Source organism: Virgibacillus halotolerans, assembly GCF_016908515.1.
Classification (GTDB): domain Bacteria; phylum Bacillota; class Bacilli; order Bacillales; family Amphibacillaceae; genus Virgibacillus_M; species Virgibacillus_M halotolerans.
In genome coordinates this window covers 461372-519042 of record NZ_JAFBEA010000002.1, presented here as the reverse complement: position 1 = coordinate 519042, position 57671 = coordinate 461372, and the positions used below count along the sequence as shown (strand labels likewise).

52 protein-coding genes, 1 pseudogene and 1 riboswitch (2 of these 54 running past the window's edge) are annotated in these 57671 nt (G+C 39.6%); of the genes and pseudogenes, 10 read left to right on the top strand and 43 right to left on the bottom strand.

All coding sequences use genetic code 11. The features are described from left to right. Positions 1–1138, bottom strand: partial view of a dihydroxy-acid dehydratase gene (gene ilvD, locus JOC34_RS08675; RefSeq protein ID WP_205136353.1) — the 5' portion only. The gene continues 548 nt to the left of window position 1, outside the view; the window shows 1138 of its 1686 coding nt (coding positions 1–1138); its start codon is at positions 1136–1138; its stop codon lies off the left edge, out of view. 275 nt (positions 1139–1413) lie between these two features. On the opposite strand from ilvD, the gene JOC34_RS08670 reads away from it, so the two are divergent. Next, complete coding sequence (locus tag JOC34_RS08670) at positions 1414–2571, top strand: pyridoxal-phosphate-dependent aminotransferase family protein (RefSeq protein WP_205136352.1); 1158 nt, start codon at positions 1414–1416, stop codon at positions 2569–2571. 2 nt (positions 2572–2573) lie between these two features. Next, positions 2574–4160 (top strand): phosphoglycerate dehydrogenase, encoded by a 1587-nt coding sequence (gene serA / locus JOC34_RS08665; RefSeq protein ID WP_205136351.1) that lies wholly within the window; start codon positions 2574–2576, stop codon positions 4158–4160. Between the two features lie 495 nt (positions 4161–4655). Here serA and JOC34_RS08660 read toward each other — a convergent pair whose 3' ends face one another. The 3 genes from JOC34_RS08660 to JOC34_RS08650 form a co-directional block, all read right to left on the bottom strand. After that, entirely contained in the window at positions 4656–5438 is a 783-nt protein-coding gene (locus JOC34_RS08660) for an HAD family hydrolase (RefSeq protein ID WP_205136350.1), read from the bottom strand. A 3-nt stretch (positions 5439–5441) separates the two neighbouring features. Continuing rightward, positions 5442–6416, bottom strand: a complete 975-nt coding sequence (locus JOC34_RS08655) for a bile acid:sodium symporter (protein ID WP_205136349.1) — start codon at positions 6414–6416, stop codon at positions 5442–5444. Between the two features lie 198 nt (positions 6417–6614). Beyond that, entirely contained in the window at positions 6615–6818 is a 204-nt protein-coding gene (locus tag JOC34_RS08650; RefSeq protein ID WP_205136348.1) for an alpha/beta-type small acid-soluble spore protein, read from the bottom strand. Between the two features lie 164 nt (positions 6819–6982). Between JOC34_RS08650 and JOC34_RS08645 the strand changes: the two genes are divergently transcribed. Next, positions 6983–7855 carry a YitT family protein gene (locus JOC34_RS08645; protein WP_205136347.1) on the top strand — a complete coding sequence of 291 codons (873 nt, stop codon included), beginning with the start codon at positions 6983–6985 and terminating at the stop codon, positions 7853–7855. A gap of 50 nt (positions 7856–7905) precedes the next feature. On the opposite strand, the gene dhaM is transcribed toward JOC34_RS08645, so the two are convergent. From dhaM to JOC34_RS08610, 7 genes are all read right to left on the bottom strand, one after another. Then, entirely contained in the window at positions 7906–8286 is a 381-nt protein-coding gene (dhaM, locus tag JOC34_RS08640) for a dihydroxyacetone kinase phosphoryl donor subunit DhaM (protein ID WP_205136346.1), read from the bottom strand. Between the two features lie 2 nt (positions 8287–8288). Next, positions 8289–8909, bottom strand: a complete 621-nt coding sequence (gene dhaL, locus JOC34_RS08635) for a dihydroxyacetone kinase subunit DhaL (RefSeq protein ID WP_205136345.1) — start codon at positions 8907–8909, stop codon at positions 8289–8291. A gap of 14 nt (positions 8910–8923) precedes the next feature. Next, the gene (gene dhaK / locus JOC34_RS08630) at positions 8924–9913 is read right to left on the bottom strand and encodes a dihydroxyacetone kinase subunit DhaK (protein WP_205136344.1); all 990 of its coding nucleotides are present in this window, start codon (positions 9911–9913) and stop codon (positions 8924–8926) included. Positions 9914–10018: 105 nt separating this feature from the next. Next, positions 10019–11512: a glycerol kinase GlpK gene (gene glpK, locus JOC34_RS08625; protein ID WP_205136343.1), complete on the bottom strand. Its 1494-nt coding sequence runs from the start codon at positions 11510–11512 to the stop codon at positions 10019–10021. A gap of 12 nt (positions 11513–11524) precedes the next feature. Then, a complete protein-coding gene (locus tag JOC34_RS08620; protein WP_205136342.1) occupies positions 11525–12355 on the bottom strand; it encodes an MIP/aquaporin family protein in 831 nt (276 codons plus the stop codon). Positions 12356–12597: 242 nt separating this feature from the next. After that, a complete protein-coding gene (fdhA, locus tag JOC34_RS08615; protein ID WP_205136341.1) occupies positions 12598–13845 on the bottom strand; it encodes a formaldehyde dehydrogenase, glutathione-independent in 1248 nt (415 codons plus the stop codon). Between the two features lie 212 nt (positions 13846–14057). Next, positions 14058–15476: a SpoVR family protein gene (locus JOC34_RS08610; protein ID WP_205136340.1), complete on the bottom strand. Its 1419-nt coding sequence runs from the start codon at positions 15474–15476 to the stop codon at positions 14058–14060. Between the two features lie 259 nt (positions 15477–15735). On the opposite strand from JOC34_RS08610, the gene JOC34_RS08605 reads away from it, so the two are divergent. Together JOC34_RS08605 and ymzB are read left to right on the top strand one after the other, a co-directional pair. Then, entirely contained in the window at positions 15736–16443 is a 708-nt protein-coding gene (locus tag JOC34_RS08605; protein WP_205136339.1) for an NAD-dependent deacylase, read from the top strand. 155 nt (positions 16444–16598) lie between these two features. Further along, positions 16599–16946 carry a protein YmzB gene (gene ymzB / locus JOC34_RS08600; RefSeq protein ID WP_205136338.1) on the top strand — a complete coding sequence of 116 codons (348 nt, stop codon included), beginning with the start codon at positions 16599–16601 and terminating at the stop codon, positions 16944–16946. Positions 16947–16992: 46 nt separating this feature from the next. Here ymzB and yhbH read toward each other — a convergent pair whose 3' ends face one another. From yhbH to JOC34_RS08580, 4 genes are all read right to left on the bottom strand, one after another. Continuing rightward, positions 16993–18162 carry a sporulation protein YhbH gene (gene yhbH, locus JOC34_RS08595; protein WP_205136337.1) on the bottom strand — a complete coding sequence of 390 codons (1170 nt, stop codon included), beginning with the start codon at positions 18160–18162 and terminating at the stop codon, positions 16993–16995. An 84-nt stretch (positions 18163–18246) separates the two neighbouring features. Then, positions 18247–20142: a PrkA family serine protein kinase gene (locus JOC34_RS08590; RefSeq protein WP_205136336.1), complete on the bottom strand. Its 1896-nt coding sequence runs from the start codon at positions 20140–20142 to the stop codon at positions 18247–18249. A 718-nt stretch (positions 20143–20860) separates the two neighbouring features. Continuing rightward, entirely contained in the window at positions 20861–21541 is a 681-nt protein-coding gene (locus tag JOC34_RS08585; RefSeq protein WP_205136335.1) for a copper homeostasis protein CutC, read from the bottom strand. 283 nt (positions 21542–21824) lie between these two features. Continuing rightward, a complete protein-coding gene (locus JOC34_RS08580; RefSeq protein WP_205136334.1) occupies positions 21825–23282 on the bottom strand; it encodes an APC family permease in 1458 nt (485 codons plus the stop codon). Positions 23283–23627: 345 nt separating this feature from the next. Here JOC34_RS08580 and manA point away from each other — a divergent pair, with 345 nt between their 5' ends. Then, positions 23628–24575 carry a mannose-6-phosphate isomerase, class I gene (gene manA, locus JOC34_RS08575; protein ID WP_205136333.1) on the top strand — a complete coding sequence of 316 codons (948 nt, stop codon included), beginning with the start codon at positions 23628–23630 and terminating at the stop codon, positions 24573–24575. A gap of 158 nt (positions 24576–24733) precedes the next feature. Here manA and mbcS read toward each other — a convergent pair whose 3' ends face one another. The 5 genes from mbcS to JOC34_RS08550 all read right to left on the bottom strand — a co-directional run bounded on the left by mbcS (position 24734) and on the right by JOC34_RS08550 (position 29387). After that, a complete protein-coding gene (gene mbcS, locus JOC34_RS08570; protein ID WP_205136332.1) occupies positions 24734–26308 on the bottom strand; it encodes an acyl-CoA synthetase MbcS in 1575 nt (524 codons plus the stop codon). 148 nt (positions 26309–26456) lie between these two features. After that, positions 26457–27131 (bottom strand): N-acetylmannosamine-6-phosphate 2-epimerase, encoded by a 675-nt coding sequence (locus JOC34_RS08565; protein ID WP_205136331.1) that lies wholly within the window; start codon positions 27129–27131, stop codon positions 26457–26459. A gap of 11 nt (positions 27132–27142) precedes the next feature. Next, positions 27143–28012, bottom strand: coding sequence for an ROK family protein (locus tag JOC34_RS08560; RefSeq protein WP_205136330.1), 870 nt, complete (start codon positions 28010–28012; stop codon positions 27143–27145). A gap of 11 nt (positions 28013–28023) precedes the next feature. Next, on the bottom strand, positions 28024–28695 hold the full coding sequence (locus JOC34_RS08555; RefSeq protein WP_205136329.1) for an FCD domain-containing protein: 672 nt from the start codon (positions 28693–28695) through the stop codon (positions 28024–28026). Further along, the gene (locus JOC34_RS08550; protein WP_205136328.1) at positions 28695–29387 is read right to left on the bottom strand and encodes a FadR/GntR family transcriptional regulator; all 693 of its coding nucleotides are present in this window, start codon (positions 29385–29387) and stop codon (positions 28695–28697) included. Before JOC34_RS08550 ends, JOC34_RS08555 begins: the two co-directional genes overlap by 1 nt. Before the next feature lie 289 nt (positions 29388–29676). Between JOC34_RS08550 and JOC34_RS08545 the strand changes: the two genes are divergently transcribed. Beyond that, positions 29677–30546, top strand: a complete 870-nt coding sequence (locus JOC34_RS08545) for an N-acetylneuraminate lyase (protein ID WP_205136327.1) — start codon at positions 29677–29679, stop codon at positions 30544–30546. 147 nt (positions 30547–30693) lie between these two features. Then, complete coding sequence (locus JOC34_RS08540) at positions 30694–32223, top strand: sodium:solute symporter family protein (protein ID WP_205136326.1); 1530 nt, start codon at positions 30694–30696, stop codon at positions 32221–32223. Positions 32224–32430: 207 nt separating this feature from the next. On the opposite strand, the pseudogene JOC34_RS08535 reads toward JOC34_RS08540, so the two are convergent. Continuing rightward, a pseudogene (locus JOC34_RS08535) lies at positions 32431–32598 on the bottom strand (indolepyruvate ferredoxin oxidoreductase subunit alpha); the annotation flags it as partial. A gap of 144 nt (positions 32599–32742) precedes the next feature. Between JOC34_RS08535 and JOC34_RS08530 the strand changes: the two are divergent. Further along, entirely contained in the window at positions 32743–32940 is a 198-nt protein-coding gene (locus JOC34_RS08530) for a DUF2188 domain-containing protein (RefSeq protein WP_205136324.1), read from the top strand. A 97-nt stretch (positions 32941–33037) separates the two neighbouring features. On the opposite strand, the gene JOC34_RS08525 is transcribed toward JOC34_RS08530, so the two are convergent. The 13 genes from JOC34_RS08525 to JOC34_RS08465 form a co-directional block, all read right to left on the bottom strand. Then, a complete protein-coding gene (locus JOC34_RS08525; protein ID WP_205136323.1) occupies positions 33038–33799 on the bottom strand; it encodes an ATP-binding cassette domain-containing protein in 762 nt (253 codons plus the stop codon). 25 nt (positions 33800–33824) lie between these two features. Next, positions 33825–34481 carry an amino acid ABC transporter permease gene (locus JOC34_RS08520; protein ID WP_205136322.1) on the bottom strand — a complete coding sequence of 219 codons (657 nt, stop codon included), beginning with the start codon at positions 34479–34481 and terminating at the stop codon, positions 33825–33827. Positions 34482–34542: 61 nt separating this feature from the next. After that, positions 34543–35697: a saccharopine dehydrogenase family protein gene (locus tag JOC34_RS08515; RefSeq protein ID WP_239544188.1), complete on the bottom strand. Its 1155-nt coding sequence runs from the start codon at positions 35695–35697 to the stop codon at positions 34543–34545. 96 nt (positions 35698–35793) lie between these two features. Further along, positions 35794–36591, bottom strand: a complete 798-nt coding sequence (locus JOC34_RS08510) for an ABC transporter substrate-binding protein (protein WP_205136321.1) — start codon at positions 36589–36591, stop codon at positions 35794–35796. 218 nt (positions 36592–36809) lie between these two features. Continuing rightward, complete coding sequence (locus JOC34_RS08505; RefSeq protein WP_205136320.1) at positions 36810–37571, bottom strand: class I SAM-dependent methyltransferase; 762 nt, start codon at positions 37569–37571, stop codon at positions 36810–36812. 48 nt (positions 37572–37619) lie between these two features. Further along, positions 37620–38417, bottom strand: a complete 798-nt coding sequence (locus JOC34_RS08500; protein ID WP_205136319.1) for an MBL fold metallo-hydrolase — start codon at positions 38415–38417, stop codon at positions 37620–37622. A 192-nt stretch (positions 38418–38609) separates the two neighbouring features. Further along, complete coding sequence (locus tag JOC34_RS08495) at positions 38610–39437, bottom strand: aldo/keto reductase (protein ID WP_205136318.1); 828 nt, start codon at positions 39435–39437, stop codon at positions 38610–38612. Positions 39438–39642: 205 nt separating this feature from the next. Further along, positions 39643–40959: an RNA polymerase factor sigma-54 gene (gene rpoN, locus JOC34_RS08490; protein ID WP_205136317.1), complete on the bottom strand. Its 1317-nt coding sequence runs from the start codon at positions 40957–40959 to the stop codon at positions 39643–39645. A gap of 115 nt (positions 40960–41074) precedes the next feature. Beyond that, positions 41075–41377 (bottom strand): DUF3219 family protein, encoded by a 303-nt coding sequence (locus JOC34_RS08485; protein WP_338062653.1) that lies wholly within the window; start codon positions 41375–41377, stop codon positions 41075–41077. A 124-nt stretch (positions 41378–41501) separates the two neighbouring features. After that, a complete protein-coding gene (gene queE, locus JOC34_RS08480) occupies positions 41502–42224 on the bottom strand; it encodes a 7-carboxy-7-deazaguanine synthase QueE (protein ID WP_205136316.1) in 723 nt (240 codons plus the stop codon). Beyond that, positions 42221–42658: a 6-carboxytetrahydropterin synthase gene (locus tag JOC34_RS08475; protein ID WP_205136315.1), complete on the bottom strand. Its 438-nt coding sequence runs from the start codon at positions 42656–42658 to the stop codon at positions 42221–42223. Before JOC34_RS08475 ends, queE begins: the two co-directional genes overlap by 4 nt. Continuing rightward, positions 42655–43323: a 7-cyano-7-deazaguanine synthase QueC gene (queC, locus tag JOC34_RS08470; protein WP_205136314.1), complete on the bottom strand. Its 669-nt coding sequence runs from the start codon at positions 43321–43323 to the stop codon at positions 42655–42657. The genes JOC34_RS08475 and queC overlap by 4 nt, the downstream gene beginning before the upstream one ends. 67 nt (positions 43324–43390) lie before the next feature. Further along, positions 43391–43437: riboswitch (PreQ1 riboswitch) on the bottom strand. 532 nt (positions 43438–43969) lie between these two features. After that, the gene (locus tag JOC34_RS08465) at positions 43970–44914 is read right to left on the bottom strand and encodes a Gfo/Idh/MocA family protein (protein WP_205136313.1); all 945 of its coding nucleotides are present in this window, start codon (positions 44912–44914) and stop codon (positions 43970–43972) included. Between the two features lie 267 nt (positions 44915–45181). Here JOC34_RS08465 and JOC34_RS08460 point away from each other — a divergent pair, with 267 nt between their 5' ends. Beyond that, positions 45182–46693, top strand: a complete 1512-nt coding sequence (locus JOC34_RS08460; protein ID WP_205136312.1) for an APC family permease — start codon at positions 45182–45184, stop codon at positions 46691–46693. A gap of 1310 nt (positions 46694–48003) precedes the next feature. Here JOC34_RS08460 and xsc read toward each other — a convergent pair. The 9 genes from xsc to JOC34_RS08415 form a co-directional block, all read right to left on the bottom strand. Beyond that, the gene (gene xsc / locus JOC34_RS08455; RefSeq protein WP_205136311.1) at positions 48004–49779 is read right to left on the bottom strand and encodes a sulfoacetaldehyde acetyltransferase; all 1776 of its coding nucleotides are present in this window, start codon (positions 49777–49779) and stop codon (positions 48004–48006) included. A gap of 43 nt (positions 49780–49822) precedes the next feature. Beyond that, positions 49823–50737, bottom strand: a complete 915-nt coding sequence (locus tag JOC34_RS08450) for a selenium metabolism-associated LysR family transcriptional regulator (protein ID WP_205136310.1) — start codon at positions 50735–50737, stop codon at positions 49823–49825. Positions 50738–50801: 64 nt separating this feature from the next. Next, positions 50802–52160, bottom strand: a complete 1359-nt coding sequence (locus tag JOC34_RS08445; RefSeq protein ID WP_205136309.1) for an aminotransferase — start codon at positions 52158–52160, stop codon at positions 50802–50804. A 49-nt stretch (positions 52161–52209) separates the two neighbouring features. Then, positions 52210–53343 carry an alanine dehydrogenase gene (ald, locus tag JOC34_RS08440; RefSeq protein WP_205136308.1) on the bottom strand — a complete coding sequence of 378 codons (1134 nt, stop codon included), beginning with the start codon at positions 53341–53343 and terminating at the stop codon, positions 52210–52212. A gap of 194 nt (positions 53344–53537) precedes the next feature. Next, complete coding sequence (locus JOC34_RS08435) at positions 53538–54260, bottom strand: GntR family transcriptional regulator (RefSeq protein ID WP_205136307.1); 723 nt, start codon at positions 54258–54260, stop codon at positions 53538–53540. A 137-nt stretch (positions 54261–54397) separates the two neighbouring features. Next, positions 54398–55024: a 3-hexulose-6-phosphate synthase gene (gene hxlA, locus JOC34_RS08430; RefSeq protein WP_205136306.1), complete on the bottom strand. Its 627-nt coding sequence runs from the start codon at positions 55022–55024 to the stop codon at positions 54398–54400. A 15-nt stretch (positions 55025–55039) separates the two neighbouring features. Beyond that, complete coding sequence (locus JOC34_RS08425; protein ID WP_205136305.1) at positions 55040–55990, bottom strand: sugar kinase; 951 nt, start codon at positions 55988–55990, stop codon at positions 55040–55042. A 39-nt stretch (positions 55991–56029) separates the two neighbouring features. Next, a complete protein-coding gene (gene rpiA, locus JOC34_RS08420) occupies positions 56030–56716 on the bottom strand; it encodes a ribose-5-phosphate isomerase RpiA (RefSeq protein WP_205136304.1) in 687 nt (228 codons plus the stop codon). Between the two features lie 21 nt (positions 56717–56737). Beyond that, on the bottom strand, positions 56738–57671 hold the 3' portion of the coding sequence (locus JOC34_RS08415; protein ID WP_205136303.1) for a TRAP transporter large permease. 353 nt of this gene lie beyond the right edge of the window; the window shows 934 of its 1287 coding nt (coding positions 354–1287); its start codon lies off the right edge, out of view — the gene reads right to left on this strand; its stop codon occupies positions 56738–56740.

Here is a 57671-nt window from a genome sequence, read left to right as displayed (position 1 = left end):
GACCATCTGCACGCTTCGGATTATCAAACGGCATAATGACCTCCTGTCCTTCAACAAGATCTGACGCCTCGGCAAGGTTTTCGGCAATTGTTTTGCCTGTAACAGTTAAACAATCTCCATGTAAATAACCAGCTTCATAAAGCATTTTCATTACTGCAGGTACACCACCAGCATTATGCAGGTCTTGCATAACATATTTACCACTCGGTCTTAAGTCCGCAAGATGTGGAACTTTCTCCTGGATACGATTAAAGTCTTCCAATGTTAAATCTATTTCGATTGCATGGGCAATTGCCATTAAATGCAAGATCGCATTTGTGGATCCGCCAAGTGCCATGACGACGGTAATCGCATTTTCAAATGCCTCTTTCGTCATGATATCTTTTGGATAAATTCCTTTATCAAGTAAATTGTAAACAGCACGTCCCGCTTTTTCACAATCCTGTGGTTTATAGTTTGATACTGCTGGGTTGGATGAACTGCCTGGCAGGCTCATGCCCATTGCTTCGACAGCAGATGCCATCGTATTTGCTGTGTACATACCACCGCAAGAACCTGCACCCGGACATGCATTACATTCGATGGATCGTAATTCTTCATCGTCTATATCTCCGTTATTGTGCTTACCAACACCTTCAAAAATCGACACGAGATCAATATCTTTTCCATGTAAAGAACCAGGTGCGATTGTACCACCATAAACAAATACTGCTGGAACATCAGCATTGGCTATGGCGATCATACAGCCTGGAATGTTCTTATCACAGCCACCAATTGCTACGAATGCATCTAAATTCTCTGCCCCAACGACTGTTTCTATTGAGTCAGCGATTAAATCACGGCTTGGTAATGAATAACGCATTCCCTGTGTCCCCATTGAAATACCATCGGAAACAGTAATCGTGTTGAAAATCATCGGTACGCCACCAGCTGCTCTTGCGCCTTCTTTTGCATTAACAGCTAAATCGTTAATATGTATATTACATGGGGTAACCTCGCTCCATGTACTGGCTATACCAATCATCGGCTTTTTAAAATCTTCATCAGTTACACCTACAGCACGAAGCATCCCTCTGTTTGGAGCTTTAAGGGCACCTTCACTAAAAACATGACTTTTTATGCGTAAATCTTTTTCCATCTGAAACCCACCCTTCTTTTTGACTATTATAGGACTAATTTTTCAATAGTTCAATGTATTAATTTTATTTAAAAATTGAATGTACTTATATCAATACATAAAGCGTTTACACCATTTGGAAGCGATTTGCATTTTTTTCAACATTCATTGACAACCTATGCAGATCTGCTATGCTGAATTTAAAATTTACCTCATTAATGTAATAAAGCTATTGTATGATATTCATTAGAAAACAAGGTGGTGCCTGACGCCCCTATAAAGAGGAGAGAGTAACTATGCTAGCTGATCAACAGATACTTCGTATTCCCGGTCCGAGTCCAATTCCACCAAGCGTGGAACGCGCCACGATTCAGCCCATCATTGGCCATCGCGGAAAAGAAACAAGCGCATTAATTCAAAGGATTAAACCCGGATTGAAACCGATATTCGGAACGACACAGGATATTTTAATGCTTACAGGAAGTGGTACATCCGGTCTAGAAGCAGCGGTTGTAAACACTGTAAAACCGGGTGATGAAGTACTCGTCATCGTTACTGGCGCTTTTGGCGATCGATTCAATAGCATTTGTAAAGCATATAATATTTCGGTACACCGTTATGATGTAGAATGGGGTGCTGCTATAGATCCTGACACTATAAAAACATACTTAAAGGAACACCCGGAAATCAAAGTTGTCTTTTCTACCTATTGCGAGACATCTACTGGTGTGTTAAATCCAATTCAGGAGCTTGCCGCCGTTGTTTCACAAAACAGTAATGCATTATTTGTTGTTGATGGCGTTTCTTGCGTTGGTGGCGTGGAAACGAAGATGGATGAATGGGGCATTGATGTACTCGTTACAGGATCACAAAAAGCAATGATGCTCCCACCAGGATTGACATTTATTGCTGTGAGCGAACGCGCTTGGCAGGTAATTGAAGAAAATGAACAAGCCCGTTTTTACCTAGATCTCAAAAAGTACCGGGATAATTTAGCTAAGGATGCCACCCCATTTACACCTGCTGTCTCCCTTTTATTCGGGTTAGAGCAAGCATTAAAGCTTATGGCAGAAGAAGGTCTAGATCAAGTTTATGCGCGACATAACTTAATGAAGAATATGACACGCGCAGCTTTTCGTGCACTGGATATCCCATTGCTTACCGATGATCATGCCGCATCACCAACTGTTACAGCGGTCAAACCGGCTGACTTTGAGGCAGAGGCGTTAAGAAGCGTACTAAAAGCGGAATTTGGTTTGTCTGTGGCAGGCGGACAGCAGCACCTAAAAGGAAAAATTTTCCGAATTGGACATATGGGTTATTGTTCCCCGGCAGATTTATTACAGACAATCAGCATAATCGAAATTGCATTAACGAAAGTCGGCAAAAACATTGAACTAGGTAAAGCTACCAGAGCAGCGCAGGAAGTTTATTTACTACAGGAGGAAGTTTAATCATGACATTTCAAGTTTTAATTAGCGATCCACTTAGTGAAGAAGGAATTCATCCCCTACAGCAAGCTGAAAATATCGATATCGTCATCGATACAGAGATGACACCGGAAGCGTTGGCTGAACGTATTCGTGAATTCGATGCACTGATCGTAAGAAGCCAAACCCAGGTAACCAGAGAATTAATCAGCAAAGCCACCCGCCTGAAAATCATTGCCAGAGCAGGCGTTGGCGTTGATAATATTGATCTGGAAGCAGCCACAGAACACGGTATCATCGTTGTGAATGCACCAAATGGAAATACGAATTCTGCTGCTGAACATACAATGGCAATGATCATGTCCCTTTCCAGAAATATTCCACAGGCCTACCATGCGTTAAAAAACAGCCAGTGGGACCGCAAAAAGTTCGTCGGTGTGGAATTAAAAGATAAAACACTTGGCGTTGTTGGTCTTGGTAGAATTGGTACGGAGGTTGCCTTCAGAGCAAAGGGACAACGCATGAATGTGATTGCCTATGATCCATTTTTAACGGAGGAAAAGGCGGAAAAAATGGGAGTCGATTATGGTACTGTCGAAGATGTGTTGCAACAGGCTGACTTCATTACAGTACATACACCTCTGTTGAAAGAAACCAGGCATATGATTAATGCAGAAGCATTTGAATCCATGAAACCCGGTGTACAAATAGTCAACTGTGCTCGTGGCGGGATTATTGATGAGGAAGCCCTATATGATGCAATTGTTTCAGGTAAGGTAGCGGGTGCCGCCTTGGACGTTTTTGAAGAAGAACCATTTCTAGACAACAAATTGTTGGAATTACCGCAAGTGATTGCAACACCCCATTTAGGAGCTAGCACAATTGAGGCACAGGAAAGTGTTGCGATTGATGCAGGTAAGGACGTTGTCCGGTTCTTAACAGGAGGTGTCGTCCAAAACCCGGTTAACCTGTCATCTGTTCCAAGTGATATTATGAGCACCATTGAACCCTACTTTGATTTAGCTGAGAAACTGGGAACATTTTTGATCGACTTGGCGCAAGAAGTAGCAACAGAAATTAATATTTCATATTCAGGAGCATTATCCGAGGTCGAAATTGCACCCTTAACTAGAAATACAGTCAAAGGGCTGTTGAAACGTCATCTTGGTGACCATGTGAACGATGTAAATGCGCTTTACCTTGCAGATAAAAAGGGAATTAAAATAAATGAAATTAAGACTTCCAGAGCAAAAGGATTTACCAACCTGATTACTGTAGAAGTGACAACACAATCCGGCAAGAGACGTGTTTCAGGAACGTTATTAAATGGATTAGGCCCAAGGATTGTAAAAGTAGACAATTACAGTGTTGATGTAACACCAGTTGGTCATATTGTTGTCATTCATCATCAGGATCAGCCTGGCGTCATCGGAAAGATGGGGGCCTTGCTGGCAGAACATGATGTCAACATTGCTACAATGCAGGTAGATCGATCAGATGTCGGCGGCGAAGCCATCATGCTCTTGAAAACGGATCGTCACGCAGATGATGATGCGCTCCAAGCATTGGTAGAGCTGAACGAAATTAATGATGTCATTGCGATTGATTTATAAACAATTGTTTGTTGTTTTTCTAAGTAATGAATCCCATAAGTAAGGATAAACTGCGATTGTTACTTCTATCCATGTCAGATTTGAAGCGCTGATAATGGGACAGTTACTCAGCCGGACGCAGCCCGAATACACTTCGCTTTCCGGGGGCGGCTGATGAGCCTCCTCGTGCTAACGCACTGTGGGGTCTCACCTAGGCCTTATCTCCCCCAGGAGTCTCCGTGTATTCGGGCTGCTGGCAAAGTGGTTGGCATGAAGGCCGACTAAAACCGTCCTTTACGGACATCATCGGCATCCCCCTTGCCGGGGCAAGGGGGATGAGGCCGTGCCCGTAGAAAGATCTGCCCGGATCGCGATCCCGGGCGGCAGCAAACAGCACACGTTTTTGGCAATCAACCAGCTCTTACGTCGCGGTTTTTATCAACAACAATGTATAAAAAACAGAAGAAGGCACACAGCTTGGTAAAATGGCTGTGTGCCTTCTCCTGTTCATTCGTCTTACAGTTTTTCAATAATAGGCAATAATGCTTCTAGGTTTGAAACCTCATAAGTTGGCGCTACTTCCCCATGCTTCCTTTGGTGTCGGTTAATCCAAACCGATTTGATGCCTGTTCGCGATGCACCGAGAATATCCGTCATCAGGTTATCACCAACCATCAAAGCCTCGTCCTTGCTAACGGAAAGCAGCTCTAAAGCATGTTTAAAAATCCCCTGGTCTGGCTTTCCTTTTCCATAATCTCCAGAAATAACAATATGCTGAAAATAAGGTACCAGTTCAGGCGTAATTGCCAGTTTGGTACGTTGCAACTCAGGGGAACCATTCGTAAGCATGAGTAATTGATACTTTCCTTTTAGTTGATCCAATACTTTGAACGTATCTTCATAAATGTATTGATGACTTTTACGTGCTTTTGGAAAGGTTTCTGCTAATTCATCACCAAATCCTATATCCTCTATTCCCAGATCCTGTAAACTCTTACGCCACACTTCTTTTCGATAACCAGGGACCAAATCATGCAATCGCTGGAAATCCGCTCCTTTATCGGCAAAATTACCCCAGAGCCCTTCAAACGGGTTTATACCAATCATTTGGGTAAATGTATACGTATCATAAGTTGCATAGATGGCACGGGCATTTTCCCGCACCTTTTCTTCCACTACCTCTGGAAGTATGCCATATTTTTCATGGACCATTTCACAGGTCACTTCCATCGCTGCCTTTATGCTTTTTTCATCCCACAACAGAGTATCATCCAAATCAAATAGTATTGCTTTTAACATGCATTAAATCTTCCTTTCCAAATTGTTCAGATCATCTCCATCAGCTTCAGCCTGTTCACTTCTTTTACCCCACCAGGTTGCAAGTAAAGGACCGGAGATATTATGCCAAACACTAAATAGGGCACCAGGTACCGCAGCTATCGGCGCAAAGTGGGCCAGGGCTAATGAAGATGCAAGTCCGGAGTTCTGCATCCCAACTTCTATAGAAATCGCTTTTTGATCTGCGAAATCCAATTTGATTAATTTTGATAATAGAAAACCAAGGGCAAGTCCTAATACGTTATGCAGGACGACCACAAAGAAAATCAGCAAACCTGATTTAACAATAGATTCTGTGTTGATAGATACAACTGCTGCAGCTACTGCAACAATCCCTATTACAGAAACAAGTGGTAAAACCGCAACACTTTTATCTACCTGTTTACTAAATAACAGACGAACAATGATGCCTAAAATAATCGGTAGCAAAACAATTTTGACAATCGACATAAACATATCTCCTGCAGAAACTGGCAGCCATTTACTCGCAAGCAACAAGGTTAAAGCGGGTGTTAAAATGGGTGCAAGCAATGTTGAAACTGCCGTAGCCGATACAGATAAAGCAGTGTTCCCTTTGGCCAGAAATGTCATCACATTGGATGCCGTTCCACCGGGACAACAGCCGACCAAGATCACGCCCACAGCAACCTCAGGAGAAAGCTGAAATAAAGTAGCAAGTCCCAACGCAAGTAAAGGCATGATGATGTACTGAGCCAAAACAGCTACGAAAACACTTTTTGGTGCCTTAAATACAGATTTAAAATCACCTAAAGTTAGCGTTAGTCCCATCCCGAACATGATCACACCTAACAGGAGTGATATATGCGGCGCAATCCATGTAAAACCACCTGGTAGGAAGAAACTTAAAACAGCAAATAGAATAACCCAAATTGCAAATGTATTTCCCGCAAAATTACTAATTCTTTCTAAAGTCTTCACTTGAATTTCCCCCTTATATGTATTTACATTATTCTGTCTATTGACACTTACATTTACAATCAATATTCGGATAATGAATGATTTTACCATATTGACAGGTATAAAGATAGATGCTTTTACTATTTTAAAAATACTAAGATTGATGTACACACGAAAAAAACACGCCAATACATTGATGCATTGGCGCATTTTCTCTACCTATTTGTTTCGACTTTCCATACTTTCTTCGGCGATCTTGATCATACGTTTGACCATCTCGCCACCCACCGATCCGTTTTCACGTGCAGTTGTATCAGCTCCAAGTTCAACGTCGAATTCATTTGCGACTTCTTCCTTCATCTTGTCCACTGCATTTTCCGCTCCAGGCACTAACAATTCATTTCTGTCATTGCTGTCTGCCATCGTTAATCACTCCTCGGGGTAGTTGAACAGAAAACCCTGTTCAGGTTTATTATTTGAATAAAAACATACAATATACCAATTGATTTCTTTAGGCATATTTACTGGATGTCCTTCCAATGATAAGATGATAGCAGTATGCATTAGAAAGGAATTCGGACAACATCATGAATAGATCATTATTTAAACAGAACAGCACCTTGTATGAATACTTACAGATTATTGTGGGGGCAACATTGGTTGGACTTGCCTATAATATATTTTTATTACCATCAAAACTTGCCGCTGGAGGAATTTCTGGAGTTAGTACGATATTATTTGAAATGTATGGTCTAAGCCCAGCGCTCACGCAAGTCATTATTAATCTCCCCATCTTTATTATTGGCTGGATTGCGATGGGAAAAGATTTCAGCGGTAAAACATTGGTCGGTACGTTTTGGGTGCCATTTATTATTTTCCTAAGCGCTAATATACCATATACCATTACCAATCCTTTCTTAGGAGCACTTTACGGTGGCATTGTTCTTGGTGCAGGACTTGGAATTGTCTATAAAGGTGGTGGCTCCACCGGGGGAACGGCAGCCATTGCCCAGGTTGTGAAAAAGTTCACCGGGCTTTCAAGTGGCTATTCCCAATTGATTGTGGACGGGTTTGTTGTCATAGCTTCCATTATCGTATTTAATTTAGAGCTCACTTTATTTGCCTTAATCTGTATTTTTATTACGAGTAAAGCTATCGACACCGTACAATTAAGAACAGCTGCCACAAAATTGATATTAATCATCACAGATGATGAGGATAAGATCCAAGGACTCATTCACGATAATGTTGATCGTGGTTTAACAAAAGTCCGTTCTGTTGGCGGTTATTCTAATGAGCAGCGCACCATGATTTTATGTGTGACAGAGCAACCGGAAGCAGTACAGTTAAAACGGATTCTGCAAAAAGAGGAGCCATCCACCTTCGCCATATTTATTAACGCCTCTGAAATCCTCGGGCGTGGGTTCTCACTCGATAAATATTACGGACAAAAATTGTAATGCAGCAAAAAGCCTTGTCAGATTTTTTCTGGACAAGGCTTTGTTTATTGCTATCTTTTAGAAAATGATTTAATTACAGCGTCATGGACTTCTTGTAAACTTTTCCCCATTCCTGCTTCTACTGCAGCAACGTAAGAACCTTCGACCAATGGCGCATCGATCAACATGCTATTTTCCTTTTCTGACATTTCAATTGCCATTTCTGCGTTCATTTTCGCACTGCCAATGTCATAAAATAGCAATACGCCTTTCCCAGTATCAGCCGCTTCCATCGCATTTAAGATTTTATCAATATTTGTTCCAATTTCATTTTCATCTGTACCGCCTGCTGTTTCAATCGGAACTTCGGTAATGACTTGACGAATAATATCCTTTATTCCCGCTGCTATTTTAGGGCTATGGGATATCAACACAATACCTACATCAGCCAATTCTACTCCCCCTCCCTAATTACTTCTGCTAGTGCTTCAAAAATATAAAAAGATGAAGTGGAGCCTGGATCAATATGCCCAATTGATTTTTCCTTAAAATAAGCCGCTCTGCCTTTACTCGCTTGTATATCCTTTGTATTGTCCATCGCATTCTCGGCAGTTTCAACTAGCTGATCTGCCTGGAAATCGACTCCTTGTTTGAAGAAATCCACAACTGGTGCCCACACGTCAACAAGTGTTTTTTCACCCACGTCAGCCTTACCGCGCTGTTTAACTCCTACTAGACCTTCTTCAAGTCCGTTCGTAAATGTTTGATAATCTACGGGGTCTGTCCCTTTAACTGCCGTGGACATTTTTAAAAATATCGTGCCATATAACGGCCCAGCAGCACCCCCCACTTTAGACATCAAGGTCATTGCCACGTCCTTCAATACGTCTGAAACCGATGCATAATCCTGTGTTGGCAATTTATTAGCTACTTCTTGAAATCCACGTGCCATGTTAATACCATGGTCACTATCCCCTATTTTCTTATCCAGCAATGTGAGATATTCCTTGTTTTCCTGCATTTTTTCATTTGCTTTTAAAAACCATTGTATCGAGTTATTTACAGTTAACTTCATGTTTTACCTCCTCCTTAAACCCTAAATGCAGGCGCGTCTGAGGCTGTTTCGAGCAACATTTTAAGCTCATCATCCAGTCCCAATAATGTAACGGAGCAGCCAGCCATCTCTAGCGCTGTCATATATTCCCCGACAAATGTCTGATACACATTGATGTCCTTTTCCGCTAAAATGGTTTGTACTTTTTGATTAACAATATACAGCTCCATTTCCGGTGTCGCTCCCATACCATTGATCATCACGGCTACATCACCAGAGAAATCGAAATCTGCAAGTAGTCTATTTGTCAGCTCTACTGCAATATCGTCAGCCGATACAAGCTGTTTTCGTTCAATGCCAGGTTCTCCGTGAATGCCGATCCCTATCTCCATCTCCCGCTCTTCCAATTCGAAACTTGGCTCACCGGCTGCAGGTAATGTGCAGGGACTGAGCGCCATTCCTATGGAACGAACATTTTGAACCGTTTTCTCGGCCACTCGTTTTACTTCTGCCAGTGATGCACCACTTTCAGCCATCGCCCCCGCGATTTTATGTACCAAAACAGTACCAGCAATCCCGCGGCGACCTGTCGTAAATGAACTATCCTCCACTGCTACATCATCGTTTACAATTACTTTTTCAACTTGAATTCCTTCTGCTTCTGCTAATTCCGCGGCCATTTCAAAATTAAGCACGTCGCCAGTGTAATTTTTAATGACTAAAAACACACCCGCACCGCCATCGACAGCCTTGATTGCTTTCAGTATCTGATCAGGTGTGGGCGATGTGAAAACCTCACCTACCACAGCAGCGTCAAGCATTCCTTTACCAATATAGCCAGCATGTGCAGGTTCATGACCACTTCCCCCTCCACTGACCAGCCCTACTTTACGTTTTATAGGTGCGTCAGTTCTGACAATAACAGTTGTTTCCGGAATTTGTTTGATTGTTTTTGTAAATCCGCTAACCATCCCTGCTACCATGTCCTGTACAACTTGATTTGGGTCATTAATAATTTTTTTCATCCTTCGTCACTTCCTTTCCATTTTAGAAAAAAGGTATTTATTATTATGCTCTTCCATTCATGTAAAACAGGAGAGATCCACAAACACGATCTCTCCCTTTTAAATTTATTTAAATTTTCTCGTTGCCTCGACGGCTTTTTGCCAGCCGGCATACAATTCATCACGTTTTTCTGTATCAAGTTCACTTTCAAAGGTGCGTTCATTCTTCCATTGCTTAGCAATTTCCTCTTTATCCTTCCAGTAACCAACAGCTAATCCTGCCAAATACGCTGAGCCCAGTGCAGTTGTTTCCTGAATAACTGGTCGTTCAACAGACGCATTCAAGATATTGCTTTGAAACTGCATGAGGAAATCATTTTTAACTGCGCCGCCATCCACACGTAAAATTTTTAAATCAATGTCAGAATCGGTAATCATGGCGTCCATAACGTCTTTTGTTTGATATGCAAGGGATTCCAGTGTTGCACGGACGATGTGCTCTCTTGTGGTACCACGCGTCAAACCAAACATTGCTCCACGTGCATCACTATCCCAATATGGTGTCCCAAGTCCAACAAAAGCTGGAACCATGTATACACCATCGGTTGAATCTACCTTTGTAGCATAATCCTCACTTTGCGGTGAATCTTCAATAATCTGCAATCCGTCGCGTAGCCATTGAATCGCTGATCCAGCAACAAAAATACTTCCTTCGAGCGCATATTCCACTTTACCATCAACCCCCCATGCCAGGGTCGTCAGTAGACCGTTTTCAGATACAACGCCTTCTTCACCTGTGTTCAAAAGCATAAAGCAACCGGTTCCGTAAGTGTTTTTAGCCATTCCCTTTTCAAAACATGCCTGACCGAACAAGGCCGCCTGCTGGTCACCGGCAATCCCCGCAATTGGGACTTCATGACCAAAGAAATGATAGTCAACTGTGTTCGCATACACTTCTGATGATTGATGCACTTCCGGCAGCATACTTTTTGGCACTGTTAAAATATCAAGCAGTTCATCATCCCATTTTAAGTCATAAATATTATACATGAGCGTTCTTGCAGCATTGGAATAATCGGTGATATGCGTTGTCCCACCAGATAATTTATAAACAAGCCATGAATCAACTGTACCAAATAGCAAATCTCCATTATCTGCTTTCTCTCTTGCACCCTCCACGTTGTCCAGAATCCATTTTACTTTTGTTCCGGAAAAGTATGGATCAATCAACAAACCTGTCTTTTCTCTGAATAAATCATTATAGCCTGCTTGGCGCAATTCTTCACAAATTCCTTCCGTTTGTCGGGATTGCCAGACAATTGCTTTGTATATCGGCTTGCCGGTATGCCTATCCCATACAACTGCCGTTTCACGTTGATTCGTAATACCAATACCTGCAATTTGACTCGGGTCAATATCCGCTTTACGTGTCACCTCTGCAATACAGGCAAGTACAGATGTCCATATTTCATTAGCATCATGCTCTACCCAACCCGGTTTTTGGAAAAACTGTTCAAATTCTCTTTGTCCGGTTTCTACAATCTCACCTTTTTTATTAAATATAACTGCTCTCGAGCTTGTTGTTCCTTGGTCAATAGATAAAATAAATTTTTCACTCATGTTTGTTTCCCCCTAATTAATTTTACTTTCAAACTCCTCTACTGTTCTATTCCCTTTTTTCAATTCATTATGCGTTGCCGCAACAATAATGATAGCAACAACTGCACTTAATATCCAAAATGTTACCGAGTAGTTACCCATAAACATTGCATTGTAAAATACAGCGCCGTAAACACCTCCTAGAATTGGCCCAACGACAGGGATCCAAGCATATCCCCAATCGGATCCGCCTTTTCCGGGTATCGGCAACAAGGCATGGGCAATTCGTGGCCCAAGGTCACGTGCCGGATTTATCGCATATCCAGTTGCTCCCCCTAATGACATACCAATCGCAACAATTAATGCACCCACAATTAATGGGTTTAAACCTTCCGTTATTTCGTTAGCACCAATAAACATAAGACCTAACAATAATACGAAGGTACCAACCATCTCACTCAGTAAATTTGAAAGCGGACTACGGATAGCAGGATCTGTTGCAAATACGCCTAACTTTGCGCCCTGGTCTTTTGTCGCCTTCCAATGCGGCAAGTAATTTAGAAAAACAATGCCCGCACCAATCATAGCACCAATCATTTGCGCAGTGATGTAGGTGGGAACTTTTGCCCACGGGAATTCACCTGCTGCTGCAAATCCCAGCGTTACAGCTGGATTAAGATGTGCGCCTGTAAAGTTACCAACTGCATATACACCCATCGTAACCCCAAGACCCCAACCGAGTGTAACAACAACCCAACCAGCATCTTCAGCTTTAGATTTTTTTAACACAACACCTCCAACAACACCTGCACCTAAAATAATAAGGATCATTGTTCCAATTAGTTCAGCTAAAAATTCAGACATACTGTTCCACCTCTTTACAATTTATGAACACGTTAACAAATTAATTTTTAATATAAAAAACCCACGACACAATAGGTATACTTCGCTTCAGAAGTGTACTATTGTGGCGTGGGTCTCCATAACTCAATCACGTCATCATTAACTTGTTAATTTAAATGGTAACCCATATTGAAATCGCTGTCAATAGTTTTCTCTTACGAATTACCATTTGGAAGTATTTGGTGTGCACCTGTACCCTTTCATTAATTAATGCTGTCTGCCGTCTGTAATTCATGTCTATTACGAATCAGCCCATGCGGATCAATAATAAATTTCCTTGATGCCCCATTATCAAATGCTTTATAGCTATCGGGAGCCTGTCCCAAAGAAATAACGGTTGCATTAACCGCTTTTGCAATATTAGCTTTACCACTTAAAATCGCTTTCATTAAATCTCGATTGTATCGCATGACAGGCGTTTGACCAGTTACAAATGTATGTGCCTTTGCAAAACCCAATCCAAAGCGAATTTTCAATGTACCTTCTTTCGCATCAGCATCCTTCGCTCCAGGGTCTCCAGTCACGTATAATCCAGGGATACCTAGACGTCCACCAGCTCTAGTAGCACCCATAATTGAATTAAGAACGGTTGCAGGCGCTTCACCAGCGTCTTCCCCATGTCCGCTTGCCTCAAAACCCACCGCATCAATCGCACAATCCACTTCCGGTACGCCTAAGATTTGTTCAATTTGTTCACCAATATCATCATGCTGGCGTAAATTAATCGTCTCACATCCAAAGCTTTCCGCCTGCGTCAGACGTTCTTCAATCATATCACCAACAATAACAACAGAAGCGCCAAGTAATTGGGCAGAATGTGCTGCAGCCAGCCCCACAGGACCGGCACCAGCAACGTAAACCGTTGAGCCTGTTTTAACATCTGCGCTTACCGCACCATGATACCCTGTTGGAAAAATATCAGACAACATCGTTAAATCAAGAATCTTTTCCATCGCTTGATCTTTATCAGGAAATTTCAGCAGTTGGAAATCTGCATATGGCACCATCACATACTCGGATTGTCCGCCAACCCAACCACCCATATCTACATAACCATATGCAGATCCAGGGCGATCAGGATTCACGTTTTCACAAATATGGGTGTCCTGTCTTCTGCAACTAGGACAACAACCACATGCAATATTAAATGGAACCGAAACAAAATCCCCTTTTTCAATAAATTCCACATCACTTCCTACCTCAATGACTTCGCCAGTAATCTCATGACCTAACGCCAGTCCACTTGGTGCTGTTGTCCGTCCTCTCACCATATGCTGGTCACTACCACATATATTTGTTGCTACAACCTTAACAATAACGCCATGATTACACTTTCTTCCGACATTCAATGGATTAACCCCAGGTCCGTCCCGTAGTATGAGATCCGGATATCCGATATCGCGAATCTCTACCTCTCCTGGCTTCACGTAAACCACTGCCTTGTTTGACATACCAACCACTCCTCCAAATATAATGTTGAGAAAAGTCGCCCTTTGTGTATGCGCTTTCATTCTAGATTATATTATAACAGATAAATCATTCTTTTCAAACTTTTAATAGATTGAAATTTAATACCAAGAAGCCTTGCAGCACAAATAGCCACAAGACTTTTATATTCATCGGGGGGAAAGTGCATGATACCAATGAATCTTTGTACAAAAAACTATATAGAGCGACGCTTTACACTCATTCCATCATAGGAATAAACGACCTGTCTATCCTCTACAAAGGTTTCCATGTGGACATTTCTCCCCCATAGTTGATAAATATAAGGAAGCACATGCTCCAGATAGTTCAGATCCAATTCAATTCCTTCATAACGATGCATTAAATACAATTCTCCATTCCGATTAAAATCACCATTTTCAACGACGATATAGGGAAAGCCACCATTGACCCGCATCGACACCAGTTGATCCCTTACGCCTTCATAATCCTTATCGGAAATCGTATAGTCACTACCTTTTTTTTCAAACAAATACATATCTTCCCGCTGCACTAGTTCTTTCGTTAAATAATTACGAACAAAAGATATATCTGCTTCAACTTCCCTTACCTCAAACATTTTTTCTCTGCCTGCATTTGGCTTCTCCCCCAGCATGATCATTTCATCTGTTGGATTATTGTATCGTCTTTCAATATCTTCATAGATCTTTACCCCAAGATAATATGGATTAATGGTTGTTTTCGAAGGCTGAACAACCGCAGCGTTTAGAGAAGCGAACTCAATCGACTCGGCAGATGTTAAATCCAATTCCCGTAAAATGCGCTGATGCCAGAATGATGCCCAACCCTCATTCATAATCTTTGTTTCCAGTTGAGGCCAGAAATACAGCATTTCCTCCCGCATCATGGTTAAAATGTCACATTGCCATGGTTCCAGCTCACGACTGTTCTCTTCTATAAAAAGCAATATATCTTTTTCCGGTTGGGCTGGGTGCTTTTTTTTCCTATTTTCTAATTTAGGCTGACTTTCATCTGAAGCTGCATCCAGATCCCATAAATCATCATATGGTGTTTTAGCTGCTGCTTTATCCATTTCTCTATCTGCTTCCAGTTCCTCAACTGTTCTTTCTGCCTTTACAATCGATGGATCGATATGCTCCTGTATCGATAAAATCGCGTCTAAAAACCGTTCTACTTCATCCTTACCATGAATCATTTCATAGGCAGCAATCCGTTCTGCCGTTGCCGTCATACTTTCTACCATATCCCTTCTCGTATTCGAAAAGCGGACATTATTTTTGAAAAAATCACAATGGGCAAGCACATGCGCGATAATCAGCTTATTTTGAATCAGGCTATTCGTATCAAGTAAAAAGGCATAACAAGGATCTGAATTAATCACTAGTTCATATATTTGACTTAGCCCAAGGTCATACTGCAATTTCATTTTATGGAACTGCTTGCCAAAACTCCAATGTGTGAACCGCGTTGGCATCCCATAAGCACCAAATGTATAAATAATATCTGCTGGACAAATTTCATAACGCATCGGGTAAAAATCCAGACCAAAACCGGTCGCAATCTCCGTAATTTCTTCAATCGCATATTCCAGTCCCTTTGTTTCTGTCAATATCATCCCTCCAAGTGTGCTTTTTATATCCGCTTTGTTGCTGTCAGATGTAGATCCTGCCAAGCTGTGAATGCAGTTAATAATTTAGGTGCTCTACCAGTATGATCTGCACAGCATACGTACAACAAAGGTTCAAATGGCGATAAATAACATTTCAATCAAGTCTTCTTTATAGTTTATGAGCCGGGGCAAAAATCATGAACCTTAAAATCAATAACCCCATGTAGTATAATTAGAATATGGACAGATTATGGAGGTGGAAATGATGGCATTGAAGGATCTATTACACGATTCCGATTATACGGTCGTGTTTACTGGCGCAGGAATGTCAACCGAAAGCGGTTTGCCTGATTTTCGTTCAACCAATGGTGGATTGTGGAATCAGCTGGACCCCAGTGAGATTGCCAGTACCAAGGCATTGAATGATCATGTGGATGAATTTACTGCATTTTATCGAGAGCGCGTGCTTGGCGTAAAAGAATACGAGCCACATCAAGGACATTTCATTTTAGCTGATTGGGAGAAACAGGGTCTTGTTCAATCGATTATCACACAAAATGTCGATGGTTTTCATCAGGAGGCAGGAAGTAAGCAGATCGCCGAACTGCATGGCACCTTGCAAAAGGTTCGTTGTCAATCATGTAGAAAAGTATACGATAGTGAAGCATATATTAAGCAGGAATACGATTGTGCGTGTGGTGGTCTGTTGCGACCTTCGATTGTATTATTCGGGGAAACGTTGCCTACAGAAGCTTTTCAGATCGCACAGGAAGAAGCAGAAAAAGCTGCATTATTTATTGTGCTCGGTTCATCCTTAAGCGTGACTCCAGCAAATATGTTCCCGCAAATCGCCAAGCAACATGGTGCCAAGCTGGTAATTGTAAACTTGGAAGCAACTTCGCTAGACGCCTATGCTGATCTCGTTATAAACGAACAAAAAATCGGAAGTGTTTTAAAAGAAGCCAATAGCTAAACCGATCCTGTTTCATCTAAGACACGAACATTGCTCGATTTGTTGGACCTTCACAAGTTTGGATTGTTTCTGTCGGGGGAAAACGATAATAACGAGGTAAAATTTTGTATCCTTTTATTCATCAGGGAAAGATTAATACAATAGGAGTGATAATAATGGCAGGAAAAAGTTTATCAAGCAAGACATTCTACGAACGATTGAATCAATGGGTCGGACAAAATATTAAGATTTTTAAAGAGGAGATTGGAGATGATGATGAAACATTGATGGCACTAGAATCAATTACACACGTGAACCATACGGTGTCTGGCGATGATTATATACCTGCACATACCTTGCAATTAAACGGGAGCGGCGCAGTTGAAAACGAAGATGATCAACTGGAACCCCTCCCGAAATCTGAATATGAAATCCCCATCGAGGATTCCACGACCTTCCAATTTGACGGGGACAAGTTTAAATTAAAGACCGAACGCGGAATATATACCATAGAACGCACCTAAATAATTCATATAGCGGGGATGCTGTCCCCCGCTGATTGATCTCTTATTATACTGACGCTGCTTCTTTTTGAAAAAACCTTTTCATCGCATGATACACATCCTGTTTTTCCTCCATCACATAATGCCGGAATTTTGGATTTTCAATCTCTTTATAGGCATGCATCAAGGTGGAATAACGATTTCTAGAATTCACTTCTCCGTAACCAAACATATTGGACTTTTCCATAATTTCATGCACGAGCTTAATACATTTTGGGTTGTCAGATGTCATATTATCTCCATCTGACAAGTGAAATGGATAAATATTATAGCGTGTTGGATTATATTTATCCTCGATAACTTCTAATGCCTTTTCATATGCTGACGAACAAATCGTTCCGCCACTTTCCCCTTTCGAAAAAAACGCCTCTTCCGTAACTACTTTTGCTTCTGTATGATGTGCAATAAATTCAATTTCTACGGTTTCATATTTAGAACGCAAAAACCTGGTCATCCAGAAAAAAAAGCTACGTGACATAAATTTTTCAAAGTTCCCCATTGATGCACTGGTATCCATCATGGCAAGTACGACTGCCTTTGATTCCGGCTTGATGACTTCATTCCATGTTTTAAAGCGAAGATCATCATTGTGAATCGGTGCTATCTCCGGCTTTCCGTCTCTGGCATTTCTTTTCAGGGCAGTTAATATCGTCCGCTTTTTATCGACATTTCCCATGAGACCCTTTTTACGTACGTCGTTAAATTCAATTTTTTCTGTTGTAATTTCTGCTTGCTCCTTTTGCTTCAGATCAGGCAGTTCAAGTTCTTTAAATAAAGCATCTTCTATTTCAGCCAAGGATACATCTGCCTCATAGTAATCGGCACCAGGCTGATCACCTGCTTGCTGTCCATTTCCAGCATCTTTCCCCTGTGACGCACCATTTGGATCACGTGCAACAACATCACCAACCTGGCTATCCCCATTCCCTTGGCCAACATGCTTTGTTTTGTCGTAATTGTAACGTATTTTGTATTCATCTAGAGAACGAATCGGTATTTTAATTATTTCACGGCCATTGGACATGATAATATTCTCTTCCGTGATTAAATCTGGTAAATTATTTTTTATGGCATCTTTTACTTTATCGATATGACGTTTTTGATCCTGAGCGCCCTTGCGATGGAGGGACCAGTCTTCCTGGGAGACAATGAAATTACTTCCTTCTTTTTTCTGCATATTATCCACTCCTGCATATGGTTACTTTCTTTATCCTATGCAATGGCAAACAAGTTATTGTCACATTTGACACTATTTTCTGAATTAACGATTTAAAAGACTACCTACATAACGCAGTAAATCATTGGCAGAAACCGAATTATAGCCATGCTCATCAATTAAGCGTGCAATCACTTCGTTCACCTTTTTGAGCTGTGATTCATCTGGCGTTTTAGATGTCGTTGTTATTTTGACCACATCTTTTAAATCAGCGAACAATTTCTTCTGTATCGCTTCTCTAAGCCGTTCATGCGACTTGTAATCGAAACGTTTTCCTTTGCGTGCGTAAGCGGAAATACGAATAAGTACCTCCTCCCGAAATGCTTTCTTCGCATTTTCGGATATACCAATTTGTTCCTCAATCGATCGCATTAATTTTTCATCCGGGTTCATTTCTTCCCCTGTTAGCGGATCTCTGAGTCTATTTTTATTACAATAAGCTTCAACATTATCCAAATAATTATCCATCAATGTTTTCGCAGACTCCTCATAGGAATATACGAAAGCCTTTTGCACTTCTTTCTTCGCAATTTCATCATACTCTTTTCTCGCAATCGCAATATAATTCATATAATTTTCTCTGTCTTCCTCGGAAATTGATGCATGCTGATTCAATCCATCTTTCAAAGACCTTAGTACATCCAAAGCATTAATCGACGGGACTTCTTTGCTAATGATCGTGGATGAAATCCGATTGATAACATATCGCGGATCGATGCCTTCCATTCCCTCATCCGGATATTCCTTCTTCATTTCCTCTACATCAACCTGATTAAATCCTTCCACATTTTCCCCATCGTAAAGCCGCATTTTCTTCACTAAGTCTACACCTTGTTTCTTGGAATTTCTCAATCGGGTTAAAATAGAGAATATAGCGGCGACCCGCAATGCGTGTGGTGCAATGTGCACATCGGATATATCACTTTCTTTAATCATCTTTTCATAAATTCGTTCTTCCTGACTGCTTCTTAAATTATACGGGATCGGCATGACAATAATTCTTGAATGCAGCGCTTCATTCTTTTTATTGGCGATAAAGGAGCGATACTCCGCCTCGTTCGTATGGGCCACAATTAATTCATCAGCGGAAATCAGGGCAAATCTGCCCGCCTTAAAATTACCTTCCTGTGTGAGCGATAACAGATGCCAGAGAAACTTTTCATCGCATTTTAAAATTTCCTGAAATTCCATCATCCCGCGGTTTGCTTTATTGAGCTCACCATCAAATCGATAGGCGCGGGGATCTGATTCCGAACCAAATTCAGCAATCGTAGAAAAATCTATACTTCCTGTTAAATCTGCGATATCCTGCGACTTTGGATCTGATGGGCTGAACGTACCGATGCCTACCCGTTTATCCTCGGAGAAAAAAATGCGCTCTACCTTCATATTTTCAATCTGTCCATCATATTCCTTCTCCAATCGCATTGCATTCAGTGGAGACAAATTGCCCTCAATGCGCACACCATATTCATCGGAAAAATCCTTCCGTAAATGATGTGGAATCAAATGGAGCGGGTCTTCATGCATGGGGCACCCTTTAATTGCGTAAACTGCCCCTTCATCAGTAAGTGAATACCTTTCTAGTCCACGTTTCAACATTGTAACGATCGTCGATTTCCCACCACTGACAGGGCCCATTAATAACAAAATCCGTTTGCGAACATCCAGCCTTTTTGCGGCCGGGTGGAAATATTCCTCCACCAGTCGTTCAATAGCGCCTTCCAGTCCAAATATTTCATTACCAAAGAATTCATACATTTTATGTCCATCTTTTTCCGCTAAACCGGAGCTTTTAATCATATTATAAACACGTGAATGGGCTGTTTGGGCAACGAATGGACGCTGTTTCACAATTTCCAGATACTCAGCAAAAGTCCCTTCCCACTTCAACTGCCTCTCTTCTTCCCTAAAGTTGACTACCTTTTCTAATATATCCAAGCAAATCCCTCCATATATGCCACAATTAATAAAGCTTATGCAAAGAGAGCAGCCATCATGTCACCTATTCGCACGGTCAGACGACAAGCTTTATATTTCCCTATAAAAAAACCACACGTTTTAAGCTCACGTGTGGTGTGTACTAGTGTAACGTTTCAAAAGTTTTTTCCATAACCTTGAAATGTTTGGAAAAAAGGGGTGGAGGCAAAATATTATCTTCGATTGCCGCAAATGGAATACGCTCGCTTTCCGCGGGCGGCTGATGAGCCTCCTTGAGCTAACGCTCTGCGGGGGGGGTCTCATCTAGGCCTCTCATCCCGCTGGAGTCTCGCATATTCCATTTGCTAGGTTTGTTTTTCATTTTCAGCTGTTTGTATTACTGTTTTGGTTCATCGGAGCCAATTTCATAAGCACTTCAACTTATCCATAGCCCGAATTTAATATACACCATCATTTAATCATTCATTAATTCGGAGCACTACATCGTTGATTGAAACGGAAGGCGGCGACTCCAGCGGGAACAGCACGTGTCTGAAGACCCCTTAGTGTGGGTTTCTCAAGGTGGCTGAAGCCGTGCCCGCGGAAAGCGTCCGCCTGCAGTGGAAATCAACGGTTTTAGCACACATCCAAATAGTTCAGACTTACGCACATAGATTTTAAGTGACGAAATTGATTCAAATATTTGCACCGGAAAGAACTTCTGATATCTTCTAGTAGCTTATTTTTTCACTTTCGAAAATGCTATTTCATCAAATCCGTTTGCGAAAGATGCATTTTTTCTAAGTGCTTTTCCAAAATGATATTGATCCGCTTGAACTGTTTCATGTATTCTATTGATATTATCCGGTGTCATTCCTGCACCAGGCAAGATCTTCGGCCCATTTGTTTCTTTTTGCAGCTTCACCAATGTCCTTAGACCCTCTTTTCCTGCATCACAATTGACTGCGCCTCCAGAAGTTAAAATACGCTTTACCTGTTGTTTATACTTTGTCAATATATGATAGGCATCCTGCTGTGACGGCACCTCGTCAAAGGCGCGATGAAACGTGATATCTAATGCGTCGGAAATTCCAGCCACATTCGCTAAAACACGTTCATTTATTGTGTTATCCGCTTGCAGGGCACCGAAAACAATTCCAGTACCACCAAGCGCTAATACATTCTCTACATCCCCATGAATAACCTCTAAATCGCCTGCACCATAGTCGTAATGATAACTGTGTGGACGGATCATCACCTGAACCGGGATCGAAACACTATTTAACACTTGCCTAATCGTTCCATAGCTTGGCGTTAAACCACCCTCTAGCATCGCTGACACTAATTCCAACCGATCCGCACCAAGTTGTTCTGCCTGTTTCGCTTCTTCCGCATTCTGTACAATAGCTTCTATTAACATATTCGTTTCTCCCTTTTTACAAGTTTCGAAGACAATGATCATTTGTCTACTTCAATTAAAACATTTTTTGTTTCGCTGATGACTTTTCCACTGTCATTTTTTATATCCTTTGTCTGCAATTGAGCAAACGATCAATCACGATAATGGGATGCGACAATTTTTGGATAGGCGTGCATCCCCGTCTTGAAAGTATGCTATTTTCATTATAGCACTTCAGGAAAAACATACGATTAGAAAAGAGGCTTTGTGCCGCTTTTGGGTGACAAAGCCTCTCACTTGTCTATTATTCATTCTCTACATCAATTTTTTTATTACCAAGAATTAAGTAGTTTAATTCTTCGGTTGGGATTTTCATGAACTCGGTTCGTTTTATCAGATAGAATACAACACCGAGAACAATCCAAGCAATCAAGGCAATTCTTGACTCAATTCCAAGAAATGCTGGTGAGCCTGGGACAAGTAACAAACCAATAAAAGTCAGACTTGCGAGCATACCAACAATCGCGATAATTTTTTTGCCAGGTGCAATCACATGTCTTCCTGGATTAAATCCTGTACCCATTGACCATTTAAAAATTGAATTCGCGGTAAAACAGGTATAGAAGTAAGCAATCGATACCCCAATGGATGACATATCTACTACCCATAGCAATGCCTCTCGACCAAACCATGGCGCAAACATTGCAAGAACGGAAGTAAATAGAATACCAACATATGGTGTCTTATACTTTGGATGTACCTTCGAGAATATTTCCGGAATTATCTTTGCACGGGACATTGCAAAAAGCAAACGGCTGGAAGAAATAATAAATCCATTCAACCCCGTAAAAATTCCCATACTTAATGCGACTGCTAAAATAACGAGCCCCATTGTGCCTAGTACATCTTGCACGGCGATTGCAGTTCCCCAAATATGTCCTTCCGCTACTAACGCTTCCCAAGGAGCCGCCATGGATGTCGCGATAATCATAAAACTATATAATAATGCAGAAAATAGAATCGCTAAAATAATTAATGAAAATGCTTTTTTGGAAGAAAAATTAAATTCCTCCGCTGCTTGTGGGACATTGTCAAAACCAACGTAGGCCCAAGGTGCAATCGCAACGATAGAAATAATTGCCGCAAAGGTCGTTGTGTTTGAAGGAAAATATGGTTTCACATTTTCCAATGTCGATTCAGGGCTTCCACCAATTAAAAGTGTCAAGCCAGCAACACCGACTAACATAATTACACAGAAAATAAATTGCATTCTTCCGGATAAACCTGTTCCACGAACATTGATATAACCGAATATGAGCAGCACAACAGATGCTATAATAACTTCCATTCCATAAACATCCCAACCTGCGATTTGATACAGAGGTAGATGTTCAATCAACTTTGGAAATATAAATTTAAACATGAGTGCGAATGCAGATGCATTCAGTGCAACAATACATATGTAACCAAGCGTTAAAAACCAACCACAAATAAATGCGTGTGTTCTTCCTAAACTTACGAATGCATATGCAAACTCGCCGCCAGATACTGGAAAACTTTTAATTAAAAAGCCATAACTGACCGCAATAAGCATCATCAGTGCCGCTCCGATTAAAAAGCCAATGATCACACCGAGTGGCCCGCCGTCTTTCATCCAAACCGTTGGTTGTACAAAAGCGCCCCAACCAATCGAAGACCCTAACGCAATCGCCCAAACCCAACTTGGCTTTAATGTTTTCTTCAGTTTCGTACGTTCCTCCATGAATGATGCTCCTTTATTATTTTTCTATCTCTCTTTTATATCAAAGTGATCCAAAGATAGCAATTCCACAAAAGATAGTAAATGCTTGTTATTCACATCATATCGTGGCTTGAATTTATTAATTCATATAAAACCCAATTATTTGCTGCAATTCGTATCATTTTGATTATAAAAATAGCGAATGATTACTTATTCCCGGTTTGTCATAAAGTGAAACGGGAAATTTGCATTGTAAAGTTATGATTTACAGTATTTTTCCCGGTACAAGTTTCCATACATTGATTAGACAAACACTCTCTCATGTTTTATATTGAATAAAGAACAAACATTGCGGGAGGAAATAACATGAAGCAACCTCTATTTTTAAAACCAGTTTTCCAGGAACGCATTTGGGGTGGTACTGCCCTGAAGGATAATTTCGGATACGAGATCCCATCTGACCATACTGGCGAATGCTGGGCAATTTCCGGACATCCGAATGGACCTTCTATAGTGGAAAACGGAGCCTATGCTGGAAAATCATTAATCGAATTATGGGATCAACACCGGGAATTATTCGGTGATTATGATAGTAATGTCTTTCCTCTATTAACAAAAATACTCGATGCCAACACTGATTTATCTGTCCAAGTTCATCCCGATGACGTTTATGCCGCTGAGCATGAGAATGGAGAACTTGGTAAAACAGAATGCTGGTATATTATTGACTGCAAAGAGGGCGCCGAAATCATTTACGGACATCATGCGCAAACAAAAGAAGCATTTGCAAAAATGGTAGAGAACGGAGAATGGGATACATTGTTGCGCCGCGTCCCAATTAAGCCTGGTGACTTTTTCTACTTACCAAGCGGGATGATTCACGCGCTTTGCGAGGGCACACTTGTACTTGAAACACAGCAGAATTCGGATACAACTTACCGGGTGTATGATTATGATCGCACAGACCAGGATGGAAACAAGCGTGAACTACACCTAGAAAAAGCAATGGATGTGAGTACCATTCCACATCAAGAGGCACAAATCGATGCGAGTTATGCCTCCATTGAAGATGCAGAGATAACCACATTTGTAGAAGCAGAATACTTCTCCGTTCTAAAATTGGATATTGATGGTAAGGCCACCTTTCCAATGGAAAGAAATTTTATACTTATGAGTGTCATTGAAGGCGCAGGTTCACTTGCAACAGGTGAAGCGTCCTACCAACTTAAAAAGGGCGACCACTTTATTGTCCCACACGGATCAGCAGATTTACACTTTGCTGGTAGCCTTTGCCTAATTGTTTCCTATCCATAATAATTGAAAAGAGAACTTCACTTGGATGAAGTTCTCTTTTCGTTTTTCTCATGGTGGTGCTCGACTACTTCATATTATCGCCCATCTCCACCAGATGATGGCTATATAAAATAGATATGGCCTTCCCCAAATGGAAAAAACCATATCTATTTCATCACTTATTTTTCCCGTTTTCTTAATTCAATCCGACGTATTTTGCCTGATGATGTTTTTGGCAACTCATTAATAAATTCAATTTTCCTTGGATATTTATATGGTGCTGTATTTTGTTTAACATGATTTTGCAGTTCTTTTATTAAATTCGGATTCGATGCATCCACATGATCCTGCAGTACAATAAACGCTTTGACCACATTGCCGCGAATCTCATCTGGACTGGCAACAACAGCACATTCCTTTACTGTTTCATGTTTGGTTAATGCATCTTCCACCTCAAACGGGCCAATCGTATAACCAGAGCTAACAATAATATCGTCGTTTCGACCTTCAAACCAAAAATAGCCTTCCTCATCTAGGGATGCCTGATCGCCTGTCACATAAAAATTACCTCGCTGTGACTTTTTCGTCCGTTCAGGATCTTTGTAATATCCTTTAAACAAGGCCGGCGTATCCAGTGGAATAGCAATATCTCCTACTTCTCCCACTGCAACCGGTTGACCGTCTTCATCGATTAATTGTACGTCATTACCTGGTGTTGGTTTACCCATCGCCCCCGGTTTTACCTTCATTCCTTTTAAAAATCCGAGCAGCAACGTGTTTTCTGTTTGCCCAAAACCGTCTCGAACCGTTAGACCAAAATACTTTTCAAATTGATCGATGACTTGCCTGTTTAACGGTTCACCTGCAGATACCGCACTATGCAAAGCCGGTAGCTGATACGCTCCTAAATTGTCGACTTTCGCCATTAACCGGTATTCCGTTGGTGTACAGCAAAGCACATTGATTGAGCGATCCTGCAATAATTGCAAATATACCTTCGGATCAAATTTACCAGCATAGACAAATCCAGTTGCTCCTGATCCTAGCACAGAAAGAAATGGACTCCACACCCACTTTTGCCAGCCTGGAGCCGCTGTCGCCCAAACGGTATCCCCGTCACGAATGCTTAACCAATTTACTGGTGCAGTTTTCAGATGTGCATATCCCCATCCATGTGTGTGCATAACTGCTTTCGGATTACCCGTTGTTCCTGATGTATAAGGTAGAAATGCGATATCATCCCGACTTGTTTCAACCATGTCCAATTGATCAGAGGCAGTTGTCTTCAACTGATCGAGAGACTTCCAACCAGTACTTGCTATTTTTTCACCGACAGCAAATTTCTTTAATGTTTGCCACTGTTCAATACCATTAAATTGCTCAGTAAAGGTACCATAGCTCACAATACCACTTACTTCCCCGTGTGTGATTCGATATTGGAGATCTGTTGTTCGAAGCATCTCTGAACTAGGAATAAGAATAATCCCAGTTTTCAATGCTGCGATATACACTTCATACGTTTCAATCACGCGCGGCATCATGACCAACAGCTTGTCGCCTTTTTTTAGTCCGTTTTCTAGAAAAACATTACCGATCTGATTCGCATTTTCCATTAACTTTTTATAAGTAATACTTCGTTTATCACCTTGATCATTTTCCCAAAGCACCGCCATACGCTCTGGTTCTTTCGCGTATTTTTCTATTTCCATTGCAATATTATATTCTTCCGGAGCAATCAATTCTTGTCTATTCATTTCTATCATCCTCACCTTTAGTACTAGATACTAACTTCTAGTCATTATATCAGATGATGATCTTTTCGTCTCTTAAAACGTCAAAAAGTGTGTCCAAACAAAAAACGATCTTTCCCAACATATAAGTTGAAATAGATCGTTCTATCATTTACAGTACATCCACAAACCTTTTCGTAATGTCTTTTGGTCGTGTAATTGCGCCACCGACAACCGCGGAATAAGCACCAATTTCCATACATCGTTTAAACATTTCCGGCGTTTGCACATTCCCCTCGGCAATAACCGGGATGGATACTGAATCTAATACGTCTTTTAAAAACTGAAAATCGTTATCATATAATTTGTGTGCGGACGTGCCCACAGTATAGCCATGCAATGTCGTTGAAATACAATCGAATCCTAATTTTCCAGCCTCTATCGCATCTTCAAGCGTTGCGATATCAGCCATCAACTGAACGCCAGGTGCTTTTTCCTTCGCGTAATCAACCAGCTGTTTTAGTGAGATACCATTTGGTCTGGGCAAATCTGTTGCATCCATCGCAATCATTTCACAGTTACTTGCAATTAATTCGTCTATTTCTTTAAACGTTGCTGTAATATAAACCGGGCTACCCTCGTAATCCCGCTTCACAATACCGACAACAGGCAGATCCACTTCTTCTTTTATTTTTATAATATCAGCCTGCGAATTGGCGCGAATTCCTGCTGCTCCACCTTCTTTGGCTGCAAGTGCCATTTTTGACATGATAAATGAACTATGTAACGGTTCATCAGATAACGCCTGACAAGAAACGATTAACTTTCCTTTTACTGTATTTAGCATGGAAAAACCTCCTAGTTAAAATAATGTGATACTGCACCTAATAGTGCCGCATCATTACCTAATGCGGTACATCTCAGTTCGGTCTGACTGAAATTTTCCGGTAAAAAATCATCGATATATCTCGCTATTTTTCCCAGTAAAAAATCACCTTGTTGGGAAATACCGCCACCAATCAATAGCAACTTTGGATCCACAATAATAATGATTTGGGCTAGTCCTGCAGCGATATCTCTTGCCCACGCATCAATGATCCGATTGGACGCAGCCTCGTTTGCCTTCGCACTTGAAAACAGTTCAATCAGGTTAACCGATTTGCCATACTCTTGCTCTGCCCGCTCTTTTAATGCACTTGTAGAAGCACGTTGTTCATAAGTCGTTTGCGTTTGCTGATCATATAGTAAATAACCAACTTCTCCAGCTTTAGAACCTGTCCCCGTTACAAGTTGATTATGGAAATAGGCGCCACCAATCCCTGTTCCTAAGGTAATACAATAAACATCGGATTGATCTTTTGCCGCCCCCTGCCATTGCTCACCTAGTAAGGCAGCATTTACATCATTATTGACGGTCACTGGAATATTAAAAGTGGCTTCTAAATACTGTTTAAAATTCGTACCGTTGTAATTGGGAATTGTCGGTCCCGCATAAATAACTTCCCCTGAATCCGTATCTACTACACCTGCTGTACTGATGCCGATTCCTGACGGCTTACCTTCATCCGCTATTGTCCTTGTTACGATTTCATGTACGGTGCTTACAATCGCAGCCTGTTCGTTGTATGGGGTTGCGAGTTGATTTTTTGAAAAAAGTTGCCCATCCGTATTTACTTTTCCGTATTTGATAAATGTGCCACCAACATCAATTGCTAAATAATAAGTCATCGACCAGCCTCCTAACTTTTTATGTTTTGCATATGCTGGGTTAACAGTGCTTTCGCATGATCCTTTTCTCCAGCTGCAATTGCCCTCACAATAGCCGCGTGTTCAGCAGTCACCTGTTGATACTCCGCAACTGTTAGATCAATGTCGGGTGAAGCGAAAAAGTACTCCGTTACGACATGGGACATTTGGATAAACAAACTATTTCCTGTCGCTTTCAGAAGCGCAACATGAAAAGTCATATCTGCATCCCGGTAAGCTTCCGGCGTCTCTGCCTTCTCCCCTTTTTTAATCGCTGATCTAAGAACTGCAAGATTTTCTTCTCTATTATCTTTACCCATTTCATCAATTGCCGCCGTTTCAAAGATGAGACGTAGAGATTGAATTTCCGCGATGTCACCACCATTGATTTTCCATAGAAAAAAGAAATTCTCCAATAAGTGGCTCATATTCGTCTTATTTAGAAACGCACCCTGCCCTTGTCTCGTGCGGATCACACCGGTATTTTCCAAATAGCTCAATGCTTCTCTGATAACCGAACGACTTACACCATACATCTCGGTTAGCTTTCGCTCAGTTGGGAATTTATCCCCCGCCTTTAACCCTTGATCGATAATATATTGCTTGATTTCCTGTATGACGATGTTTTTCAATGAACTTCTTTCCTCGTTATTGATCGCTTCCACTAGTCATTCCTCCCCTCCTGGTTAATCCACATGAATATGGGTTTAAAATGTGTGGTCATTGTATCCTGGGCGGTCACTAAATCCTTGTTTATTAATGCCTCAATAATGTTTTGATGCTCCTTGGCTGATGCTAATAACCCTTGTTCATCTGTCGTTAAATCAATGTTTGTTAATGAAAAATATTGATTAATAATCGTACTGAGATTAAAAAAGGCTTCATTGTTTGCTTCCTTTATCAATTGTCTATGGAAATCAGCATCTACCGTTTTCATATCTGTATCTGTGTAAATACCCGCTTCATACTTCTTATTCAGCTTGGTAAGTCGATCAGCGTCAACGTCAATATTATTTTCAATGATTAAACGTAATGCACCGAGCTCTAATATCTTTCGGATTTCTAGTAATTCCTTTACTTTCAATCCATACGTTTCGAAGTGATGGGTTAAAATATTACGGATTCCTTCTACTTGCGCGTTTGCAATATACATGCCTCCACCTGGCTTGATTGTTAGTATACCTACAGATTGCAGCGAAATAATTGCCTCCCTGACAACAGTTCTGCTTACATTTAATTTTTCAGTCAGTTCCTTTTCGGTTAAGAACTTGTCACCTGGCTGCATCTTATTTTCAGAAATATATGCCTTGATTCTATCCATCACAATATCTACTAATGAGGATTTCTGAAGTTTCATCTGATTACCTCACTTTTTATTCTATTCTATCATAAAGAAGACTTGGTTCAGATAGAACTTTTATTCCATCTGAACCCTAGTCGCACTTATTTCGAAGCTTGGCGGCACTTATACCTGCCTTTTAAGGCGGGTATATTAGTAACGCCGCGAAGATAATCTTGGAAAGCCTTTTCAATAAACCGGTTGACATTCTAGTTAAATCGAAATAGAATAGAGTTATATAAAATTGGTCTGACAATATTATAACCTGTTTATATTACATTTTCAATCATACAAGGAGGAAATAATCATGAAAGAACTATATTCTGCTCTACTGATACCATTCGATGAAAAAGGTCAAGTAATTGAAAGCGATTTACGCGAAGTTATCCGTCATAACCTGGACCACAATAAGGTGGATGGGCTATATGTTAACGGAAGTTCCGGTGAAAACTTTTTATTATCAACCGATCAAAAGAAACAAATTTTTAAAATCACTGCTGAGGAAACGAACAAAAAAGCAAAACTGATTGCACAAGTTGGTTCACTTAATTTAGATGAAGCTATTGAACTTGGACAATATGCAACGGAACTTGGTTATGATAGTTTATCTGCTGTCACACCGTTCTATTACAAATTTACTTTTGAAGAAATTAAGAATTACTATGAAACAATCATTGATGCAACAGGAAATAACATGATTATCTATTCTATACCAGCATTGACAGGTGTAGATATGACGATGGCACAATTTGATGAACTGTTTGCCAATGAAAAAATTATCGGTGTAAAATATACAGCTGCTGATTTCTTTTTACTTGAGCGTCTTAGAAACAGATATCCGGACAAATTAATTTATTCCGGTTTTGATGAAATGCTCATTCAAGCTGCGGTTTCCGGTGTCGATGGTGCAATTGGCAGCACATACAACGTGAACGGTAAACGAGCAAGGGAGATTTTTAACCTTGTAGAAGAAAATAAAATCAAAGAAGCGTACGAGGTACAGCATGTTACGAACGATTTAATTGAACAGGTGCTTGATCTTGGATTATATCCAGCATTAAAAGAAATTTTAAATACAAAAGGGATCAATGCTGGTACAGTTAAAAAGCCAATGCGCGGTTTTGATCCAAGCAAAAAAGAAGCAGTCAAACAATTGGTAGATCAATTCCAATTATAATATTGGCTCACATGACAGAAATGAAACTACTCACCAGGAGGATCATTCCCCCTGGTGGATCTACGGTTTCACTCCTTCTATTATAGCGCGTAAGAAAGCGCTTCAAACGCTAGGTTCTTTAATTATATGGATTCAGGGGGGATTTACATGGATAAAATAGGATTTGGTGCAATAAACTGGGTTGTGTTAGTTGTTTATCTTATCGCCATGTTAGGCGTTGGAATCTATTTCACAAAGAGAGCCGGTAAAAATACAGACGCTTTCTTTACTGCAGGCGGTAAAATTCCTGCCTGGGCAGCAGGCTTTAGTATCTACGCAACAACATTAAGTGCGATTACATTTATGTCCACTCCGGAACAAGCATTTCTATCGGATTGGTCTTATGCGGCAGGTAACCTTGCTATATTTGCAATCATACCTGTATTAATCTACTTTTATATTCCGTTCTTTAGAAAGTTAAATGTAACGACAGCATACGAATATTTAGAGGAACGTTTTGGTGTTTCACTTCGTGTGATCGGTAGTTTATTATTTGTTTTATTCCACATTGGGCGTATAGCCATTGTTGTCTATCTACCAACACTAGCCATTACATCTGTAACGGCTATTAATCCATATGTAATCGCTATCGCCATTGGTGTGCTATGTATTATCTATACCTTCTTAGGTGGTATGGAAGGTGTCATTTGGAGTGATGTAATTCAAGGGATCATTCTGATAGGTGGTGCATTACTTGTTGTTGTACTTGGGATATTTGCGATTAATGGCGGATTCTCAACTGTAATCAGTGATGCACTCAGCGACGACAAACTGATCACAACCGGTAATTTCAAATTTGGATCAGCAGCTGCGGCAATTCCAATCATCTTTATCGGGTCTATTTTTAATAACTTGCATCAATATACGGCCAGTCAAGATGTTGTTCAACGTTACCAAACAACCAGTTCAGTAAAGGAAACAAATAAATCATTATGGACGAATGGTATTTTAGCACTGATCACCATCCCCATTTTTTACGGTATGGGTACCGTGCTTTATAGTTACTATGGCAATGTTGAAGCATTGCCCGATGGTTTTAACACATCAGCTATAGTACCATATTTCATTGTTACCAGTTTGCCAGCAGGTGTTGCCGGTTTACTTATTGCAGCAATCTTTGCAGCAGCTCAATCAACGATTTCGTCGAGTTTAAATAGTATTTCTGCCTGTATCATTACAGACTTTAAACAACGTTTTTCCAAAGAAAAAACAGGTGAGAATGATGTTTGGCTTGCAAGATTGGTAATCATTATTGCTGGTGTGCTAAGCATGATTGCAGCGATTTACCTCATTTCAACCAATCAGGATGAAACGTGGAATCTATTCTTGGCAATCACAGGGTTATTCGGTGTTCCAATTGCAGGGATCTTTGCACTTGGTATTTTCACCAAACGTGCCAACGCGCCAGGTGTATTAATCGGGTTAATTTTAAGTGCAATTACTTCTTATTTTGTACAACAAACTGCTTTGACACCATTTGCAGTTAGTATTATGTCATTCTTTTCATCCTTTATATTCGGTTATATAGTAAGTTTATTCTTCCAAAAATACAATAAAAACACGAATGGACTTACAATTTATAGCAAGAATGAAATGTACGTAAAAACACAAGCAAAGCCACAAGAAAAAGCACAATGAAGCAAATATAGCTGATGATAGGTTGTCATTTTTACGGTTTAAAAGAATGCGTGTTTTATAATATAACAACGAGAAACGGGAGTCTCAGTTAATGAGAACTCCCGCTTTTTTCATCTATGTTATTTTTGCAAAGCATTACCTGTTCGCAAAAAATTCCTCAGCTTTATCCAGGAAGACTTCCTGATCAGGTGTTAAATCATATTCTTCCACAATTGCATCTACAGGACACACTGCTACACATGCACCACAGTCGATACATATATCGGGATCAATATAGAACTGATCTTTCCCTTCTTCAATACAATCCACGGGACATACGCTAACACATTCTGCTGACTTCTCTGGTCCACATGGGTCCAATATTACAAAAGCCATCTATCATCTACCTCCTTACTCCATAGACTTTTCCACACTTCTACGATACATCTTCACTAGCATTATGTAAAGGGTTTGGGCATGTTTCATCGTTAACTCAAGCGGGAATATATATTATATCACTTAGTAGAGGAGAATGGATATATGAAGAAATATAGCGTTGCACCAAATAAGGATACAACCGCTTGGATGGTAAAGCTAGAAGATGTTGCGCCAACAGATTCTTTTCAGGCAAAAGATGACGCAATCGCAGAAGCTGAAAAAATGGCAAAGGAAAACAGTCCCAGTAAAGTGATGGTTCTTGATAAAAATCACGAAATTATAGAAACAAAAACATATTAAAGCTTTTGAAGCAGTTGTAAATCTAAATTAAATCGTCGAAAGTAAAGATGCAAAGTTATGAATTTCCTTCATAGCCTTGCATCTTTTTTACTTATGTTCATACTTTCTGTTGTCCCACGTCCCGCAGAAATCGCTTTGTTCGTTCTTCTTTTGGATGATTGAATATAGCATCTGAACTTCCTTCTTCCACAATAACTCCATCATCCATCAGTATCACCCTATCAGCAACATCTCTAGCAAAAGTCATTTCATGCGTGACGACAATCATCGTCATACCTTCTTTAGCCAGATCTTTCATCACTTGAAGTACTTCACGAACAAGCTCAGGATCCAGTGCAGATGTTGGTTCGTCATACAGCATTACCATTGGTTCCATAGAAAGTGCCCGAGCAATTGCGACGCGTTGTTGTTGTCCACCGGAAAGCTGAACAGGATAATGGTCCATTCTGTCAGCTAATCCTACTTTTTCCAATAATGCTACACCATTCCTTTTAGCTATATCACGACGAACCTTTTTAATAACAATAGGACCTTCCATCACATTTTCAAGCGCCGTTTTATGGGGAAATAAATTAAATTGCTGAAATACAAAACCAGTATTTTGCCGCAATGCTCTCAGCGATTTTTTTCTTTGCTTATTTAACGGCTCACCAGCTCTCACCTCGTGTTCTCCAAGTTTAACTACGCCGCCATCAGGTTCCTCTAAAAAAGTCACACAGCGCAGCAAAGTTGATTTTCCTGAACCACTGGGTCCCATAATAACGACAACTTCACTTTTATTTATCGTTAAATTAATATCACTTAGTACTTCATTTTCACCGAAACTTTTTTTAATGTTTTGAAGCTTAATTACTTCCACTATTTCCCCCCTCCCTTTTGAAAAATTACGAGATAAGATGCCTTGATGTCCGTTTTTCAAAACGATCTAGAAGCACAGTGAAAAATGTAATAACAATCCAATAAAGCACTGCTGCTACTAGATAAATAGTCAATGGCTCAAATGTTTTAGCAATGATCAATGTGGACATCTGCAATAATTCGGTGACTGTAATAACGGAAACTAATGACGTATCCTTGATTAAAATGATATACGTATTTGATAAGGTTGGAATAGCAATTCTAATACTTTGTGGCAAAATGATCCTCCTCATCGCTTCACCATATGTCATCCCCATCGATACAGCTGCTTCCGTTTGTCCTTTATCCACAGCTAAAATGGCTGCTCGAAAGGATTCAGACAAGTAAGCGCCTGCATTTAAACTCAAAGCTAAAATACCTGATGGTATCGGATCTAATTCAATGTTAATTTGGGGTAAACCATAATAGATCACAAATAGTTGTACTAACAGGGGAGTGCCACGAAACATTGATACATAAACTGTTCCGATGAATTTGAGCAACTTCAATTTTCCTATTCTCGCCAATGCAGTGAAAAAGCCCAGGATTAATGCGATTACAATGGAAACCACAGCCAATAAAATAGTAATAACTGTAGCTTTTAATAAGGGTGGCAGTGCTTCAATTATTATCGAGACATCCATATCGTTTCTCCCCCAAATGTTTTATGCTAGATCACATGCGTATTAATCTGACTTGCTGCAACTACTCCACTTGTTCATTAAAATTTATCTCTATTCCTCTATGATCCAAATCTTTTATAAAGGCATTAAACCGTTGTCCCACCATAATACGCTCAATTGGAACGACTCCTGTTTTCGGAATTTTATGTTTTGAAATCCAAACCGCCATTAATACGGCTGGAACAGCTGTCATTTTAGCCATCGAAGTTATTTCCCGATCATGATCATAGAAATCTATACTTTCCCATGTGTAAGTAACCTTTTTTTTATTCTTTTTTCCCTTTACTGTAACCCGTACAACTGTAATATCTTCGTTAGATTTACCACGCATTTTCGGCTCCAGTATTTTCTCAGAGAATTTTTTCGGACTAATTTCGACGCCATCGAAATCTATCAGATCGTCATCTAAAAATCCTAATTCTGAGAGCATGGACATTTTACTCCAATGGCCTGCGTAGCGTACTGTTTTTTCATATATTTTTTTTACTTTATCTTTCAATGTATAGGCAACACTATGTGCATCCGTTATAACCGCCTCACACTCGCCAACAGGATCCGGAAATGCCATCTTCTCTAATCCCGATAAAGGAGGTAAAGTAACAATTTTCCCATTTTCAGCTGCTAAAGCAGGGCGTGTATAAAGCCCCATCACACTTTCTAAGCGAAATACCACTTGGTACCACAAAGGAGGTAAGGGCTTACTTGGTATGCCGCCACAGACCATAACAGCTTCATCTGCTTCATCCAACAGCTCTATTCCTTGTGCTGCTAATAAATTGGTTAGCCCTGGAGCGACACCAGCGCCAGGGACAATAATAATACCAGCATCTTTTGCCTTTTTATCTAATGTCATTTTTTCCTCATATTCAGAACCAACCAAATCCACCAGATGGCATTTAGCAGCAATCGCGGCATTTGTTGCGGCTAAACTTAAAGCATGTGGTAAACAAGCAATGGCTACATCCGCGTCTTTTATCACTTCAAATATTTCCTCTTCGGTTTGTAAATTTGCACATTTTCCAACTACCTTGGGATTGGCGATCGTTTCCAGACATTTATCCACGTTCTTAGACATCCCATCTACTGCCGATATTTGATCAATGCTGGAAGATGATACAAGTTCTCTAACAACCGTTGTACCAATCATCCCTATTCCTAACACGACTACATGCACCATATATGAAACCTCCTCCTTAAAGTACGTGTTCAAGATGTGTCATTATTACCGGACTTTTTGAACAGCCTCTTAAAGTAAATAATATGCCAACCGTCATTATTTTATTAACGGCTCGGAATCAAACCATCTTTTATAAATTTCTTCGTATGTTCCATCTTCCTTCATGCTAGTAAGTTCTTTATTTAGTTTCTCTACCAAATCATCGCTATCTTTTTTTACCGCCATACCAATTTCATCTTTATTTAAAATATCACTTACTATTTTTATAGGAAGCCCTTCCTCTTTTATGTTATAACTCATCAATAATTGATCATTTATAATTACATCTAGTCTGTCATTCGTTAGATCTTGAATATAGTCCGTTACAGCCTTATAAAGAATGACATCCGCACCATCAACACTATTGGCTACTTCTTCAAAAGTTGTTCCACCACCCACACCAACCTTTTTATCTTTTATATCATCTAAAACAGCTATATCATCCCTATCTTCCCGCGTAATTAAAACAGAACCTGTTACAACATAAGGTTCCGTAAAATCAACACTTTTCTTTCTTTCCTCTGTTACCGTCATCTGCCCAATAATCACATCAAATTTATTTGCTTTTATCCCACCAATGAGACTATCCCACTTGGTTGCAACAAATTTAGTCTCAACACCTATTCTTTCCGCTAATTCATTAGCAATATCAACATCAAAACCAGTGTATTCATCATTATCATCTATAAAATTAAATGGTGGATAGGTTCCTTCAAATCCAACCCGAAGCTCTCCTGATTCTTTTATCTTAGTTAAGGAATTTCCTTTATCACTGCCACTAGCTTTATTATCCCCACAGGCGGAAACTGCGATTAACAGAAGCAAGATTGTACCAACTTGAAAAAGACGTTTCATGTTTATCCCCCTCATTTTATGATGACGTTCCCAGTGCATTTTTCAATATCTTCTTTTCTCACAGTATGCTGTACGATTCAATTATACGCCTGAATTTTGGTAATAGTTTATAAATTAAAAATATAAAGCAAACAAACATATGATGGAAGATAATAAAAAACATAAGAAAATAAAAACAGCATGGAATTTTTCCATGCTGCAGTTATATTAGAACAATTTTATTCTTTCACACCAATAACACGTAACCGTTTATAATCGGCTATCCATGTTCCATCTCTATAGAGTTTTCCTTTTAGATGATGCAGAACCTCAGTGATGATTGATTCCTTCACATCATCAGCTACATCTGTAAAAATCGTTTTTCCAAACATCTCGATCCAATTCCTTAACCCATCTTCCCCTTGTAAAGGCGTTGGACGATCAAAATGTTGTGCAAATAGAACACGGAACCCGGCTTTTTCCATTAAGGGAGTGTATTCGCCAACACTTGGAAAGTACCAGGGAAATTGTGCTTCACGGTATGCAACATCGTGTCTTTTAAGCTGATAGATGATTTCATCGGTAATATGCTGTACATTTCCATACCCGCCGAATTCTGCAACAAATCTACCTTCAGCTTTTAGACTTTGATGAATACCTCTTAATACTTGCTCAGGCTCTTTTATCCAATGAAGTGTCGCATTTGAGAATACAGCATCAAATTCATTTCTATAATGGAGATGTAGCGCATCTTCAACGGAAAAATCAATCATCGGATATTTCTGTTTTGCTTCAGCTATCATGTTTGCCGACTGATCAACACCCGTAACAATAGCATTTAGTTCATGTATTCTTTGGGTTAGATCACCGGTACCACAGCCTAGATCGAGTACCCGTTCTTCTGCATTTGGTGCTAGCAATTCAACTAAATCATTTCCATATTGAGAAACAAAGCTATGTTTATTATCATATAAACTTGCATTCCATTGATCCGTTGACATGATATCCCCCCTTGTATTGAATTATTGCATCTTACGGACTCTACTTGCTTATACTTTTTCATCCATGTAACAGGAACGCACTAAATGAAGCCGTGAAAAGGAACCAAATGTTATTTGTTCTAATTTCACCTGTTTTGGGAAAAGTGTTTTTATAATTGCCTGGTCACTTAATCCCAATTGGTGCAGACGGATTACTTCATTTTTTAAGCCTTTTAAATAATCCAGTTTATAATCCATCATTTGTTTTCCGGTGGTAATAACGCCCTCATGTGCACAAAATATCGTTTGGTAATCCAATTGCTGCAATTTTTCAATCGATTCGATATAAGCATTCATTGATTCTTCCTTCAAAAATACCTTCGGATATGGCGTTATATACAAATCGCCCGTAAAGAGCCAGCCTTGATTGGGTTCAAACAGACTCACATGATCATCTGTATGTCCGGGTGTTTCTATCGGATAAAATTCATACTTCCCTGTTTGAATAACTTGTGGATATACCGAGGCTTGAAACGCATCACGGGGACCGGAGAATAACTTGCGGTACCATGGGAGTTGAGCCCGCTTGTTTACCAATTCTATTGTCTTTTCATGACCAAAAATAGTTGCATCGGTATGTTCAGCTAACCATGACGCCATCCCTGCATGGTCCTCATGATGATGCGTCAGTGCAATTTGTTCAATATCCCATGATTTAAAAATCGGGATTAAACCTCTCTTACGTATGCTTGGACCGGTGTCAACAAGCAAACCATCCATAAAATATAAATAAATGTCCATCACACGAAACAGAGGATTGACCGACATTTTTACGACTTCTATATCTCCATGTTTACTAATTTTCATCTTTACACTTCCTACTAAGTCATGAATAAATCCTTCCTTCATTAAACATGATTATTAGACAAATTACTAGTTTTTTTAAATAATGGTTTCATCTTATACGAAACCGCCTGAATGAAGGTTATTCAATTCAGACGGTTATCATTTATTATATATTAACATTATTGGTATTTCCAAGGATTTATCGGGGGCAGCTTACTCATAAATAGCCGGATCTTTTCCGCTTCTATCATTCCTATTTAATTGATTAATGCTTTCCATATCTTCATCTGTTAAACTGAAATCGAAAATATCCGCGTTTTCGATAATCCGCTCTTTTGTTATTGATTTAGGTATCGTTATGACTTGGCTCTGCAAATCCCAGCGCAGAATGACCTGTGCTGCTGATTTTTGATACTGCTTGGCAATTTTCAGTATAGTCGGCTCCTCTAAAAGCCTACCCCGTTTAAGAGGGGACCACGCTTCTAATTGAATATTTTCCTGTTTGCAAAGGTTCCGTAGTTCTACCTGAGTGAGATGTGGGTGAAATTCCACCTGATTGATAACCGGTTTTATATTGCAATCTGCCAAAAGATCCTGTAGCTGATTGACATTAAAATTACTCACTCCGATTGCTCGAACCCTGCCATCTGTATATAGCTTTTCCAGTGCTCTCCATGTCTCTTTATACGTGTCTTTTATCGGCCAATGAATCAAATAAAGATCCAAGTATTCCAAATCTAACTTTTTCAGACTTCTTTCAAAAGCCTGTAATGTACTCTCATACCCTTGCTCATCGTTCCATACTTTTGACGTGACAAAAATATCTTCTCTAGCAATATCAGATTCCTTAATCGCCTGTCCTACACCAATTTCATTGTCATAAAAAGAAGCTGTATCAATACTCCTATAGCCATGATTAATCGCTGTTTTGACCGATTCCACAACGGTCTTTCCATCGTCTACCTTATATACACCTAAACCAAATATCGGCATCTTGATGCCATTATGTAATGTAACCGTATCTTGCAAGCTGTTTATCAACGTCATTTTCCCCTTTCATTTACTACTGATTTGTAGCTATTATAACATCTGATATTATGAATGGGCGTATGATATGATTTTAGGGAAAATACCAAAGACGGTCATACCCAGTCCAGAAATTTCCCCAATAAAGGAAAAGCTTGCGCAGATTAAAACACATTTCTGCGCAAGCTTTACCCATCATTAAAATGGTAAAACAAAACAATCATAATTCTATCTCTTTACGTTTACTAGAAGCTGGTATTTTTAATTCCTCCCGATATTTTGCTACAGTCCTTCTGGAGATTGTGATCCCTTTCTTCGTTTTAAAATAATCAGCTATTTTCTGATCGGAAAATGGTTTGTACTTATTCTCCTGCTTGACAACATCTTTTAATAAAAGTTTCACTTTTGTCTGTGACATCGAATTGCCATCCGCTGTGTTTAATTTAGACGTGAAGAAGATTCGAAAGTCAAACGATCCTTTTGATGTTTGGATCACTTTATTCATGGTCGCTCGGCTTACTGTCGATTCATGCATATCAATTTCGTCAGCAATTTCCCTCAAAGTAAGTGGCTTTAATGCGGAGAACCCATCTGTAAAGAACCCCTGCTGCTTTTGAATCACCGCATGCGTGATTTTTAAAATGGTATTTCTTCGTTGTTCAATACTACTAAGCAGCCATTGGTAACTTTTATATTTGTCATGTACATATTCGTAAGCATCCGTTTTTTTATCAACTAGACCGAAATATTGCTGATTATAACGAATTTCTGGTACATATCCATCATTCAAAGATACTTCAAACACGCCATCAATATGCTCTATAATAATATCTGGATTTAAATATTCAGTTTTATCATTTGAAAGCATCGTACACGGTTTTGGATCCAGTGTTTGAATCATATCAAAAGCCATTTTCACTTCTTGTAATGTTGCCTGAAGGCTGTTTGCGATTTCATGCCATTTTTTATTTGCTAAGTTGTTTAATTGTTCTTTGATGATCGATTGCACGATCTGTTCATCAGGATAATGATATTCCGCCTGTAATAATAAACATTCCTGCAAATTTCGGGCACCGACACCAATTGGTTCCAGCTGCTGAAGCAGTTTTATTTTATCTAATACCTCTTCTTCTCCCAATCCTAGTTGGGAAGATATTTCGGAAATGGTTAAAGGCAGAAAGCCATTTTCATCTAAACTTAAAATCAAATAATGGAGAATTTGTTGATCTCCTTCACTCAAGTTCATCCATTGAGATTGTTTAATCAGATTTTGCCGCATATTCTCCCCGTCGTTGGCAATAAACTCAAACGGATCTGGAGTAGCATCGCCCGATTTCACTGTCTTTCTGGCTGCCCCACTACTGTATGAATAACTATCTTCCTTTTCCACTAATTCAATTAATGGATTTTCCAGTTCCTGCTCTTTTATAAATTGATACAATTCATACGTTGTATACTGTAATAAAGAAATGGCTTGCCTTAGCTCCGTTGTCATCACAAGGTTCATCGTTTGTTTTTGTTGAAGTAACATTTCCATTGTATTTCCCCCCAAGCTTCCTAAACCAATTGTATGCGCTTTCATTCTATTATAATATAAAACTGGAAAAAAATCGAGGGGAAGAATGAATCCGCCCGCTCTATTTATCCCTTTCCTACAAAACTTTCTCTATTAGCTCCAAGTGAAAATCTCCGACCTCATTCTCCGCATACAAATCCGTTATCGAAGTTGAATAATTATGAATCGTAGCATGGAACGTTAGGTTTTCCTCAGGCACCTTTACTTCAAAATCATTCTTGTACAGTAGCACAGTGATATCATGGTACATACTGCTACTCACTTTAAAATCGAATATTATTTTTTGCAATTGTTTCTTCGTTCCTTCATCCGTAACAGTTGTATGATAAAAATTTATTGTATCGATTGACGCTTCATTTAACACCACTTTTAATCCCACTTTATTTCCACCCTTCGTTTCAGTTAACTATACAAATACCTTATCATGACCGGCTATCTGTACCAAGTTTCCTGTTCCTAAACGAACAAGAAACCACAATTACTTAGTTGTGGTTTCTTCATTCTTATACCCCTCGCTTATTCCCCCATAAATAGGTATGTAGTTGGGGGAGTACACGAACATCCTTCAATTCATTACTTTCCATTACCTTGTCAATAAGTTTCTCATAATTTCGCAGCATCTGGTCCAGTAATTCTTTATCATCCGCTATCTCTAGATCATTATTGCCAACCTGAAGAAATAATTCTACATCAGGATACCTTTGATGTATTGCGATTGCATAATCCAAATCATCCTGATCAAAGATAACAACCTTTAAGCTGAAGGATCCATTTTGTTCCTGCCGCAATGTATCGATAATCTGATCAAGCTTTGCATAATCTGTACGCATTCCAGAGCTCGGTGGCTTTGGTGATAGGGTCAGCTCATCAATGCTTCTAAACCAAGGTTGCCACCTACTTCCCTGCGTTTCCAAGGCTACCTTTATATCCGCTTGGTGTAACAGCTCAATCAGACCATCTAAATGAGCAAGTAAACCGGGATTACCACCGGATAAGGTGACATGACCAAAGCGATCTCCGCCTTTTTCCTTTAATGCATCCCAAATCTCTTCTGGCGCCATGAGCTGAATATTGTTTTTTTCTGAACCATCCCACGTAAATTTCGAATCGCACCAGGAACAAGAATAGTCACATCCAGCTGTACGAACAAACATCGTCTTCTTACCGATTACCATCCCTTCTCCTTGAATGGTCGGTCCAAATACTTCAAGCACAGGTATCTTCATGATTTATCCACCTTTCTTGGACGATAAATACAGTAACTTGTCGGCGTTTCACGTAAAAATATTTGCAGACATACGGGCTGATTTTCCAATGTATTTAAATAGTCCTGGATAATCTCATAAGTCGTACGCGCGACCACTTCAGTCGTTGGAAAGTAATTAGAATCTGCATCAGAAAATGCTGGATCTTCATTCAACACGCCATGATCAAAACGCTGATGAATCAAATCTTTAATGGTTTTAAAATCGACCAGAAACCCGGTATCATTCAAATCATCACCTACAATGGTGATATTTGCAAAATATGTGTGTCCGTGCGTCTCTTTACATTTCCCAGCATCTTCATGAGCAATATAGTGCGCCGCTGCAAAGTGAAAGTCTTTATTTAATTCAAAGGTAAAGTCATGGGGTGCAACCGGATAAATTTGTTGCATCATATGATTTCACCTGCTTCTCTTCTTTGTTCATATTGTTCTAATCCATTATTTCGTAACTGACAGGATGGACATTCTCCACAGCCACTTCCTTTTACGCCATTATAACAAGTGAGTGTGCGCTCTTTTACAAACTCAAAGGCGTCTAACTGATCGCTAAGTTCCCAAACTTGCGATTTATCCAGCCACATCAACGGTGTATGTATGACAAACGTATCATCCATTGATAAATTCAAGGTGACATTTAATGATTTCATAAATACATCTCGACAGTCCGGATAACCGCTAAAATCTGTCTCACTGACCCCGGTGATCAAATTTGCTGCACCAATTTGTTTTGCTAGCACACCTGCAAATGATAGAAATAATAGATTCCTTCCTGGTACAAAGGTTGAAGGCATTCCTTCTGCATCCTCTGTGATCTCCATATCATTCCTGGTCAGCGCGTTCGGTGCTAATTGATTTAATAATGACATATCCAGTTCATGGTGCGGTACTCCAAGTGTTTGGCATATCTCCTTGGCACAATCCAATTCAGCAATGTGCCGCTGCCCATATTGAAATGTAACAGCTTCTACTTCCTCAAATTGCTCCAAAGCCCAAAACAAACAGGTGGTACTATCCTGCCCACCACTAAAGACAACAACTGCTTTCTTATTCACTTTCATTTCCCCTCTCTCTTTATCAAAAAGAAAGGCCTTCCATCAAAAAAGACAACACAAAAAGAGTGTTGTCGACTCCTTAGTTTTTTAACGAGGGATGGAATTTCGAACCTCTCCTGCAAATACGCAGATTTCTATTTTGATTATATATTTACCTTAACATACATTTACTGATGGGGCGATTGTTGTTTGTACTTTTTTAGTTTTCATAAAAAAAGAGGAGAACGAACATAGATAAAGCATCCCAATCAGAACATACCTCCCCTCCTTTTTAAAGGCGCACACAGAAAATTAGTTTACTATTTTCACAAAAACTTCTCACGCATGCAAATTTTCCGCCGTGGCTGAGCAATACATCATCTGAACGAGCTTGGCATCCTTTTCAATTACTGGTTATGCTTCAGATAGTTCGTCTTGTATTTATCAAACAACCCCATTTTTTATAAAACTTGTTCTTAAAATGATGATGCTCTTCGTCCGTTATTACCCGGGAAATAATTGTCGAAGATTGTTTTTATTTGATGAAGCGCTCCGCAAACTTCTCTTTAATTATTAGTGAAACTTTGGATGGTTATTTTAGTATACATTCGATTATGTTCCGTCATCACTTTGATTAACGCTTCATGTCAATTGTATGTACTGTTTTCCTGGATTATTTTTGTGTCAATAATTCTATCACTTCCCTCGACTTTTGATGTGTATTAATAGTAGATTCGATTTGTTTATTTTTAATACATGTTATAAATTCCTCTAGCTCATAAAACATGGTATCAAATTTATGGTTCACACCAATCATCTCCGTTTCCCCATTTCTATATTTAATGACAACATTTTTCGGATCACTGATTTTATCGATTTCGATAACACCTTTTTCCCCTTGTATTTCACTTGGTAAATAGGAATCGGTGATTTTTGAATACATCATAACGGCTTCAAATGCATCATATTTCAAATACATACTACCCTGTCCATCAGCACCTGTTGATAGTAAATAATGATTTTGTTGAACAGATTTTGGCGCACCGACTAAATGAATTAATGGGGAGATGCAATAGACCCCCATGTCCATTTTTGCACCATTCCCTAATTCCGGCTTAAAGACATTTTCAATAAACCCGGCTTGATAGTTATCATATGCTGATGCATGGCGACTAAACTGAAATACAATTCGCCTTAGTGGGCCAATCTTATCCATGTTCTTTTTCAGATTAAGGAATGTCGGTGTTACTGTTGATTTCATAGCTTCCATATAGGTTGTTTGGTAATTCTGTGATGCTTCAATCACCTCATCTATCTCCCTTACAGACGTTACAGCTGGTTTTTCACAAAGGACATGGATACCGTATTTCATTGCCAAGATACTCTGTTTCGCATGTAATGCATTTGGTGATGCGATATAAACAGCCTCGATATCCCCACTTTTAAACATTTTTTCCATATTTGTATATACATTTTGAACATGATATTTCTCGGCAAAAGATTGACCTTTGCTAGTTGTTCTTGAATAGATCGCCCCAATAGTAAAATCAGGGTGTTGTTTTGCTGCTTTTATAAACCGATCCGTGATCCAATTCGTTCCTATGATTCCAAAATTCATTGACGATTCCCTCCATTTCATTACTGAATCCTATTATTTTTAATTATACATGATAAAGGCCACTAAAGGTGGTGGTTTTAGTCTTTGTTCCCTGCTTGTACGGCTTATAAAAAATAGCCATAATTACTATTGTTTATTCAAATAACTAATTTTTCCAAATGCTATTGCTTATACACAATGCAAATGGTTTAATTTATGTAGTTGGAATGTTAAGTACCTCAATTTTGAAAGCGTATCCAAAATGATAGAAGAAGGAGATTTGTAAATATGGAACAACGCGAACAGTTAGGAAAAACATTAAAGCCGCATTGGGTTTGGGCAATTGCTTTTGGATCGGCAGTTGGTTGGGGAGCATTTGTTTTACCGGTGGATTGGATGTCAATGGCTGGTCCATTAGGAGTCATTATTGGATTTTGTATTGGCGCAGTTTTGATGATCATTATCGGTGTAAGCTACGGTTTTCTTGTTAAGAAATTACCTGTGTCCGGTGGAGAATTTGCATATGCTTATTATGGTTTAGGTAGATACCATGCATTTTTCTGTGGTTGGTTCTTAACACTTGGCTATATGTCGATTGTAGCACTTAATGCATCAGCAATAGCGCTCCTAGGTAAATTTGTTTTACCTTCTGTTATTGAACAGGGATTTATGTATAATATTGCTGGATGGGAGGTTTATGCTGGAGAAGTTGTCATTGCTATTATCTCCTTAATTATCTTTGCGCTCATCAACATACGTGGATCAGATTTATCAGGTTTTTCCCAATTTGTCTTTTGTGTAGCATTACTTGCAGGATTAATTTTATTAACGATTGGTATGATCTTACATCCATCTAGTTCATTTACAAACTTACAGCCTGTTTTCAAGCCAGGTGTAGGTGCGATTTCTTCTATTATTGCCATCGTTGCTATTGCGCCATGGGCATATATTGGTTTTAGTAATATACCACAGGTGGCTGAAGAATTTGACTTTTCACCTAAAAAATCTTTTAAATTAATTGTGATCGCTCTACTTTGTGCGTGCTTTGCCTATTGTATCGCTGTTCTTGCTACCGGTGTAGGTCAATCATGGACAAACGCAGTGAATGCCGGTTCTGTTTGGGGAACAGGTACTATTGTGCAAAATGCCTATGGCGTATGGGGCGTAATTTTACTTTCCTTTGCACTATTAATGGGTATATTCACTGGTCTGAATGGATTTTATGCATCTACTAGTAGATTACTATTTGCAATGGGGAGAGCAAAGGTACTTCCAAAAGCATTTGGTAAATTACATCCTAAATACAAAACACCTCATATTGGCATTTTATTTACGCTAGCAGTAACTATGTTCGCACCATTCTTTGGCCGAGAAGCGTTACTATGGGTCGTTGACATGTCATCACTTGGTGTAACCATTGCCTACTTTTATGCTTGTTTTGTTGCTTATCGTTTATTCAAATGGTCGGACGCGTCAGTCGAACATGCAAGAGGTGTCTCAATCGTCGCTCCAGGTAGAAAATTCCTTTCACTATTAGGCGTTATTACTAGTATAGCTTTTTTCCTTTTACTAGCCGTACCAGGCTCACCAGGATTCTTGGGGACACCTTCATGGATTGCTTTATTAGTTTGGGTTGGTCTAGGGGCAATCTTCTTCCTTTCGCGCTTTAAAAAATATCGTGCGATTCCAAAAGATGAACTAGATCATTATGTATTAGGCGATTTTGTTGATAAAAAAACAGTGCCTGCATTAGATCCAGCTGTTGCAACTGTAAATGCAGATATAGAGGAATTAAAATAATCATTAATAATAACAAGGTACGGATCAAAAGTGTCCGTACCTTGTTATTATAATGGTTGTATCATTCTTCTAACTCTCGCTCTCCAGTATCTCTTCATTTTTCAACCGATTTACTCCACTACAAGGAATCATTTATTAGTAACTCAACATTCGCAGAGTAAAATTAACATATGGCCTTGATAAAATTAGGTAAGATGGTGATACACTGCTTAACTTGACTTTTGATAGAGCCTTTTCATTAATTTTGTCGTTTTTTATTATCACATTTATATAAACTGCGACATAAGAGCATGTTGATTTCCCAAGAGGCATGTTATTCCGCCTCCTCGGATCGATCCGGGCGGATGCTATTTACGGGAAGATACTTTGTCATTTTATTCAACTAAAGCATACTTTTATTGGCAAACGCTATACTTAGCAGCCCGTATACACGAAGATTCCAGCGGGAGGAAAGGCTAATAATGGTCACGTCCTGTGACCAACGCCGACACTAGAACACCGTGTTCGTCGAAAAGGCACCGGTGAGACCCCGCAGTGCGTAAGGAGGCCACTGAAAAAATGGTAGATTTTAAAAAATCTTGCTTTTCACCTTAATCTAGCATCTCGAATATACGGAGACTCCTGCGGGAAGTAAGAGATCGGCGAGACCCCACAGGACGGTAGTCCGAGGAGGCTCGACACTCGCCCGCGGAAAGCGAAGTATATTCGAAGATGCGATGGTAGATCCGCATATTATAGTGCTATATTTAACTTTTTCAGTGGCCTCGTGCGTAAGCACAAGAAGGCTCAGGAAGCCGCCTTAGGATGCGCGAAGTGTATACGGGATGCGGTCGTCTAAGTAACCTGTTTCCATTATCAGTGCTACAGATCTAACATAGATAGAATTTATGTCACAGCTTATCTCTTTCATGTAAAAAACAACCTTTTACTTTATAAGGTTTTCAAGGGAATTATTAGAAACATTCTTGGTTTAACTCGTATAACTCTTTAAACGTATTTTATTGGTGTGAAAGTTGAGTTAGTATTAAACGTTTTCAAACAAATAATAACCCCAGATGCAAATGAAGCATAAATAACCAAAGTCAAAATAAAGGTATCATCGAAATCATCGTCGATACTTGACCTAGCAATTCGTTTAAAATAATGGGGATAAGCAACCAATTAATCTACTTCAACCGAACTGCGTTTGCACTGTAATATAAATCGAGTTGAGCATACTACCATCTTTCTATATATTTACCGCTCAAATAAGACAAAAAAATTCCGTATCGAGTTCAATCGATACGGAATTTCCACCACGACTTTTATACTTATTTACCCCAAACGTCGTGATCTAAATGTTTATATTTATCTAAAAAGCGTGTCGGCATTTGTAATGCGTCTTTACGGAATGGCGGTGCAAGTTGTGTACCATCTACATAAATGTTGAGTACTGCCGGCTTCCGCTTTTTCAAAACCTCTTCCACGACAGGAACGATATCCTCTGGCTTCTCGATGGTATAACCAAGTGCTCCCATTGATTTGGCTACTTCAGCGAAATCAGGGGCATCGATATCAGAACCAATGAAACGATCGTCATAATAATCGACCTGATTCTTTTTCTCTGCTGCCCATGATTTATTGTTAAATACACAAGCAATAACTGGAATATTTTGTTCTACGGCAGTGCTTACCTCATGTAAGCTCATGCCCCAAGCACCATCGCCAATGATTGCTGCGACGGGTGTATCCGGCTCAGCTAATTGTGCACCAAGTGCTGCAGGATAAGCAAAGCCAGTGTTACCAAATGTTAATGCTGCGATATGACGTTTCGTTTGATTAAACTTCAAGTAGGCATTTGCAGTTGATGAAACATTTCCAATATCGGACGAGATAATCGTATTCTCTGGTAAAGCTTTTGTTAGCTCTAGTAATGCACGCCGTGGGTTAATGGGACTTCCATCTTCCATGGCTAAGTCGACTAATTCTTGTTCCCAGTCTTCTTTTACCTTACTTAATGCTTCCAGTCGATTTTGCTTTCGTTCTGGTGAAGATGATGCTGCTTGCAATTGTTTATATATTTCATCACTCGCTGCTTTGGCATCCCCGATTACCCCTACCTCAACTGGATGTGTTCTCCCGATTTGGCGCGGATTAATATCAACCTGAATGATTTTTGCGTCTTTTGGAAAATAATCAATATCGTAACATGGCAGTGTTCCAAAGACCGATAAACGCGTACCAATTGCTAAGACGACATCTGCTTTTTTCAGTGTATGCATCGCCGCTTTAGAACCCATATAACCAATTGGTCCGACTGCAAGCGGATGGTCCGCAGGGAAAGCATCGTTATGCATATAAGATACTGCAACAGGTGCTGTTAAATGCTCCGCTATTTTACCAACAGTGTCTACGCCGTCTGAATCTACTGCCCCACGTCCTGAGATAATAACTGGATATTCAGCGTCTTTTAATAGTGTTACAGCTTTTTCTATTGATGCTGGATCCCCACTCCCTCGCTTATCGGCACGGTATTGGTGGGGCTCTAAAATTTGATCTTCCAGTTCACCATAAAATAAATCTCTTGGAATATCATATAATACTGGTCCACGCTCAGCATAAGCAATACGAAAGGCTGTTCTTAAGCAATCCGCCACCCGACTTTTGTGCGTCACCCTTACAGTTTCTTTTGTAATATCTTCAAAAATAGATACTTGATTCGCTTCTTGGAATCCATCCCACCCAATGGTAGGTGTTCCTGCGGATGGTGATATAATAACCATTGGCGTATGCGCCTGATTAGCTGCAGCAACCGATGTAACCATATTCGTAATTCCCGGTCCATTCTGCCCAACGATAACCCCTGCCACACCTGAAACACGCGTATAGGCATCCGCCATGTGTCCAGCGCTTTGTTCGTGCCGTACCGGTAAGAAACGGATACCTGCTGTTGGAAATAAATCCAGCATATCCATAAATGCGGAACCGACAATGCCATAAACCTCTTTCACATTTTCTGCGACTAATGTTTCTACGATCGCTTCACTCGGAGTCATTTTCACCTTTTTATTTGTTGCTTTTTTTACTTCTGTTTGCTGCTTTGCCATTTTAAATTCCTCCCTTATCTATGATTCTTTCATCAAATTTTGTTTAGGATACGCTTACTTCTTGTTTGCCTGTCATCTTTCTTAATTCCTCAATAAATAACTCTGTTGTTGACTTTAGAACTTGCTCCTTACGAAAGGCGATATAAAAATAACGATAAAAAGAAATATTTTTAATCGGATAGGCAGTCAATAATTTTAGCTGCTGTTCCTTTATGATCGCATTTTTGGAAACAATGGAAACACCTAATCCAGATTCAACTGCTGCCTTAATTGCTTCGGTACTGCCTAATTCCATTACGACATTCAACCGATCAATGGACATGCCCGCCTGATTCAAATACTGTTCTAAAACTGCACGTGTGCCAGAACCTTTTTCCCGAACAATAAGCGGCGTACGTTTCAACTGTTCTATTGAAATTGTTATTTCGTTATTGGAAAAGTAATTTGGCGATGCGATTAAAATAAGTTCATCCTCGAGAAACGGTTCGACCATAATCTCTGGGTCATCGATGGGTGTTTCAATTAATCCGACATCGATAAACTGATCTTTAATACTTGTAATAATATTATTGGAATTGGAAATCTCAACACTCATTTGAATGAGTGGATACATATCCTTGAATTGCTTTAAATACTTAGGAAGAATATATTCACCAATGGTTAAACTGCATCCCATACTTAAATCGCCATGGATCATATCCTCGATCTTTAAAATTTCTTTTTGAGCAGAATCACTTAAGCGAATAATCTCCTTTGCGTATTTATACAAAATAACTGCAGATTGGGTCATCTCTACTTTTTTAGTCGTTCGTTCAAATAATTTGGTATGCAACTCTTCTTCTAGTGCTTTAATCTGTGAGGTAATCGTAGGTTGGGTGACAAATAATATTTTTCCGGCTTCTGAAAAACTCTTTTTTTCAGCCACAGCCATAAAAGTTCTTAACCTTTCGTAATTCATACCTTATTACATCCCCTCTAATTTTATGACCTCCAAATTAGTAGCAAGAGAATAGATTAGCAACCTATAAACTTCGTATTACCGAGTCGAGCGTTTCAACAAGAAAGTCTAAATCATCTTCCGTACTTGTCAGTGGTGGGGCAACTATAATCACATTATTTTGTCCTGGAACAGTATCACCATTTTTACCGACAATCAGCCCTTTTTCTTTACATGCCCCAATGATTTTCCCCATTTTGCCATCATCAATCGGCACTTTGGATTGTTTGTCTGTAACCATTTCCAGCCCTAGCAAAAATCCAACTTGACGAACTTCCCCGACATTTTCATGATCAATCAGCTGGTGAAGTTTTCCTAACTTGGATTTGCCAAGCTCACGCACCCGATCAACAATGTTTTCCCTTTCAATGATTTCGATGTTTTTAAGCGCTACTGCACAGGATGCGGGATGTCCCCCGTATGTTGACACGTGACGAAAGTGATTATCCTTTCCATCTTCTTTAAATGCATCATAGATTTCTGATTTAACCGCTGTCGCACCTAATGGTAAGTAGCCGCTCGTCAACCCTTTTGCCATTGTCACAATATCGGGCTGAACGCCCTCTGCATGCTTGAAGCCAAACATTTCTCCTGTCCTTCCGTATCCGGAAACAACTTCATCCATAATTAACAGTACATTATATTTTTTACAAATTTCCGCGACGCGCTGAATATATTTCGTCGATGGGATAATTACGCCACCACCAGAAATGAATGGCTCCATAATAAATGCACCCACTGTTTCTTCCCCTTCCCAATTGATCATTTCTTCCAATAATTGGGCTGCCTTTAAATCCGTTTCTTCAGGATCCCCATCAAAAATGGATCGATAGCTGTATGGTGGATATACATGTAAAAATCCTGGCACACCTGGATCATACTTCACTCGTCTATTGGCTTGTGCTGTTGCGCTTAATGCGCCTAGCGTTGATCCGTGGTATCCACGATAACGAGAAATAACTTTGAATTTTCCTGGATTACCGGTTTGGTTATGATATTGCCGTACCATTTTAAAAGCTGTTTCATTCGCTTCCGAACCACTATTGGAAAAGAAAGTTTGATAATCTGCTCCCAATAATTCACTGATTTTACCTGCCAGTTTAATTGCAGGCTCATGACTCATCGTTAAAGGAAAATAGGAAAGTTTCATCATTTGCTCTGCCGCTGCATCAACAATCTCCTGCTGGCCATGACCAAGATTTAAACACCATAGACCCGATACCCCATCAAGAAATTGATTTCCAGCCTCATCCGTAAACCATGAACCTTTACCTGTGGATGCGATTACTTCTTCCGCTCCTGGGTTAAATCGATGCATTGCATTCCAGAGATGTGATTCCTTTTTTTCCTCCGGTACATTACTCATTTCCGCTTTCGTTTTCATCATTTGTTCCCCCATCCCATTTCATAAAATGATTGTAAAACTATAAAGCTTAATAAGTTGAGACTGGATTACCTAAAACAGATGTTAGAGGTTTGTAAGACATGTTGTGTGTTTCAGCGACTTTTTCATGCGTAATATGACCAGCATGCGTATTGACACCTTTTGCCAAAGCTTCATTTGTTTCAATGGCCTTTTGCAGCCCTTTATTTGCAAGATAAACGCCATATTGACTTGTATTGTTTGTTAAAGATAATGTAGATGTTCGAGCAACTGCACCAGGCATATTTGCCACTGCATAGTGTAGAACACCATGCTTTTTATATACAGGGTCATCATGTGTCGTAATTCGATCAATCGTTTCTATTGAACCACCTTGATCTACAGCTACGTCAATAATAACGGAGCCTGGAGTCATTTCCTTTACCATATCCTCGCTAACCAATTGCGGTGCTTTAGCACCAGGTATTAGGACAGCACCGATTAATAAATCCGCTTTTTTTACTGCTTCTTGAATATTCAATGGGTTTGACATTAAGGTAGTAATCGCTCCACCAAACAAATCCTCCAATTCACGCAATCGTTTTGTATTAATATCAATAATCGTTACGTTTGCTCGGAGTCCCAGTGCCATCTTAGCCGCATTTGTACCAACGGCTCCACCGCCCATAATCACAACACTTCCTGGTTGAACACCCGGCACGCCACCCAATAAGATTCCTTTTCCCCCTTTTACATTTTCCAAGAATTGAGCACCAATCTGTACAGCCATTCTTCCGGCAACCTCACTCATTGGAGCAAGGAGCGGCAATGAGCCATCATTATTTTGTATCGTTTCATATGCAATCGCTGTAACTTTTTTAGTGACCAATTCTTTCGTTAATTCAGGTTCTGCAGCCAGATGTAAATACGTAAATAAAATTAATCCTTCACGTAAGAGGATGTATTCTTCTGGTTGCGGCTCTTTTACCTTCATCACCATGTCTGCAGACCATACTTCTTTGGCTGTCGATACAATATCAGCACCTGCATCTTTATATTCCCCATCAAGGAAACCGCTTTCATTTCCTGCGGAGGTTTCTATTAAAACCTTATGTCCTGCATCCACGAAAGCTGTAACACCCGATGGCGTTAGTGCTACCCGACGCTCATTATTCTTTATTTCCCGAGGTACCCCAATTTTCATCCCTTCACTCCCTTTATAAGATATGACATTACAACCACTTTCGACATCCGGACGTCCGAACCAGTTGAGTTATAATGAACTATCTTTAGTATACGCCAGAACAAGATGTAGTTTCAATATATTTCTTAAATTCAGATATTACTATTTTCAATATATATTATAACAAAAATTAATGAATGGTTAGAAATTAGCATTCAGCCGAATTTACGTGATAAATTTATTTTAAATGTGTACATATCACTGCGGTAAAATGCTTGTTCCATTTCAATAATCTGTCCTTCCTCATCCTTAATAACGCGCTCCGCAATAAGTACATGGGACCCAGATGGCACCTTTAGATATTCCCTATCTTCATTCAATAACATTCCACTGCTAATCGTTTGATCCGCTGCTGCAAATTGAATACCGAGTTCATTTTCCACTAAATCGTACAATGTTGCATTATCTAAGTCATATTTTACTAATTCTTTTCCAATCGCTACAGGGTAATAATGACGCTCTACTCCGATTGGAATATCATCTGCATAGCGAATTCGTTTAATAAAATATGCTTCCGTAAAGCCTGTGCGTTCCTGAATATATGTAGATGGTGTTGTCGTATAATGTGTAATTAATTTTGCACCAGGCTTCATTCCCATTTGGAGAATCGTCTCCGTCGTACTACTTAAGTTACCAAGCCAATCATGGATCGGCTTCAAAGAAACAAATGTACCTTTACCATGCCTTTTTTCAAGAATTCCTTCCTGAACTAAATGATTAATGGCCTCCCTGACTGTACTCCTGCTAATATTATATTCCTCCATAAACTGGCGTTCGCTTGGAATCTGATCGGTAAAAGTCCCGTCTATCACTTGTTTTTCTATCATAATTTTTAATTGAATATGTAGTGGTATCGAGCTAGTTGTATCCAGTTGCAAGTCTGTCTTCCTCTCTATCTATAGTTAGTTATAGAATAGCAGAATCTCAGACTAATTGGAAAACTAATTGCCCTAGAAACAAAGGATTTAAAAAAAGGCCCTCATTATAGACTACTGAGGGCTTTTAACTAGGCTGGTTATTTAGTACTTTTAATCATATTCATCAGTCCAGCGGCAACTTCTCCTGGGTTTTCAGCATTTGTTATGGCACTTCCTATAATAATTGTATCTGGTTCTTTTTCAATTAAATATGGCAGTGTCTTCATACTGATTCCGCCCGCAACCGTAACATCAAAATCAAAACCGTTTACTAATGAAAATAAAGTTGTATTAAAGCTCTTTGTACGCTGTTTATCTTTGCCAATATGCAAACTGATTAAATCAACACCAAGTTCATGTAGTTCGGCCACTCGATCCCGAAAAGAAACTTCCAGCAAATCAATCATGATACGTTTACCCATTTTTCGAGCAACTTCCAACGTATCTGTAATTGTAATATCTGAAGAAAAAGCCATCACAGTTGTTATATCAGCACCAGCTTCAAATGCCTGACGCGCTTCATGTTTGCCAGCATCACAGGTCTTCATATCAGCAACAAGTATTTTTTCCGGATAACGCTCTTTCATTTCTCTTACAAGCGACATACCATATTCCTTAACCATACCTGTACCTACTTCTATCACATCAATGCTCTGTTTCGTTTCATTCACAATTCGAAAACATTCATTTCTTGTTAAACGATCGAGTGCTAGCTGTAATTTCATTTTTTCACCTCTTTTTTACCTCTCAATTCGCTCAATTTCCCCAAGGCGTTCCTGTACATCCTCATAATAAGGCAATCCCTCATTATCTCCCGCCACCGAGACGACCATCGAACCAATTGTATTAGCAAAATGTAATGTTTTTTTAAGTTGCCAGTTGTGTAGTATACCGTAAAGAATCCCTGCATTAAACCCGTCTCCAGCACCAACTGTATCCACAACTTTGGATGCTTTTACTGGTGGTGCTACAACGATATCCCCACCATAGTAACCAACCGCACCCTTATCTCCCTGCTTAATAGCGATATAAGATATACCAAGTTGTTTCGCTTTTTCGATAATCATCTTTGGATCGCTTTCTCCAATAATAATATCCATTTCCTCATCACCAGCGAGCAGAATATCAACATGTGGTAACAGCTTAGATAGAGTCTCTCTTGCTTCTTGCTTGCTCCACATACGAAGTCGAATATTTGGGTCAAAGGAAACCTTTAGCCCATGCCTTTTTGCCAGAGCAATTGCCTGCTCAACAATTTTGATATGGTTCGGTCCAATTGCAGGAAAAATACCTGTAAAATGTAAGATTTTTGCTTGCTTAAAATAGGCTTCATTTAAATCTGCAGGTGTCATGGTCAATGTTGGCGATTTGTCCCTATAATAGAAGGTTCTTACATTACCATCTTCCATGATTTCTTTAAAATTCAATGAAGTTGGATAAGATTCTACTAGAGACAATTGGGACACATCTATCCCCTCTCCACGAGCAAAGGTTTGAATGTATCTACCAAATTCATCATTACCCAACCTACTGATCCACCCCGCCTTCAATCCTAGACGTGAGCAGCCTATAGCAACATTTAATTCTGCTCCACCAACTTTTTTTCTAAATCCATTTACATATTTCATCGGCCCTTTTACATCCGGATCAAATGTGATCATGGATTCACCAATCGTGATAACGTCATTCATTTATATACCTCCCAGTAATGCTACATATCGTAATGCTCATTATTTGTATTTCGGTAAAATATCTATGCCTTTCTTTGTTGCAATGATTACTATGTCAGCCATTTCCGAAAATAAACCTGTTTCCACTACACCAACAGCTAGCTTTAATTGTTCATGTAATTGCTTTGGCTGTCTGATTTCAGTGAATTGACAATCCAAAATATAATTGCCGTTATTAGAAACAAATACTTTATTATCTACTTCCCTTAATTGTGGGATACAGCCATGCTCAGTAATATTTTTCGCAGTAAGTTCCCAGCCAAATGGAACGACTTCAACAGGAAGCGCAAACGCCCCCAAATGGGGGACCATTTTAGATTCATCCACAATAATAATTAATTGCTTCGCTTCAGCATCGACTATCTTCTCTCTGACCAATGAACCTCCACCACCTTTCAGAAGATTCAGATCATTATCCACCTCATCCGCACCATCAATTGCTAGATCTATTTGTTCCACCTCTGAGAAAGTTGTTAATGGAATACCAAAATCTTTTGCCAGCTTTTCTGTCTTTACCGAAGTCGGTATCCCTTTTATATCCAAACCTTCTTTTATGCGTTCAGCTAACTTTTTCAGCATCCAATAAATCGTTGAACCTGAACCTAAACCAATAACCATGCCATCTTTTATATAATTGACAGCCGCTTCCCCAGCATTTTTCTTACTTTGTTCTATTTGCGTTAACATGTTCTCACTCCTTCAATCGTTTTAAAACAATCCCGGATTAATCATTTTTGGAATATAAAAGGCGATATCAGGGAAAAATGCGATAAATAACAGTACAATTAAAACAATCGCGATATATGGAAGTACGGCAATAAAGGATCTTTCAATCGTGAGATCACCGATCTTTGCTGCGAGTAATAAACATAATCCATATGGTGGTGTTACAAGCCCAATCGCCAAGGTCATAACAATAATTAATCCAAGGTGTACTGGTTCAATTCCGAATTGTAGCGCCGTTGGCAAAATGACTGGCACAAATAGAATCATTGCCGGAATTGCATCCATAAATGTGCCAATGAAAAGGAAGAAAGCGATAATAAGTAACATAAATACCCATTTAGTACCTACATGATCCGTGAAGAATTCCTGTGCCATTGTTCCTAGTTGGTAATAACTCATCAACTCACCTAGTGCACTAGCAGCAGCTAAGGCAAACAACGATAAAGAACTTAAGCCCAGTGTATCAATTAGTATTTTCGGTAAATCTTTTAATTTAAGTGTTTTATAAAGGAATATACTAATAATTATCGTATATAATGACGCAACTGCTGCGGCTTCAGTCGCTGTAATTAAGCCGGAAATTATCCCACCAATAATAATAATTGGTGTAAATAAAGCTGGAATTGTCTGAACAAATAACTTTATAAACTTAGTGAATTCAACACGCGCTGTTTTGGGGTAATTTCTTTTTACAGCTAAGATATATACAAAAATCATCATGCCGAGCCCAATTAAAATACCTGGAATGATCCCTCCAAGAAATAACGCGCCTATTGATGCGTTTGTTAAACCTGCAAAAATGATCATCGGAATACTTGGTGGAATAACAACGCCTATTGTTGATGATGCAGCAGTAACCGCTACTGATGTTTCCTTGTCATAGCCATTCTTCGTCATACTTGGAATAAGTATTTTA

Bases quoted from the DNA above. Each gene is read 5' to 3' on its own strand.
- JOC34_RS08530 (WP_205136324.1), top strand. From the start codon at position 32,743: ATGAAGAAATATAGCGTTGCACCAAATAAGGATACAACCGCTTGGATG.
- JOC34_RS08605 (WP_205136339.1), top strand. From the start codon at position 15,736: ATGGCATTGAAGGATCTATTACACGATTCCGATTATACGGTCGTGTTT.
- JOC34_RS08660 (WP_205136350.1), bottom strand. From the start codon at position 5,438: ATGTTAAAAGCAATACTATTTGATTTGGATGATACTCTGTTGTGGGAT.
- JOC34_RS08545 (WP_205136327.1), top strand. From the start codon at position 29,677: ATGAAAGAACTATATTCTGCTCTACTGATACCATTCGATGAAAAAGGT.
- JOC34_RS08445 (WP_205136309.1), bottom strand. From the start codon at position 52,160: ATGAAAACGAAAGCGGAAATGAGTAATGTACCGGAGGAAAAAAAGGAA.
- JOC34_RS08650 (WP_205136348.1), bottom strand. From the start codon at position 6,818: ATGGCAGACAGCAATGACAGAAATGAATTGTTAGTGCCTGGAGCGGAA.
- JOC34_RS08670 (WP_205136352.1), top strand. From the start codon at position 1,414: ATGCTAGCTGATCAACAGATACTTCGTATTCCCGGTCCGAGTCCAATT.
- hxlA (WP_205136306.1), bottom strand. From the start codon at position 55,024: ATGAAATTACAGCTAGCACTCGATCGTTTAACAAGAAATGAATGTTTT.
- JOC34_RS08460 (WP_205136312.1), top strand. From the start codon at position 45,182: ATGGAACAACGCGAACAGTTAGGAAAAACATTAAAGCCGCATTGGGTT.
- JOC34_RS08510 (WP_205136321.1), bottom strand. From the start codon at position 36,591: ATGAAACGTCTTTTTCAAGTTGGTACAATCTTGCTTCTGTTAATCGCA.
- ymzB (WP_205136338.1), top strand. From the start codon at position 16,599: ATGGCAGGAAAAAGTTTATCAAGCAAGACATTCTACGAACGATTGAAT.
- ald (WP_205136308.1), bottom strand. From the start codon at position 53,343: ATGAAAATTGGGGTACCTCGGGAAATAAAGAATAATGAGCGTCGGGTA.
- serA (WP_205136351.1), top strand. From the start codon at position 2,574: ATGACATTTCAAGTTTTAATTAGCGATCCACTTAGTGAAGAAGGAATT.
- JOC34_RS08520 (WP_205136322.1), bottom strand. From the start codon at position 34,481: ATGGATGTCTCGATAATAATTGAAGCACTGCCACCCTTATTAAAAGCT.
- JOC34_RS08515 (WP_239544188.1), bottom strand. From the start codon at position 35,697: ATGGTGCATGTAGTCGTGTTAGGAATAGGGATGATTGGTACAACGGTT.
- rpoN (WP_205136317.1), bottom strand. From the start codon at position 40,959: ATGGAAATGTTACTTCAACAAAAACAAACGATGAACCTTGTGATGACA.
- JOC34_RS08560 (WP_205136330.1), bottom strand. From the start codon at position 28,012: ATGACTTATTATTTAGCAATTGATGTTGGTGGCACATTTATCAAATAC.
- JOC34_RS08500 (WP_205136319.1), bottom strand. From the start codon at position 38,417: ATGAAAATTAGTAAACATGGAGATATAGAAGTCGTAAAAATGTCGGTC.
- JOC34_RS08645 (WP_205136347.1), top strand. From the start codon at position 6,983: ATGAATAGATCATTATTTAAACAGAACAGCACCTTGTATGAATACTTA.
- JOC34_RS08540 (WP_205136326.1), top strand. From the start codon at position 30,694: ATGGATAAAATAGGATTTGGTGCAATAAACTGGGTTGTGTTAGTTGTT.
- JOC34_RS08610 (WP_205136340.1), bottom strand. From the start codon at position 15,476: ATGATATTGACAGAAACAAAGGGACTGGAATATGCGATTGAAGAAATT.
- JOC34_RS08425 (WP_205136305.1), bottom strand. From the start codon at position 55,990: ATGAATGACGTTATCACGATTGGTGAATCCATGATCACATTTGATCCG.
- JOC34_RS08465 (WP_205136313.1), bottom strand. From the start codon at position 44,914: ATGAATTTTGGAATCATAGGAACGAATTGGATCACGGATCGGTTTATA.
- mbcS (WP_205136332.1), bottom strand. From the start codon at position 26,308: ATGAATAGACAAGAATTGATTGCTCCGGAAGAATATAATATTGCAATG.
- queE (WP_205136316.1), bottom strand. From the start codon at position 42,224: ATGAAGATACCTGTGCTTGAAGTATTTGGACCGACCATTCAAGGAGAA.
- JOC34_RS08580 (WP_205136334.1), bottom strand. From the start codon at position 23,282: ATGGAGGAACGTACGAAACTGAAGAAAACATTAAAGCCAAGTTGGGTT.
- glpK (WP_205136343.1), bottom strand. From the start codon at position 11,512: ATGAGTGAAAAATTTATTTTATCTATTGACCAAGGAACAACAAGCTCG.
- xsc (WP_205136311.1), bottom strand. From the start codon at position 49,779: ATGGCAAAGCAGCAAACAGAAGTAAAAAAAGCAACAAATAAAAAGGTG.
- JOC34_RS08505 (WP_205136320.1), bottom strand. From the start codon at position 37,571: ATGTCAACGGATCAATGGAATGCAAGTTTATATGATAATAAACATAGC.
- JOC34_RS08620 (WP_205136342.1), bottom strand. From the start codon at position 12,355: ATGTCTGAATTTTTAGCTGAACTAATTGGAACAATGATCCTTATTATT.
- JOC34_RS08450 (WP_205136310.1), bottom strand. From the start codon at position 50,737: ATGAATTACGAAAGGTTAAGAACTTTTATGGCTGTGGCTGAAAAAAAG.
- yhbH (WP_205136337.1), bottom strand. From the start codon at position 18,162: ATGCAGAAAAAAGAAGGAAGTAATTTCATTGTCTCCCAGGAAGACTGG.
- rpiA (WP_205136304.1), bottom strand. From the start codon at position 56,716: ATGTTAACGCAAATAGAACAAAGTAAGAAAAATGCTGGGGAAGCGGCT.
- fdhA (WP_205136341.1), bottom strand. From the start codon at position 13,845: ATGTCAAACAAGGCAGTGGTTTACGTGAAGCCAGGAGAGGTAGAGATT.
- JOC34_RS08550 (WP_205136328.1), bottom strand. From the start codon at position 29,387: ATGAAACTTCAGAAATCCTCATTAGTAGATATTGTGATGGATAGAATC.
- JOC34_RS08585 (WP_205136335.1), bottom strand. From the start codon at position 21,541: ATGTTAATAGAAGCTATTGTACAGAATGCGGAAGAAGCGAAACAGGCA.
- queC (WP_205136314.1), bottom strand. From the start codon at position 43,323: ATGAAAGTGAATAAGAAAGCAGTTGTTGTCTTTAGTGGTGGGCAGGAT.
- JOC34_RS08475 (WP_205136315.1), bottom strand. From the start codon at position 42,658: ATGATGCAACAAATTTATCCGGTTGCACCCCATGACTTTACCTTTGAA.
- manA (WP_205136333.1), top strand. From the start codon at position 23,628: ATGAAGCAACCTCTATTTTTAAAACCAGTTTTCCAGGAACGCATTTGG.
- JOC34_RS08565 (WP_205136331.1), bottom strand. From the start codon at position 27,131: ATGCTAAATACAGTAAAAGGAAAGTTAATCGTTTCTTGTCAGGCGTTA.
- dhaK (WP_205136344.1), bottom strand. From the start codon at position 9,913: ATGAAAAAAATTATTAATGACCCAAATCAAGTTGTACAGGACATGGTA.
- dhaL (WP_205136345.1), bottom strand. From the start codon at position 8,909: ATGAAGTTAACTGTAAATAACTCGATACAATGGTTTTTAAAAGCAAAT.